Here is a 45,094-nt window from a genome sequence, read left to right as displayed (position 1 = left end):
AATGGTCTGTTCTGTCATGGCTGTTACGAGTTAAGTCTGCAAACTTTAAAACGTACAGGAGCTATTGGCAGAACAGATTTTTTTGTTTTACCCCCGCGTGCACTATCACGCAACTTGAGTTAATTAAGTAAGGCGTAAGGGGTGGGTTTGGAATGGAGTGGAAGGCCTGAGAAAGAGGGGTTGGAAAATTAGTAGATATATTTTTATTAATATTAATGTATACCCGTAGGCAAATTCTACGTTATGCACCATAGGCCTTTCGCATGAAGGTCAGTTTTGACTCGTTTTCCAAACAATTATAAAGTATAACAAACCCTTTACAGCATGAATAATTTAGCCAAATTATTTTCGCGGTTTTCTTTACTGCTCGCATTAACCTGTGTAGGTGCCTACACCGCCGATGCCCAGAGTAATAGAAAACTGATCCGAACTGGAAATAAATTTTTTGATCGCGAGAATTACCGAGCAGCCCTGCCATACTACGAGCAGGTACTGGCCAACGACCCCAACAATGCAGAAGCGCTGTACTATGCGGGGGTTAGTTACATGACCTTCGATAAGGAGAAGGCCGCCGATTATATCAGACGTGCTCAGGAAGCAAAGCCGAATGTTGACCGTGACATAGAGTACTGGATGGGCCGCATCAGCCACATCAACTACCGTTTCGATGATGCCATCACGCATTACCAGGCGTATATCCCAAACATTCGCAAGCGCGACGACTTCCGCCGCGAGGAAGTGGCAACCCTGATTCAGCATAGCCGCAACGCGAAAAAGGAGGTAGCCAACCCGAGAGATATTTTTGTGAAAAACCTGGGTGGCATCGTGAACACAGAGTACTCGGAGCACAGCCCGGTAATTTCCTCTGATGACAGTTACCTGCTTTTCACTTCACGCAGTGCAGGAACTAACCCGCAAGGCTCAAAAGCCGCTGACGGTGAATACTATGAGGACATATACGAAACACGCCGTATAAACAACGATGAATGGGAGCAGCCTCGCTCTATTGCTGGTAACCTGAAAAGCTCCGGCCACGACGCATCTATCCAGCTGTTCGACAACGATACCAAAATGCTGCTGTACCGCTCTGCAAACAATGGCGATATCATGTACTCCGAGCGTCAGGCTGACGGAAGCTGGGGAGAACCTAAGAGCATCGGGTCGAACATCAACACGGTAGACTTCGAGTCTGACGCCTTTATCACGCCAGACAACAAGACGCTGTACTTCTCAACCAGCCACTACTCCGAAGACGGTGACCTGGACATTTATGTGTCGCAGCGCCAGAAAAACGGTGAGTGGGGCAAGCCAAGAAGCATGGGTACTACCATCAACACCAAGTTTGACGATGACAGCCCTTACCTGGCTTCCAACGGTGTGCTCTATTTCGCCTCACGTGGCCACAGCACAATGGGTGGGTATGATATCTTTTCCGCTAAGTTTGACTCTGTTGCCAGAAGATGGAGCCGTCCGGAGAACATGGGTTACCCTGTCAACACTCCAGACGACGATACCTACTACCGTTTGAGTCCTGATGGCAGCTACGCATACCTTTCTTCTTACCGCATCGGCGGTTATGGCGAGAAGGATATCTATACCATCAACTACATCCGTGCTTCCCGAGTAACCGGCCGTGTGTACGCTAAGAACGACAGCCTGGCTATACCTGGTCTGGAGCTTGTTTTCAATGGCCAGCAGGCTGACAAGCGCCCAATCTCTTACCGTGACGTGACCAAGCAGGAAGATGGTTCTTATGACCTTCGCATCCTTTCGGGCCGTCCTTACCAGGTTGAAATCTCCAAAGATGGTAGGCTAATCACAACCGAGTCATTTGAAGTGCCTATGGTGTTGAACGACACAACTACTATCGAGCACAACTTCTACATCGACTTTGGCGATGACCCTACCCGCGTAGGTGCCCCAACTGGTGTTATCGCAACAGCTGAATTTAAAAACATCCTGTACGATACCGATCAGTACGATCTGCGTGCTGAGGCTATCCGTGAGTTAGACAAAGTGGCTGCTTACATGAAAGCAAACCCAAGTGTTAACGTTAGCATCGAAGGACACACAGACTCACGTGCCAGCGATGAGTATAACATGACGCTTGCTGAGAACCGTGCCATTGCCGCTTATGACTACCTGGTGAAGCAAGGCATCTCTCCAAGAAGATTGGTGACTGTGAGTTATGGCGAGCGCCGTCCGGTTGCTCCAAACAACTCAGCTTCAAACATGCAGCTTAACAGAAGAACCGAATTCAAGATTATCAAGAGACAAGATCAGGAGCAGAGCGTTCCGGTTAACTAGTCTGTACAAATAATCAGCGTTATAAAAAAAAACAGGCTGGGCATACGTCCAGCCTGTTTTTTTATAATAATGGAACATAAACCATGCATAATAGTTTCTGGTAGAGTATTTTTGCTCTTCTGTTACTTACACAATAACCCATGGCGGTAGTACCCTATAAAGACCAGAACAACGACAAGAAGTCGCAGGTCGCCCAGATGTTTGACAACATCGCAGGCAAATATGACTTCCTGAACCACTTCCTGAGCGCTGGCATTGACATCGTTTGGCGTAAGAAGGCCGTGAGCCTGCTTGTCAAGGAAAAACCGAAACTGATGCTGGACATAGCCACCGGCACAGCCGATTTCGCCATTGAGGCGCTCAGCCTGCAACCTGAAAAGATAGTTGGAGTAGACATTTCGGAAGGCATGCTGGCGGTAGGCCGTCAGAAACTGCAGCGCAAAGGACTGACCGATAAAATTGAGCTGAAATACGGCGATTCTGAAAACCTGCCTTTTGAGGACAATACTTTTGACGCAATCACGGTTGCCTTTGGGGTGCGTAATTTCGAAAACCTGAAACAGGGACTGGCCGAGATGAATCGCGTGCTGAAGCCCGGAGGGACAGCCGTGGTGCTGGAATTCTCCAAACCGCAGCGCTTCCCGATGAAGCAGCTGTACCAATTTTATTTTAAGAATATACTACCAGTGGTAGGTAGATTCGTTTCTAAGGACCGTGCCGCTTATACCTACCTGCCTGAGTCAGTGCAGGCTTTTCCGGACGGACAGGAATTTTTGAAAATCTTTGAAGAGGTTGGATTTAAAAACACAAAATGGCATTCACTAACATTTGGCATAAGCTCCATCTACATAGGCAAAAAGTAATTTTTGCGGTATCTTTTATCCTTTGCGTGTTCGGTACGGCACAAGTCCATGCCCAGAAAAAAGTTAAGGCTGAGAACAAGCCCGGCTATGATGAAAAGCGCATACACTATGGGTTTTACCTGGGCATGCCTTTTACCAGGTATAATGTAGAGCATTCGCAGGCATACGCCGATCAGTTGCCAGGCGGCGTGGCGGTAAACGCGAAAACACGGCCTGGGTTTTTCCCTGGTCTGGTGCTGAACGTGCGTCTGCTCGAGTACCTGGACGCCCGCTTTTTGCCTGGAGTAGGCTTTTACGGTCGTAGCATCAACTTTGACAACATGCCGACCAACGATGACAGACCAGCTTTTGATGACGCGACGATCAGCTCGACTATGATCGAATTGCCTTTGCTGTTAAAGTACAGGGCGAAGCGGCGCGGCAACTTCAGAATGTACTTTGTAGGTGGTGTAAAGCCAGGTATAGACTTGGGCAGCCGCAAAGACACTGATACGGGTGAGAAAATACGGACTGAGAAGCGTGACCTGGCCCTGGAGTACGGAGTAGGACTTGATATATTTTACCCCTACTTCAAGTTCGCGCCTGAACTGCGGTTCTCACACGGTTTGCTTAATCAAAAAGCATCGTATCAGAGTTCCTACAGCAACCTGATCGACAAAATGACCAATCATAACGTATCGTTTATCCTTTTCTTTGAATAGATATGCCAAGAATCGCACTCGTAACCGGGGCTACATCAGGTATAGGACGTGCAACAGCCATTGCGTTGGCAAAGCAGGGTTACCATATCATTGCGACTGGTCGTAGGGCTGAGCGTCTGCAAGAACTACAAGAGCAGATCACCGAAGTGCCTGTGCTGACGCTGCAGTTTGATGTACGCGATAGGGAAGGTCTCAGTAAAGCCATCAACAGTATGCCGGAAGAGTGGAAAGCGGTGGAGGTGCTGGTTAACAATGCCGGCAATGCCCATGGGCTAGCCCCTATTCAGAACGGCGATGTGGATGACTGGGACGCCATGCTCGATATCAATGTGAAGGGTCTGCTCTATGTGACGCATGCGGTGCTCCCGCTTATGCTGGCCCACAGGAAAGGTCATATCATCAACATTGGCTCTATTGCCGGGAAAGAGGTTTACGCGAATGGCAATGTGTATTGCGCCTCCAAATTTGCAGTGGACGCTATCTCCAGGGGGATGCGCATCGATCTGGTGCAGGAAGGCATAAAAGTTTCGGAAGTCAAGCCGGGGCTGGTAGAAACTGAGTTCTCTGAGGTGCGCTTCAAAGGCGATAAAGACAGAGCGGCAACCGTGTATCAAGGTTACGAGCCGTTGCGAGCCGAAGACATAGCCGATTTGATCGCTTTTATGGTGACAAGGCCTGCGCACGTAAACCTGGCCGAAGTCCTTGTGCTGCCCACAGCCCAGGCATCTGCTACCGTGCTTAACAAGCAATAATAGCCTAGAAATATCTGATAATAACCCGCTCTCTCGGCGGCACGTACTTACAGGGGATATGTCTGTAAGAATTGCAGGCTTGAGTTGTGGACAAAATTATATGATATGGCTAACGAGAAAAATAAATCAGAAGAGCATCAGAGTAGACAGAAACCAAACAGTAATGTCAGCTCGCAGCCCATGCCGAAAAGATACTCAAATGAGGCAAACCACAAGGGCGCTGTAGACCTGGGAACCGATGGTACCAAAGCGACAGCCAGCCAGCAGCAGGGCCAGGGTGCCTGGAATGCAAAGAATGCCTCCGATCAGAGGAAACAAAACAAGGAAGATTAAAACACAATACAAACCCATAAACAGCGAGCGCCGGCTAAGGTATAGCCGGCGCTCGCTGTTTATGGGTTTGCTAGTTTAGATAATACCGCAATAACCAACCTTCTGCATCGAACTGATTAGCCAAAGGAGTTTGCACTATTTTTTTGCGTGTGCCCTTTATCAAATCGTAATCGTTGCGATAAGCAGTGTCTTCAATCCAGACCCTGCGGGCCATACGCTTGTTGCCTTTTACCGTGTAGCTGTCTTCCCCAGCGCCGCCCCAGACACGGATCTTTATTTTAGACCTGACATCACCTGTGACCTCAAATTCGTCTTTCCCGTTTAGCCCAAAAAGATGAATCTCCTTGGTGTCAGCAGCATGGTATACCCTGTCAAAAAGCTGTCTTTTTTCTTCACCTTCCTTTGTGACCTTGTGAACTTGCACCCTGACTTCATCAGTTGACAGCACTTCAATCTCAAAACGCTCATGCTTGTCAGATCCTACAATGAGTGCTTCGCGCACCAGCTCCTTGTAATACTTTTGGGTAGAGGGAGTGAGTTTGTTGCGTCTGGATTTGAGTTTAGTCATAATATCCTTGGCAGTGAGCTTGTAAATGGTATCAGGCATTTGGCGGAAAGCCCGTTCAATCACATCGTCGGTCAGTTCGTTTCGCACACTGTCGGCTATCTCCACCCAATCCTGATAAGTGAGTTCGGCTAGTATGGTTTCGTCCAGGTTACGGCCACTTGTGTTCAGCTCTGTAAGGTTTGAGAGGTTGTTGCTATACGTTTGGAAATGCTTTTTTAAACCTGTGCGCATAAACAGCCAGGGAATGACAGCGTCGTTGAGTTTATAGAACACATTGTCGCGGTCCCGGGGAATGGCCTGATATACCTTTACACCATTCTCTTTGTACTGGGCCCAGCGCCAGTTGTCTTCATGTCGGCTCCAATCTCCGATAAGCATATCGAACAGACGAGCCCGCAGAAAATAGCGTGCATCTATCCGGGTTTGGTTGTCGAAAAATCGGTCCTCGAGCATGGATCTGGTCCCTTTTACGTTTTCAGAGCCGCCCATGTCCGGCTCGTCCGACAGATCATCGTCCGGGCGGATTTCCAGCAGGGCAACCATGCCGCCAAAGTTATCCAGGTACTTGCCTAGCTTCGGGTCGTGCGGCACATAGACAAGCTGCGGCTCGGTATGGTGTATGCCTATTGCTTTAGCCATCGGGGGTAATACCAGGGCTGCGTAAGGGTGTGTGGCAGAAGTGGCGTCCCGGATGATGTTGGCAGCATAGCTTTGCTGCCACTTTTCGGGTAGGGCAGTGGCAGGGTCTTTGTCAACGGAGCGCAGCACGTACTCTTTACCTGTCGAGTCTTCCAGACGCAGGTTCATGGTCTGACGGCTGCCACCCTGTGAAGTTGGTTTCAGTCCGCCTTTCTCGGTGCTTAGGTCAAGTACCCTAAACTCAACAGGTGTGGTCCAGGCAGAGCGGTAGTGCTTGCCATAGAAGAAGGTATGCAGGCGGCTCCGGCCATAGTGCTCGCCCACGGCAACGGTCATAGTACTGTCGCTGTAGTCTGGTGTGACGGAGGACAGAGTAGCAGGAGGTGGCACTTGCTTTAAACTATGTGTGAAGCTGTTGCCAACGCAGCCACTGGCCAGCAAAGCAATGGACATACAGCTGATCCAGCGAGACAGGGTATAAGAGTAGTGTAGGCGCATGTGTTGTGTTAAACGTAAAGGCAGCGTATACCTCATGGAGTTCTATTTCTGGCTAATGGGTTGAGAGTTAATGTCCTTCGCGGTCAAAAGCGTGTACTTTCACGTTGCGGCTTGTTTTATCCACGGTTTCAGGCCCAAGCTCTAGTTGATTGCCCCGCTTCGTGTCATAAACGATCGTTTTCCGGCGCCAGCTTTCTACGCGAGAAGTGTCTTTAATCTTATCTTCCCCTCTGCCGCCCACGATGACCACCCGTATACCTTCCTTCACTTCGCCGCTCACTTCAAACTCATCATCGTCGGCAAGGCCATGCAACGTAATGGATTTAGTTTCTTTGTTTTTGTACACCCGGTGAAATACCTGCTGCTTGTCCGACAGGCGCACCACAGTAACAGAGGTTTCATCATTATTCAATCGCTTCACCTCAAACCTTTCTTCCTTGTCCGTTCCGATCACCAGCGGGTTTTTTGCCAGGTGTAGGTAAAACTGGTGTGCGGCCTCCGGCAGTTTGTCCCGGCGGCTTTTCAATGTATTGATGGTTTTTTCCCCTACCTGTTTGTATACACTGGGAGGGAACTGTCGGATTGCCTTCTCAATTACCTCATCGGTAAGGGCTGCCTGTAGCTCTTTGGCTATTTCCTGGTAATCCTGGGCTGTAAGCTCTGTCAGCGCACGGTTATCAATGAAGCTGGCATTCATCATCAGGGCATACACATCCTTGTATTCCTTGTCGAAAGACTCGAACTTACGAATAGCCCAATTACGGCTAAACAGCCAGGTCATAATGCCGTCATCAAACTGGAAAAATGCATTGTCGCGGTCTTTAGGTATAGCCCGGTAGTATTTGTTATCTCCCTTGTCGTAAACGGCCCATTCCCATTGTCCTTCGTGTCGGTCCCAGTCGTTGATGAACAGGTCGAAAAGGCGAGCGCGGGCAAAGGCATATTGGTCTATAAAATGATCGTTATCCCCAAACCGGTTTTTAAGCATTTTCTTGGAACTGGCGATATCGGTAGCGTTACCAAGCATTGGTGTGATGGAACGGTCATCGTTGTACTTCTCTTCGATCATGAACACGCCATCCTGAAACTTATCGCTGAACTCGCCGAAAGTGTTGTCTGATGGCAGCACATACACCAACTCTGGTTTTGAATGTGGTATACCGGCAGCTTCGGCCATGGTAGGCAGTACGATAGCGGCGTAAGGATTTATGGCAGAGGTCTGGTCTCGCAGCACGTTGGCGACAAAGGTGTTACGCCAAAACTTGGGCAGTATACCGGCTGGGTCCTTGTCGAGTGAGCGGAGTGCATAGGTAAAGCCATCCTTATCAGCCAGGGTCAGGCTGGTGGTTTGCATGCCGCCACCCAGCTTCTTGATGGACAGCCCGCCTTTGGTCTGGTTCATGTCGAAAACCTTGACCATCACGGGAGCCGCCCATACCTGACGGTAGTGTTTGCCCCAAATGATATTGCGGAAGCCACTTCGCTGGTAGTGCCTGCCGGCCTGTATGGTCACGCTGTCCACGTCAGTGGGAGAGGCGCTTTTGAGTTGCTCGTACAGTTGCTTGTCAGCTACCGGTGTCTTGGCAAAGAAATTCTTTCTGGCACAGCCTGAAGAAATCAGTATAATACACGCCAGTAACATCGCGTGTAAGTGGTGGTTTCTCATACAAAGTATGTTATGATTTTAGTCTGCCTATCTAACGTAAATCAGCTATAATGTTTACAGTGGAGTGGTGTGTATGTGAAATCAATACAAAAAAAACACCCCACCTGGCTAAGCCGGGTGGGGTGTTTAGTATGAATTAAAATACTAGGCTATACCTATACTACTTCCTCTTTTTTGCTCATGCGGTTACGCTCGTTCTCGTCGAGGTAAATCTTACGCATACGGATGCTCTTAGGAGTTACTTCCAGCAATTCATCCTTCTGGATGTATTCCATGGCTTCTTCCAGAGAGAACTTCTTGGCAGGAGCGATCTTCACGTTGTTGTCAGAACCGGAAGCACGCATGTTTGTCAGCTTCTTACCTTTCTGAATGTTCACCGTGATATCGTTCTGGCGGCTGTGCTCACCAATAACCTGGCCCATGTACACATCTACACCCGGATCAACGAAGAATACACCTCTGTCCTGAAGTTTATCAATAGAGTAAGCCGTTCCCGGACCCTGCTCCATAGAGATGATAGAACCGTTGATACGGCCTGGGATGTTACCTTTGTGCGGCTCGTACGCCATGAAACGGTGGTTCATAATCGCCTCACCTGCCGTAGCGGTAAGTACGTTGTTACGAAGACCGATAAGACCACGTGCCGGGATGTTGAACTCCAGGTGCTGCAGGTCTCCCTTAGGCTCCATAATCGTTAACTCACCTTTACGCTGCGTTACCAGTTCAATTACCTTACCGGCAGTTTCTTCCGGAACGTCAACCACCATGTGCTCGATAGGCTCGCAACGAACGCCATCAATTTCTTTATAGATTACCTGCGGCTGACCTACCTGTAACTCATACCCCTCACGGCGCATCGTTTCGATAAGTACTGACAAGTGAAGGATACCACGACCAAATACCAGGAAAGTATCTTCACGGTCGGTTTCCTGCACGCGCAGTGCCAGGTTTTTTTCAGTTTCTTTGAATAGACGATCACGAAGGTGACGTGATGTTACGAACTTACCCTCTTTACCGAAGAAAGGAGAGTTGTTGATCGTGAACAACATGTTCATCGTTGGCTCATCGATAGAGATACGCGCCAATGGCTCCGGGTTCTCTGCATCAGCAATAGTATCGCCAATGTCAAAACCTTCGATACCCGTTACAGCACAGATCTCACCAGCTGAAACTTCAGGAACGCTCTTACGGCCTAGGCCTTCAAATACCTGAAGTTCGGCAATTTTACCTTTTTTGATAGTGCCGTCAGCTTTGCAAAGCGCAATAGGCATACCTTCTTTAAGCGTACCACGGTGCACACGACCGATAGCGATACGACCCACGAATGAAGAATAGTCAAGAGACGTGATCTGCATCTGCGGTGAACCTTCGCGGTATGGAGCTGCTGGTATTACGTCAATGATAGCGTCCAAAAGCGGCGTGATGTTATCAGTTGGCTGCGTCCAGTCCGTGCTCATCCAGCCCTGCTTAGACGAACCGTAAAGCGTTGTGAAGTCCAGTTGGTCTTCAGTAGCTTCGAGGTTGAACATCAAGTCGAATACCTGCTCGTGCACCTCATCAGGACGGCAGTTTTCTTTGTCTACTTTGTTTACCACAACGATCGGCTTCAGGCCAAGCTGAATAGCTTTACCTAATACGAAACGTGTCTGTGGCATGGCACCTTCAAAAGCATCTACTAAAAGTAGTACACCATCGGCCATTTTCAGAACGCGCTCTACCTCGCCACCGAAGTCGGCGTGACCAGGTGTGTCAATGATGTTGATCTTAACATCTTTGTAACGAACCGATACGTTCTTGGAAACGATCGTGATACCGCGCTCGCGCTCCAGGTCATTGTTGTCCAGAATGAGGTCGTCAAAGTGCTGGTGGTCAGCGAATAGCTTTGAAGCGTGGATGATCTTGTCCACGAGCGTTGTCTTGCCGTGGTCTACGTGTGCGATAATCGCGATATTTCGAATATTTTGCATTGAATAGGTTTTTCGAGCCGCAAAGGTACAAAAAAGGCTTTATATTTTTAGTAGTCCGCTCGAAATAAACAGGTTAGGTAATTATTAAATCTTCTGTTACAGCACGATGGCTGTGGTTATGAAGCAAACATTATGTATGTTGGCTTTGTTCATTCACGTATAAAATAATCAAAAAGGGCCTGTTTATTGCTCTCACAATCCGTAAACAACTGTATGAAAATGTTTTATGTATCCACCCTGCTCTTGCTCCTGAGCCTGCCCGCGTGCAGTCAACAGGACCAACCCATTACCGATTCTGAAAATGTAACGCTTGTATCTGCTGAATTGGAGGCCCCACAAAACGATGGGGCTAAAAAAAGTAAGCAGCAATATGAGGTCGTGAAAACGGAGGCTGAATGGAAAAAGCAACTCACACCCGAGCAATTCTATGTGCTGCGCCAGCAAGGAACAGAGCGGGCCTTCAGCGGCAAGTACAATAACCACAAAGAAAAGGGCGTCTATACCTGTGCAGCCTGCGGGAACGAACTTTTTGCATCCGATACCAAGTTCGACTCCGGCACTGGCTGGCCAAGTTTCTTCAAGCCGATATCCCCTAAAAACGTGCGGGAGGTGGCTGACCGTAGTATGGGCATGGTGCGCACCGAAGTAGTCTGTGGTCGCTGTGGCGGGCATCTGGGCCACGTGTTTGACGACGGACCCAAGCCTACCGGACTTCGTTACTGCCTCAACTCTGTGGCGCTAGACTTTAAGCGATCTTCCTCCAAATAATTGCAGCCTGTTTGAGAATGGGTATACCGTTTGGGTTATACCTTTGTGTCGGCGACTTTTCTTCGTGTTTAGCGCATAATCTTAATTTCAGATCAGCATTGCTTATGTGCTGGTCTGTTTTTTTCATAGATGTAGCCACGGTATACCTACCGCTTATTAAATACTTATTACCATATGAATAACCGCATTATTACTCTTCAGCAGAAATTAGAAGAGCATCGAAAAAGACTACTGAAACACAATGTATACCAGTCGCTCGAGACGCTGGATGACCTGAAGCTGTTTATGGAGCATCACGTGTTTGCCGTTTGGGATTTCATGAGCCTGTTGAAAGCATTGCAGGCGGATCTTACCTGCGTCACACTGCCTTGGGTACCTAAAGGCAGCCCATCAACTCGCCGGCTTATCAATGAGATTGTGCTGGAGGAGGAAACTGATGTAGACCAGGAAGGCAAGCCCGTGAGCCATTTCGAACTCTACCTGCGTGCTATCGACGAGGCAGGAGCCGATGATACCCGTATCAATCAGTTGGTGAAGTGTGTGCTGGAAGGCAAAGGCGTAAACCAAGCGCTGGATGAGTCAGGCGTTCACGATTCGGTGAAAGCTTTCGTGCGCAATACATTTCAGGTCATTGACGCGGGTAAACCGCATGCGACTGCCGCCGCTTTTACTTTCGGCCGCGAAGACCTGATCCCGGATATGTTCCGCAGCCTGATCGCTGACCTGAACGAGCGCTTCCCCGGCAAACTCGATACCTTTATTTATTACCTCGACCGCCATGTGCAACTCGACGAAGAAGTGCACACTCCCCTGGCCCTGCAAATGGTGAGCGAACTGTGTGGTGAAGATGATGAAAAATGGCAGGAGGCGCTGGAAGTATCCATTGCCTGTATCGAAAGTCGTATCCGTTTATGGGATGGTATCAAAGAGATGCTCCCCTCGACTGTGGAACGGGGATAGAGGGTTAGTTTATAGAAGTTAAGTCGCTGAATTCAGTTCTCATACCTTTACTTTCAACTCTTAACTCTTTTAAGCCGTATTTTCTATCCAACACTAACGAGAAAATAGAGATGAACGAATTACACTCCGAAGCGGACAACATAGAAAATCTGGCGCAGTGCATTATGGCCGCGTTCAAAGAGAACAGCATAGATGCGGGCAAGGTGTTGCACTATCAGGAGCTATACCCATACCTGCAGGAGCGCTACCCGAAGTATAAAGATGTACAGAAAGAAGCGGAGCACCACCTGGCCAAACTGGCATGGGTCACCCCGGCCCCAGACGGGCTCATGCTGACACAAGTAGGGTATAACAACCTGGACCAGAATAAGTAAGAATACGTTCTTTTATACTTTTTCATCCGTATACATAGTAGCAGGCGTTTTAACCAATGCCTGTATTTTATTATTTTAAGATGAAGTCAAGATGAGAAAGTATATAAACTGGATTGGGGCGCTGACTTTACTGGGAACAGTCGGCTGTACCTCGCTCTCGGAGGGTGGAACGGGCAATCTGCCACCAGACCCGAGACACTCGCAGCGGGTAAGGTATAGCGAGGGCAACCCGGTACGGCAGCTGATGTATGAGCAGTCAAGCGAAGTGAACCGAAAGCGCCGTATCGAAGAAAATTACCAAAACGTGCCGGTTAACCTGCCGCCTGAGGTAAGGCCACACCAACTGCCCAACGCCCCTGTAGATACAACCCGCCACCGCATACTCCGTCCGCTGCCCACCCGGCCTCCTGTCGGAAACAACTAAGGTATAAAACGAGAAGCGCCGCTCATCATGAGCGGCGCTTCTCGTTTTATTTTTTCTGATTGTCCTTGTCTTTCTTTCGGATCTCACTTACATCTTCTACTTCGTCCTCCTCATCGGCCAAATGCAGTTCATCCGGTTCCAGGTCTACATATACCTCATGGTCGGGTGGGGTGTTTTCCGATTCCCGGTCGGCCCCTTTGGGTGATGGCTTTTCGCTGACCTGCTTTTTTTCTTTCTCTTTGCCCAAATGGCCGCTGTCGCTCTTCTTTTCGTGGAAATTATCTTGATTCTTCATATTATCAGGTGATTGGGTTGTTTATTCATCTGTTACAGGTAGCCTTTTCTTCTGGTAGTGTGATGCTCGCGCTCCTGTATACCATACCTGCCGCACTGGCTATACCTGCTTCTCATACCGGTGCTTGCATAGGCACCGCCGGATTACCATTTACGGAAAAGCGGCGTACTGGTCAGGCTATACCTTCCATTTTTTTGGAATGGGGAGAGTATAGTCACTCAATCCAACGGGTATTTGTATATTTGCGTTTTTACAAAGACTATGGCTGAAAACTACAAACGATATACTGTAACGGCGGCTTTGCCGTATGCTAACGGTCCGGTGCACATTGGGCACCTGGCTGGCGTATACCTGCCTGCCGATATTTATGTGCGCTACCTGCGTTCGAGCGGCAGAGATGTGAAATTCATATGCGGCTCCGATGAACATGGCGTGCCGATCACGATCCGCGCCAAGAAGGAGGGCATCACACCGCAACAGGCCGTGGACAAATACCACGAACTGATCAAGAAGTCGTTCGAGGACTTCAACGTGTCCTTCGATATCTACTCCCGTACCTCCTCCAAAACGCACCACGAAACGGCCTCTGACTTTTTCCTGAAGCTGTATAACGACGGTAAGTTCATAGAGCAGACCACGCAGCAGTACTACGACGAAAAGGCGCAGCAATTTTTGGCAGACCGCTACATAGTAGGTACTTGCCCGAAGTGCGGCAACGAGAACGCTTACGGCGACCAGTGCGAGGCCTGCGGCACTTCCCTGAACGCCACTGACCTGATCAACCCGAAAAGTACGCTGAGCGGTGCGGTGCCGGTAATGCGCGAGACCAAGCACTGGTACCTGCCGCTGAACGAGTACGAACCCTGGCTTCGCGAGTGGATCGTGGAGGGACATAAAGGTGACTGGAAGCCGAACGTATACGGTCAGTGCAAAAGCTGGATCGACCAGGGACTGCAGCCACGTGCCGTTACCCGCGACCTCGACTGGGGCGTGCCGGTGCCGGTAGAGGGCGCTGAAGGCAAGGTGCTCTATGTATGGTTTGATGCCCCGATTGGCTATATCTCCGCTACCAAAGACCTTACACCGGATTGGGAGAAATACTGGAAGGACCCGGAGTCGAAGCTGGTGCATTTCATCGGCAAAGACAATATCGTGTTTCACTGCATTATATTCCCGAGCATGCTCAAAGCGCACGGCGACTATGTGCTGCCTGATAACGTGCCGGCCAACGAGTTCCTGAACCTGGAAGGCGACAAGATCTCCACATCCCGCAATTGGGCCGTGTGGCTGCACGAGTACCTGGAGGAATTCCCGGGCAAAGGCGACGTGCTGCGCTATACCCTGTGCGCTAACGCACCGGAGAGCAAGGACAATGATTTCACGTGGAAAGACTACCAGGCCCGCAACAACAACGAGTTGCTGGCCATTCTGGGCAACTTTATCAACCGTGCGGTGGTGCTTACCCAAAAGTATTACAACGGCGAAGTGCCGGCCCGTGGCGAGCTGCAGGACTACGACAGAGAAGTACTGGGCGTGTTGGAAGGTATGCCGATGGTGATCGCCACCTATATTGAGCGCTACCGTTTCCGTGATGCCCTGAGCGAACTGATGAACCTGGCCCGACTGGGGAACAAGTACCTGGCCGACACCGAGCCCTGGAAACTGATCAAGACGGACGAGGAGCGCGTGAAAACCATCATGAACATCGCCCTGCAAATATCTGCCAGCCTGAGCATTTTGATGGAGCCGTTCCTGCCTGAGTCTGCACAGAAACTGGGTAGCATGCTGAGTAAACCTCTTGGTAACTGGAGCGCTGCCGGTTCTGCTGACTTGCTAGCCACTGGCCATGTGATCGGGAAGCCGGAGCTGATGTTTGAGAAGGTGGAAGACGCCGCCGTGGAAGCGCAGGTACAGAAGCTCCTTGATACCAAAAAAGCCAATGAGGCCGCCAACGCTGTAGTGGAACCTGCTAAGGATAACATCACCTTCGAAGACTTCACCAAGATCGATATCCGCATCGGTACCATTATCGAGGCAGAGAAGGTAGCGAAGACCAAGAAACTCCTGAAACTGAAGATAGACACAGGTATAGACGAGCGCATAGTGGTGAGCGGTATCGCCGAGTTCTTCAATCCGGAAGAGATCATTGGGCAGCAGGTAAGCATCCTGGTGAACCTGGCACCGCGTGAGATCAAAGGCATTACTAGCCAGGGTATGATTCTGATGGCCGAGCATGCCGACGGTTCGCTTGCCTTTGTGCAGCCAGGCAAAGAAGTGAAAAACGGCGGAACAGTAAGCTAAGCTGTACCTGTCATTTATATAAAAAGCCCTTGCCTGCATCGACAGGCAAGGGCTTTTGTGTTTTTAGCTCCTGTTTTGTTTACCCAATCATGACACCCGCTTCACCCGAGGCGACAATGGGCTGCTTACTCAGGCGCTCCCGCTCCATGTATTGCACAACAAAGTAAAAGCCAACGGCCGTGATAACTGCCAAGCCACCCACACTCCACCACAGCGTATCGAATCCATACCTGGATGCAATGGTCGTGCCCAGGTATGGCGCCACCACATGCGCCGCGGCATAGGAAATGGTGTACAGGCCCATGTAGGCGCCCCGGTTGCTTTCCGTGGATCGTTCCACCGTGATGGTCGCCATGAAAGGCATCGCCAGGATTTCGGCCAAACTGAGCAGTAGCATGGTTACGTACAGGATGCTCACCTGCGTGCTCAGGTTAAGCAGCACAAATGAAAAACCTAGTATGAGCAAGCCTGACACAATCAGAACCGATTTCCGCACTTTGTCCCCAATCAGGTATACCGCGATCATTTCGAGCATGAACACGATGAAGCCATTAAAGGCCAGCAGGCTGCCGATACCTGTTTCTGACAGCTGGTATACCTGGCGGTAGTAGAGTGGCAGTGTAGTGATGAACTGGAAAAAGATGGCGGCAAAGCTGCAACACAGCACCGTGAACAGCAGGAAGGGCACATCCCGATAAGGAGAGCTTTCGGTAGGTATAGCCAACTGGTTTTGCGTTGGCTTTTTCTGTTTCGGCTGCGGACGGTGGCCCTGCTGATTTCGGAAGTAAAAGAAGAAGAAGATGCCTGCTGATATACAGGTTACCCCGTCGGCTATGAATAGCCAGCGGTAGGAGATGGCCGCCAGAAAGCCGCCCAACGCCGGACCAATGGAAAAGCCCAGGTTGAGCGCCATCCGGTTCAGTGAAAAGGCGCGGGTCACGTTCTCAGGCCGGGAATAGTAGGAAATAGAGGCTGCATTGGCAGGTCGGAGGGTATCGTTGACCAGGCTCAGGATAAACACCCCAGCCGCCATGTACTCAAACTCCCGCAGGTTAAGCAGCAGGAAATAAAGACTGCCCCCAACCGTCAGGCTCAGGAACTGCACCTTGAAATGCCCCACCCGGTCGGTGAGCCAGCCACCCAAAAAGGATCCGCACACGGAGCCCAGGCCATAGATACTCAGAATCATACCTGCCTCTTTGAGCGAGTACCCCAACACTTCGGTCAGGTATACCGCCAGGAAGGGGGTAACCATGGCGCCGCTCCTGTTGATGAACATCACCAGCGACATCATCCAGGCAGGGCGGGAGAGCCCTCCAAAGGCATTGCGATAAAGCAGGAGCAGGCTTTTCATTTTCTGTAAGCGGAAATAAGGTATACGGTATGGGTCGTTTCCAACACCGGTCGGTGAGGGCACTTATACCTGAATCTGCTAGTCGTACAAATCAGGTTATTGTTTTTCTACATAAGCCATAGCCTTCACCGGAAAGAGTTTGTCGACTAACTTGATCAGCCTGATACGGGTGTTTTTCACTTTCTTTCGGATAGGCAATTGGCTGAAATCGAAGCGTCTCATCCGTTCTATGTCCTGCTCCAAGGTATAGGTCTTAAGAGACGACTCCAGGAAAAAGGCGGTGATGACTTCGTTCCAATCATCCTTGGTTGACCAATAGTGCCCGATCCAGGGGCTGGCAGGGTGCAGGCCGTAGGTATGGTCTAGGGCCACGGCAATGGCGAACTGCTCGATCAGGCGACGGGTGACGCCAGCAGTGCACATGTCGTCGCATATGTGTAGGGCCAGCCGGATGGCCTCCAGGTTCTTTTGGGCAGGTATAGCCACCACGCCTGCGTTCCACATGCTGCTCCGATCCGTAATCGTCACACCGCCAAAAGCTTTGCCTTTTACCTGACTCCACATAATTTTATCCGTCTTGCTTTTGAGCTCCGACAGTTTTCCTTCATGCTCATGCATAAAGGCTACGCCCTGGGAAAGCTGCTGTGTAAAGCTACTCGCGTCCTGATGCAGGAAGGTGTCAGAGTCCAGGTATACGACCGGGTGCTGACCGCCCTTCAACATGAAGTCCTCAATGGCTTTGATCTTCACGCGCCAGAAAAAGTTATGCTCGCCTTCCCATTCCTGCAGTTGCGCTTTCGTCACCTGTACAACGTTCACCAAATCACCCAGCCGGGTATAGAACTCCGGATGGTCGGTGTAGACGTTGATGGAATTGACCGCTGTGCGCTGCTTCAGGAAGGACAGGATACAGAAGTTTGCCTGGTAGTGGTTCTTGATATTGGGACCAAAGGTCAGGAAAAGTAAGTCCATGGGAATAAGTGTAAATCGTTGGCGACAGCCGTTGTTTCTACTTGGTATTAAACTGATTCATGGTGCGCTCCAGGCCAATGCTGCCGAAAGCGATCACGGAGTCCGCGGCCTTTTCAATTATACCCGATAGGTCGATTTTCTCATCGTCGCTGAAAGTGCTCAGTACATAATCGACCTGCTTGCCTTTGTGGAAAGAGTCCCCGACGCCAAAGCGCAAACGCGGATAGTTGTTGTGGCCCAACATCTGCTCGATGTGCTTGAGGCCATTGTGCCCGCCGGCGCTGCCTTTGGCGCGTATGCGGAGCTTCCCGAACGGGAGGGCAATGTCGTCTGTGATGACCATCATCTGATCCGGTGTCAGTTTCAGGCTGCTGAGCCAGTGGCTCACGGCTTTGCCGCTCAGGTTCATGTAGGTGGTTGGCTTCACCAGCACATAGGTGCGGCCTTTGCTCTTGATCTCGGTCACAAAGGAATGGCGCCCGGTGTCGAACTTGGCATCGAATTTATTTGCCAGGTAATCGAGTACCATAAAGCCAATGTTGTGGCGCGTTTCGGCATATTCCGGGCCAATGTTACCAAGGCCCACAATCAGGTATTTCATGCTGTTGTCTTCAGTGTCGGTTATAGCCTTTTCAGTCAGGCCAAACCATTTTTTCAGCGTGTTTAACATATTTTGATGGACACAAGACGCAGGGCACCAGATTCAGGACAATTTTTGTCTGCTGTTCTTCAAAAAAGCACTTCTGGGGCATCAGGTGTTCTCTGAAAACAAAGGTATAAAAGTCTTGTGTCTTGCGTCTTATATCTTGTGTCTTAAAAAGGGGAAACAAAAAATCCTGCCCTGCTCGAAGCAGGACAGGATCTTGAATGCTTTTGAAGCAACAGTAATTATTTCTTACCGCCGCGAGCTTCTTCAGCCTGCGCACTCTTAAGAGCACGTGGAATCGTAACGGTTGCTACCGGAGCAAGTGAGTTGGTCAGGATCTCGTAGTCACCTTTTGCAATCTTGCTTACTTTGATAGACTTACCAAGCTCCAGATCAGAGATGTTTACCTCTACGTAATCTGGCAGGTTAGCTGGAAGTGCTTTGATTTTCAGCTTACGCAGCTTCGTTACAAGCTTACCACCGGCCATTACACCTGGTGAGTTACCTACAAACTTAACTGGCACCTCGATTTTTACTTCTTTGCTTTCGTCCAGTTGCAGGAAGTCAACGTGCAGCAGCATTTCGTTAACTGGGTGGAACTGTACGTCCTGAAGGATGGCTCTGTAGTGCGTACCTTCGATATTGAGGTCTACTTCGTATACTTCTGGAGAATAAACCAAGTCTCTGAACAGGATAGCTGGAGCGTAGAAGTGAACTTGCTCAGCGCCGCCATACAATACACCTGGTACATAAGACTCATTACGCAACTCTTTCGTCTGCGCTTTGCCGAGATTTGCTCTTTTAAACCCTATAATCTCTAAAGTTTTCATAAAATGAATTTGTTAAAATTTTTAGGCCACAAAGGTATGGATTTAATTGTTGATTGTTAAATTGTTGATTGTTTTTTTCTTGTGACATTCAATCAATCCAAAAATCAATTTCTAAACTACCTGCCTAGCCTGCCCAATATTATTTAAAATGGCAGGTTGTTAATTATTGCGCACAACAATCAACAACCTGCCATTAACAATCAATTAAATAAATAGCGAACTGATAGACTCGTGCGTCACCACGTTGTTGATGGCGCGGGCAAACAGTTCGGAGAACGAAAGCACTTTGATCTTGGAGCAGTCCTGACGCAATGGAATAGTGTCTGATACCACCAGTTCTTCCAGCACAGAGTTCTCAATACGCTCATAAGCCGGGCCTGACAACACGGGGTGTGTGGCGATGGCACGAACCGTTTTAGCGCCTTTTTCTTTCAGGAGTTTAGCAGCCTGGGTAATGGTGCCGGCAGTGTCCACCATATCATCCACAAGCACGACATCCATACCTTCTACATCACCGATCACCTGCATAGAGGCGATCTCGTTGGCACGTTTGCGGTGTTTGTCGCAGACAACCATTTCAGCGCCGAAGTTCTTGGCAAATGCTCTTGTTCTTACCACACCCCCAACGTCAGGGGAAGCGAAAATAAGGTCGGAGCCCAGGTTAAGGCTACGCAGATAAGGCACGAAGATGGCAGATCCGTCCAGATGGTCTACCGGGATATCGAAAAAGCCTTGGATCTGGCCGGCGTGCAGGTCGCAGGTCATCAGGCGGTCAGCACCACACGACTGGATGGCATTGGCTACCACTTTGGATCCGATGGAAACACGCGGTTTGTCTTTTCTGTCCTGGCGGGCATAACCGTAGTAAGGCATAACCACGATCACTTTGTGGGCGGAGGCTCGCTTGGCTGCATCTACCATTAGCATCAGCTCCATCAGGTTGTCAGATGGCGGAAAGGTAGACTGTACCAAAAATACTTCTGCACCGCGCACCGACTCGTTGAAGTGAGGTGCCATTTCTCCGTCGCTGAAACGAAGCAGCTCAAGGTCGCCGAGCTTGGTGCCGTAAGCGGCTGCGATCTTTTCGGCTAAGTACTGGGAGGCGGAACCAGCAAAAATTTTTACCTGTGGCATAATAATGCTAAGTGTTTGAAGGGTTTGTTTTAGGTTATTATGCCTGCAAAGCTACGAAATTCCGCAGATATGCTACCTGATATTTCTGATTTTTAATTAGTTAGGAAGGGGATAAAGCAAAAAGAGCAACAGCCTTTATCAGGTTGTTGCTCTTTTTTTAAGTTGTCCGACCAGGTTTCGAACCTGGACTCTTCTGAACCAAAATCAGACGTGTTGCCAGTTACACCATCGGACAATCTCTACTAAACTTCCGTGCCGAAGCACCGTTGTCGTTTGATGATGCAAAGATAGGCAGGCGATTTTAAACTGCAAACATTTGCTGCAAATTTTTTGAAATAATTTAGTCCAAAATCTGCTTCAGCGCCGTGCCGTCGTACTTTTTGGCGTCCCTTCTGACCAGTGAAACTGCACAATAGAGGCAGCCGTTGCATGCTGTTGCCTGACCTAATTGAGTGAAATTCACGTCCTTATTTTGGCGTGTCTGCCCGGCTGCGGCCTGCTGTTGCCGCGAAACGCAAACCATGACAGGACTTTAGAATTCGCCGAAAAAAATATCTGACCTCTCAAATTTTCAGGAGGATTGGTGTCGCAGCACGGCACCTGGCTCGTGTCAGGTATAGCAGTGCTTGGCTTGCGGTCTGTCGTAGGAGCCCCGCACGCTGTACAGGCTTCGCCACCAGGTATGGCAGGCGAGGTGTGGATAAATTTTCTGGTTTTTATGGCACTTGAATGTCACCTACGGGGAGGGGCTGCGTAAAGAACCTAGCTAAATCTTCCAACTATGATCACTCCAACCATGACCGTCAATACTGACATGATTACAACTACTTGCGGCCGTCAGCTCGATCTCAGTGATACCGAACTGGTGATAGAACGCTCCAACAGTCTTTTTAGCTACAACATACACAAGCTGAATACCGGGGAGTACGTCATAGCCGAGAAGTTTTTTGCCAACCCCTTTAACAACCGCTACATCCTGCTGAATGATGAGCAGATCGAAATGTTGAAACATTTGTAATGCTTTCTCCGAATAACGGGGGAATCAATTAAGAAATACTCAAAATAGCTTACGCTTACACTTATGCTTAAATTTTTAGCCTTCAGAATATTCCGGGCCATATGGGCTCAGATTCTGTAAATCAGGTATAAAGTAGGAACACACACAAATTTTAAACCCACACAAACAGCAAGCGCAGCCCGTTAACACAGGCTGCGCTTGCTGCTTATAGAAAGGCCAGGTATATTTTAGGCCTAGTCCTCTTCAGGGGCGGCTATTCCGTTGCTGCGTCTTTTCTCACCCACGTGCTCTATCTCTCTATTGATTTCTCTGATATCGACAGGCTGGGTAAAGTCACCGAGCAGGTGTTTTGTAAAGTAGTCGCCCATCATCCAGAAAAAATACTCGGTCATGTCGCCGAAGCCATGGCGCTGGCCAGGCAGTAGCATAAAATCGAATCGCTTATTAGCCTTGATGAGTGCGTTGGCCATGCGGATGGTGCCGGCTGGGTGCACGTTATTGTCCACGTCGCCGGTAGCCAGCAGCAGGTGTCCCTTCAGGTTGCGGGCCAGGTCGGGGTTCTTTTCGATGGCATACACAAACGTGGTGTCTCCCTTCGGCGTCACGACTTCCTTTACGCCATGGTGCTTCTCGCTCCACCAGCGGTTGTATATATTGTTCTCGTGGTTTCCGGCACCCGATACGGCTACTTTAAAGAAATCAGGGTATACGAGCATGGCCGCGGTCGACATAAAACCACCACCAGAGTGACCGGTAATACCTACTCTGTCGATGTCGATGAAACGGTGGCGGTCCGCCAGTTGTTCGATAGCCGCTTTTTTGTCGGAAAGGCCGTAGTCGCGCAGGTTGCCGTAGCCGTAGGTATGGTACCACTTGGAGCGGGCCGGGTGGCCACCGCGGTTACCTACCGTGATCACGACAAAACCCAGCTGCGCCAGGCGATCGATACGGTCCATGCTGCGGCCAAAGGCTTTGTTCACAGCCTCGGTCTGCGGACCGGGGTATACGTAGGCGATGATCGGATAAGTCTTGGTAGAGTCGAAATCGAAAGGCTTGTACATCACGCCATAAATGTCGGTGATGCCGTCGTCGGCCTTCACCTGGAACGGCTCCGGGAATTTGTATCCGGTCGTCATCAAGCGGCTCAGGTCAGCTTTCTCCAGGTCCATTACTTTACGGCCCTTTGCGTTGTAGAGCGCCGACACCGGTACGGTGTTCACCCTGGAGGCTGTGTTCACGAAGAATGTATTGTTGTCGTTCAGGCTGATGCTGTTGTCGAAGTTGCCTTTGTTGAGCAGCGTCAGGCCGCTGCCGTCGAAATTGATGCGGTAGAGGTGCATCAGGTATGGGTCTTCGCCAGCTTCGCGTCCGTTGGCCGTGAAGTACAGCACGCGGTTTTTCTCATCTATACCTGCAATGTCTTCGCTGTGGAAAGATCCGGAAGTGATCCTGTTTTTGAGCTTGCCTTTGCCGTCGTATAAGTAGAAGTGCCCCCAGCCATCCCGCTCAGACCAGTGGATGATCTCATTGCCACCGTTCACAAGCCCGATTCGGTTTACCTCCACATAGGTGTTGAAGCGTTCTTCAATAACAGGAGTCACTTTACCCGAGGCAATCTCGAGTTCGCACACGTCAATGCGCTTCAGGTCGCGGCTGGTGCGTGTGAAATAGAGCTTGTTGTTGGTGCCATGCCACACGGTTGGGCGGTTCTCGTCGTCTCGCTGTGTTTGCAAAGCGGGTGCAGACCACAGCGACAGTTCCTGATCCTTAAAAGCGGTTGTGTTGATTTTTTTGTGAGTCTTGTTGGCGAAGTCAAACACCGTGAGCTCGCGGCGGGGTGCTTCTTTCTCGCCTGGCATTTGGTACTTGTAGGTTTCCAAAGCCGGGCGGCCCTGTGCTGTGTGGTGCAGTACCCAAAGGTCTTTTACATGGCGCTCATCGGTACGGATCAGGGCAAAGTGCTTCGAGTCCGGCGACCACATGATAAAAGCGGGCTTGCGGTTCTTTCTGTTCTTGGCGCGCTCCACGTTTGTCTCGCCGCGGGTGTCGCCATAGGTATAGTACTCCAGGCCATCCTTGGTGAGCTGGTGTTCCACAATGGTGGTGTCCTTCTCGTTTTTCAGAGCTTTCAAGTAGTTGGGGCGGTCCATCCAGTACAGGTTGTGCTCCTTAGCGAACACCACTACCTGCTGGTCTGGCGAAATGGAAGCCCAGCGCGGTTTAGGTTTGGGTTTCTCGAAATCCTTTAGCTCCACCACCTGTCCGGTGGCCAGGTTGTATCGGAAGAAGAAAGTCTTTTTTTCAAGCGAATCGGCAGCCTTTTTGTCCAAGCGGTCCTTTTTTACCTGGTCAATCGAGCTTTTTATCTCGAACTGAACACTTTTCTCATCTTCGCTGAACTTCAGGTTCTGGATAGGCAAGTGCTGCGCATCGAAAGGGTCCTGCACGATCATGGTTACCGCAGAAGCCACTTTGGCATTGTCAAGCAGCAACTGTTTCGATTTAGTGGCGGGGTCTACAATGTACCAGTTCTTGCCGTTGCTGGTCTCGTACTCGTACCAGAAGCGGTCGGAGTTTTTGAGCCAGTGCGGGTCGATGGTTGTCGTGAAAATAAGCTTCTCCAACTTTTTGGGGGAGAAGCGGGAAGCCAGCTGGTAATTCCCTTTGGCTGGTGACGCGTGTTGGGCCTGCACACCGATTCCCGCTAGCAGCAACAAAGCGATCAGGTAAATTTTTTTCATGAAAAAGGTTCGTTTGGGTGATAGGTTTGGCAGGGCAGGTGAAAACCGCCCCAGGCATAGACTTCAATCGGGCAGCAAAGTTTAACCGGTGAGCCAAGGAACTTTGGGTAAAAGACCAGGTTTGTGACACGTGCCTATAGGCTATACCTTGTTTTAAGACACCATCCGGCAGCATGTGGGGCGGTATTAGTGACGTATGTGCTATGCCTTGATTTTGAATAGGTTAAAACTTTTTGGAGTCTTGTATGGTTTTATCCCTTTTATACATTAGTTTTGCACCCTGAAATAACTCCGTTACAACAGTTAATCAATATAAATAGTCAAATGGCGAATATTGGCAGAATTACCCAGGTTATCGGTCCGGTAGTGGACGTTAGCTTTGCAGGTGAAAACGCAAAACTTCCAAACATCCTCGATGCGCTTGAGGTAATTAAAGAAAACGGTCAACGTATCGTGCTGGAAGTTCAGCAGCACCTTGGTGAGGATCGTGTACGTACCATTGCGATGGACTCAAGCGAAGGCCTTACCCGTGGTGCTCAGGTAAATGACTTGGGAGGCCCTATTACGATGCCGACTGGCAATTCTATTAATGGTCGTCTGTTCAACGTGATCGGCGAAGCGATTGATGGTATTCCTCAGCCCGTTACTACGACGCGCCTGCCGATTCACCGTGCTGCGCCTCGTTTCGAAGACCTGGCAACGTCATCCGAAATCCTTTATACTGGTATCAAGGTAATTGACCTTTTGGCCCCTTATGTAAAGGGTGGTAAAATTGGTCTGTTCGGTGGTGCAGGTGTAGGCAAAACGGTATTGATCATGGAGCTGGTAAACAACATTGCCAAGGCCTATTCTGGTCTGTCAGTGTTTGCCGGTGTAGGTGAGCGTACCCGCGAAGGAAATGACTTGCTTCGTGAATTCCTTGAGTCAGACATCATCCGTTACGGCGAAGAGTTTAAGCACTCTATGGAAGCTGGCGGATGGGACCTTACGAAAGTAGACATGGCTGAACTGGAGAAGTCTCAGGCGACGCTTGTGTTCGGTCAGATGAACGAGCCTCCTGGGGCCCGTGCACGTGTGGCTCTGTCTGGTCTTACTATCGCGGAAAACTTCCGTGACGGCGACGGTACAGGTGCCGGCCGTGACATCCTGTTCTTCATCGACAACATCTTCCGCTTTACGCAGGCGGGCTCTGAGGTGTCGGCCCTTCTTGGTCGTATGCCATCAGCGGTAGGTTACCAGCCAACGCTGGCAACAGAGATGGGTGCCATGCAGGAGCGTATCACGTCAACTAAGCGTGGTTCCATTACATCTGTACAGGCCGTTTACGTACCTGCGGATGACTTGACTGACCCGGCTCCAGCGACAACGTTTGCTCACTTGGACGCCACAACCGTACTTTCCCGTAAGATTGCCGAGCTAGGTATCTACCCTGCGGTGGATCCACTGGACTCTACTTCACGTATCCTTTCTGCTGACGTACTGGGTGAAGACCACTACGGTACAGCACAGCGCGTGAAAGAGATCCTGCAGCGTTACAAAGAACTTCAGGACATCATCGCCATCTTGGGTATGGACGAACTTTCTGAAGAAGATAAGCAGGTGGTACACAGAGCGCGCCGTGTGCAGCGTTTCCTGTCTCAGCCTTTCCACGTAGCAGAGCAGTTCACTGGCCTTGCTGGTGTGCTTGTAGACATCAAAGACACTATCCGTGGCTTCAACGAGATCATGGACGGTAAGTACGATCACCTGCCTGAGGCAGCCTTCAACCTGGTTGGTACCATTGAGGACGCTGTAGCGAAAGGTGAGAAGATGATGTCCGAAGCAACAAAATAATTTGAATTAGTTATGAGTCTCGAGTTCTGAGTCACGAGTTGTTATCAACCTGACTCAGAACTCAGGACTCAGAACTCAGAACTAATAAGAATGTATTTAGAGATAATCACACCTGACAAAAAGGTATACGCCGGTGAGGTAGAAGCTGCACAGTTTCCGGGTGCAAACGGCTCGTTTGAGGTCCTGAACTCGCACGCTCCCCTTATCAGTACTTTGGAAAACGGCAGAATCCGTATCACTACCAAGCAAGGACAGGAGTTCTTTACCGTGGATGGTGGTGTGGTGGAAGTGCTGAACAATAAGATCATCGTACTGGCTGAGTCCGTTACGGAGTAGTACAGCATTAGCTAAAACATCAAAAATCCCCTTTCGCTTGATAAGAGCGGAAGGGGATTTTTGGTTTAAGGGATTGAGCAGGTATGTTATGAGTGGGGTGTCAGTCTAAGCTTAAAGCTGAGCTGGAGTCGGATCACAGCTTATCCTTAGCGCCAGCCTCCACTTGTTTCAGATAGGCGATCGCTTCATCAGAGAAGACGAATGGCTTGGCTTTATCCTTCTTAGCTGCTTTATTGTACAGGAAAATGAACTGGAAAGGATCATCAATGTTGGCAATAAGTTTCTTTCTTAAGCCATTGCGTTCTACCACATCAGCCATGTAGAATCCGGGGATGTGCCCGCTCATGCCAATTACCTGCTGTTTTATCTCTTTGCTATTGTAGGTTTTGGTGCCTGCTGCTATTTCGCGTATGGCTTCGTCGACTTTGGGTAGCTGCTTTTCACCATGTTCTAAAAGGTAACCTCCGAACCGCATGTCCTCAGGCACACTTTCTGCCATTGTGTAGCGCTTGTCGATCAGGTCCGGGGAACCCTCGTTTAACAACAATTGCAGCATAAATACGAGGCTTTCATCCTTTTCCGCCACTACATACCGCTTCTGTTTTCTGACAAGGTGGTGAAGTTCGTGTCCTCCTAGTATTCCAAATTTCTCTCTGTCGTATACATAGCTCCCCCATAGCGTAAGAATTACATTTCCCTGGGTAGCCACGGCATCGTTCCCCATGGCATTGAAATAGAGTGTAGCTTCGGGTTTCGTGTGGCGCAGGCGTTTTGGCAGCAACGAATGCGTCTCTGCGTAGAGCGAGGCAAGGTATGCCTTCCGGTCGGTGATTATCTTTTGCAGATACTCTTGCAACTGCGGCTCGTTGGCTTTGTAGAAATGAAAAAGATAGGTGTTGTAATGTTGACGCGGATTCTTCAGTCGCTCTTGCAATAGGCTATCGTGTTGCGGCATGTACACCACTTCCAAGTCTTTGCGAAGTCGGTTGAGGTAGTTCTGTGAGTAGCCCTGGTTTTGGATATATTGCCTGTTGCCTTCTTGGTTGAGGAAGCTTTCCCATAGCTTGTCGCTAACGGGCCTGCCTTTACGGAGGCTGTCGGTCATTTCGAAGTAGCGGGTTGCCGCAGTAGCATCAATAGTTTGTGCCTGTATAAGTTGGCACGATACCATGATGACAAGAAAGGTAAAGAGTGTTTTCATGTATGATTCAGTTTAGGGTTTAAAATACAGGTAACGATCAGCTAATAGTAAACAGACTCCCATACACAGAGAAGCCTGTCTAAATTATCCTATTCAAAAGAGCACTATAATCACTAAATCTACACAATATAATCTTTTCCTTCTTAACTTGAAGGCTAGATTTATTCTCTGTTTTTATGCCGCAGATCCATCCTAAAACCACGCCTATCTACCAGACCTCAGTCTTTACTTTCGAAGACCTGAACGACCTGGAGCTATACTTTGAGCAGCCAACGCAGCAATACATGTACACCCGCTACGGCAACCCCAATTCTGATGAGTTGGCTGAGGAGGTGAACAGGCTGGAGGGCGGTGCAGGGGCTGTGGCCACTTCGTCGGGCATGTCGGCTATACTCACGGCCGTGCTGACCTTTTGCCAGTCAGGTGACCACCTGCTGTGTGCAGAGGAAATCTATGGCGGCTCAGCAGCTTTGCTATCGCAGGAACTGACCCGGATGGGGATAGCCGTGACCTATGTGCCCAGCGACAGCCTCTATACCTTAGTTGATTTTGTGCAGCCGAATACCAAGCTGCTGCTGGCCGAGACCATGAGCAATCCGCTGCTGCAAGTGGTGGACCTGAAGCGACTGGCCGCCGAAACGAAGCGCACAGGTATAAAACTGGTGGTGGACAATACCTTTGCTACGCCTATTATTACCAAACCACTCAGTCTGGGCGCCGACATGGTTATCCATAGCGTAACAAAGTACCTTTCGGGACACAGCGACGTAACGGCAGGCGTTGTTGTGGCGGGCACGGCAGAAGACAGTGAGCGCAGCAAGCAGATCATGCGGACCTACGGACTCAACCTGAGCCCCTTTGAAAGCTGGCTGGCTGCCCGTGGCCTGAAGACTCTGAAATTGCGCATGCGGCAGCACTGCGCCAATGCCATGGCGGTGGCGGAGTTTTTGGAGCAGCACCCAAACGTGAAACAGGTATGGTATCCGGGGCTGGCGCAACATCCGCAGCACGAATTGGCTAATGGGCAAGGGGGCGGTATGTTTGGCGGGATGCTTTCGTTCCGGCTAAAGGATGATGAACTGAAGACGGTTAATGCGTTTATGCAGGCACTGCAGCATATCCCGTTTGCGCCTTCCCTGGCTGGCGTGAGCACCTCTATTTCGCACCCGTTGCGCACCTCGCACCGTAGTTTGAGCCCTGAGCAGCAACAAAAGCTCGGCATCTCGCTTGGGGTTATCCGTTTGTCGGTAGGTATAGAAGACACCGAGGAACTGCTGCAAGACTTAGGGCAGGCCCTGGACAAGGTATAGAAACCAGTAAGGTATAAGCTGTCAGGTCAAAGCATTTCGGAGGACCTGCACTACTTTTCTAAGCTCTTCTTCCGTCAGGCTGCTTCCGGATGGCAGGCACAAACCTCGCTCGACAAGCCCCTTGCTGAGGCCATCGCCGTAGTAAGGACTGTTTTGAAACAAAGGCTGCAGGTGTAAGGGTTTCCATAGCGGCCCCGCCTCAATGTTGTGTTCCTCTAAGGCAGCAATGATCTCCTTGGGTGATTTGCTTTGTTCGGGATCGAGTAAGACAGTGGTCAGCCAACGGTTCGAGAAGCAGTTTTTGGGTTCAGGTATAAATTGCAGCCCTGTGTCGCTTAGGTGGTCTTTGTAAAAGTTGTAAACCTCCCGACGCTCCTTGATTCTTTTCTCCAGCACTTCGATCTGGCCCCGGCCTATACCTGCGCTAATGTTGCTAAGGCGGTAATTGTAACTGATCTGTTCGTGAGCGTCATACAGGGTAGGGTACTGGGCCTCCGTGGACAGATATAGTGCCCGCTCCGCCAGTGCTGCGTCCTCTGTAATAAGTGCGCCGCCACCCGAAGTTGTGATAATCTTGTTGCCGCCAAAGGAGAAGGTGCCCATTTTGCCAAACGTACCTACCTGGTGCCCGCCGTAACGTGAGCCCAGCGCCTCGGCGGCGTCTTCTACCACCAGTATACCGTATTGCTCCGCCACTTGCAGGAGCTCGTTTAGTCTGGCAGGCATACCATAGAGATGCACCACCACTATACAGGCTGGTTTATGGCCAGTCTCAAGTCTCGCTTTGATAGCCTGCTCCAGCGTTTCCGGGCACATGTTCCAGGTATTGGCCTCGCTTTCCACAAATACAGGTATAGCGCCCAGGTATAGAATGGGGTTAACGCTGGCCACGGGGGCAAAGGTAGGGCAGAGCACCTCATCGCCAGGTTTTATGTCCAGCAAGCGCAGGGCCAGGTGCAGCGCGGCTGTGCCGGTGTTCAAAACCACGGCATGGCGGGCGTTGGTGTGTTGGCAGATATCGTGCTCCAGGCCAGGCAGGTTGGGGCCTGAGGTGGACACCCAGTTATCATCCAGCGCTTTCTGCACATAGTTTTTTTCATGTCCTCCCAAGTGGGGGGCTGACATAAATATTCTGCCGGGCCTGTAGTTCATTTGTTTCCGAAGTTAAAGAAGAGGAAATGGCTATATTAAAATTATTACTTATGCCACGTCGTTTTGGTTTTTTAAAATAGGCTTCTATTAGCCGGAACGCTTCGCATGGTGATGGTAGTACTTCTTCTTGCTAAATAAAACACGCTTTTGAGTACCTTGCAGTCCAAAACCTATACCTATGCTTGATTTTCCGAATGCCAAGATAAACATCGGCCTGCTGGTGACCGAGAAGCGGCCTGACGGGTTTCATAACCTGGAGTCCTGTTTCTACCCGGTGCAGTGGTGCGACGCCCTGGAGATTCTGCCGGCCGAAAAGCTGGAGTTCACGATGAGCGGGTTGCCTGTGCCCGGCAATCCGGACAGCAACCTTTGCCTGAAAGCGTATCATTTGTTGCAGCAGGAGTTTCAATTGCCTCCGGTGCACATGCATCTGCACAAGGTGATTCCGATGGGCGCGGGCTTGGGTGGTGGTTCTTCGGATGCGGCCTTTGCGCTGAAGGAGCTCAACAGCCTGTTCGAACTAAATTTAAGCGATGACAAGTTGGAAGGTTACGCTCGCCAACTCGGGAGCGACTGTGCTTTCTTTATTCGGAACAAACCGGTGATTGCGGTAGAGAAGGGCGATGTGTTCAAGCCCGTTGCGCTGGACCTGAAAGGCTATACCTGTGTGTTGGTCTACCCAGGTATCCACATCACAACAGCCGAGGCATACGGGAACATCATGCCCCAAAAGCCAAGCTGTGACATCGAAATGTTTCTGAAACAGGATATCAAGGTATGGAAAGACGTGTTGAAGAACGATTTTGAAACGGCCTTGTTTCCGAAATACCCCGAATTGGCGGCAATCAAAGAGAGGCTATACGCAGCAGGTGCCACTTATGCTTCCATGACTGGTTCCGGCTCGGCTGTCTACGGTCTGTTTAAAGAGGAAGGCTCATCAAACCTTATCTTCCCCGACCATTACCTTCTCTGGAAAGGCCTGCTTTAGTCTATTGCGCCGCTCTGAGTAACTGTCGAGTATCGGGTGGATGAACACGCTGAGGAGGATGATCACGGCTCCGATGTAGAAATGCATGGTCATCTGCTCGTTTTCGTTGAAGATGAGCCAGGCCAGCAGAATGCCGTAGACCGGCTCCATGTTCACAGTAAGGTTCATAGTATAGGCCGTGATCTTCTGCATCAACCGCACTGATGCGGTATAGGCGTATACCGTGCAGACCAAGGCCAGTACCAACAGGTATACCCAGTCCATGCCGTTCATAGCGAAGTTCAGTGTGTTGTCTGCTGCAAACAGGTCGGCGTAAAGCGGGAAGAAGAGCGCTGTACCGATGCAGGCACCTGCCATTTCGTAAGCGGTGATGGTGGTAGAGGGGTGTTGCTTGGCCAGGCGGGCGTTGATGATCGTGAAGACAGCGCCCAATAAGGCAGATCCGACAGCCATGCCGATGCCCAGCATATTGTTGAATTTCGTTTCGGCCTGAAAGATAATGTAAAGCCCCATCAGAATGAGCAAAGCCAGCAGAATCTCATGCACCTTGATTTTTTTGCTGGTGAAAGCCGGTTCCAGCAGTGCCGTCCACAGGCTACAGGTAGCCATACCCACCAGGCACAGCGAAACAGAGGATATCCGCGCCGAGGCGAAAAACAAAATCCAATGCGCCGAGATCATCAACCCAACGCCCATTATCTTGAACAGATTGGCCTGGCCCAGCCAGAAGGGCGTACCCCGCTTATAAATGATGGCGCCCAGTGCCAGCGCCGCGATCAAGGTGCGCAAAAACACCAGCTCTACTGCCGGAATCGTGATCAGTTTGCCCAGTATGGCGGTAAAGCCCCACAAAAAAACGATGAAGTGGAGCTCAATGAAATCCTTAAGACGCGGCATTAGCGTGGAATATAACGATAAAGCAAGAAACCTATACCTGTAAAGATGATACTCGGCACCCAGGCCGCAATATGCGGCGGCAGGTCGCCTACCTGTGCCAGACTACGGCTGGTGATCACAAAGATGATGAACACAAAGGCCAGGAAGAAACCCAGCGCAATCTGGAAGCCAACGCCACCACGGGCTTTTCGGGCGCTCACAATCACGCCGATCACCGTCAGGATGATAATGGCAAAAGGATAGCTGTATCGCTCATACTTCTCGATAAGGTAGGTTTCAATGTCGTCAGCACCACGGTCTATCTTTTCGTTGATGAAGCGGTTGAGCTCAGGTAGCGTCATAGTTTGCTCCAGCTTGTAGGTGCTCTCGAAGTCCTTGGGCAACATGTTGAGCGTGGTGTCCAGTGCCTCGCCATGGTATAGCGTTTCTTTCTCCCCGTCGAATGTGCGCAAGGTATAGCGGTCCACATGCCACTTCTGAATGTCCGGATTCCAGGTGACGCTGCTTGCCGTGAGTTTCTGGCTCAGGTTTGTCCCCTTAATCTGCTCAATGGCGAAGTTATACCCTACGTGCGCTGTATTGTTGTAGCTCTCCATATACACATAGGTATCCGGGGCTATTTTCATGTGGATGTTGCGGCTGTCGTAAGTAAAAGGGCTTTTCACATACTTCACCTGGAAGGCCACGCTTTGCTTGTTGGCGTTCGGGATCACCCATCCGATCAAGCCAAAAATCAGGACACCAATAATCGAAGCACCTATCAGGTAGGGAACCAGGAAGCGCTTAAAGCTAACCCCACCGCTCAATATGGCAACGATCTCGGTATGTGAGGCCATCTTGGCCGTAACGAATACAGTGGCGATGAACACCGTGATCGGGCTCAGCATGTTGGCGTAGAACGGGATCAGGTGGATGTAGTAGTCGAAGATGATCTCCGAAATGGCCACATTGTGCTTGATGAAGTCATCGTTCTTTTCCGTGAAGTCAATCACCAGAATCACCGACACCATAATCAGCACCGTGAACACATAGGTGGTCAGGAACTTCTTCAGTATGTATTTATCGAGTAGCTTCAACGCTGCGCTTCTTTAGTTAAAAAGTTAAAAAGTTTAAAAGTTAGAAAGTTAAAATTCAAAAGTTGATTTCTATTAGCGTATATGATCTATACCCTTAGAATAAACAACTTCTAAACTTTCTAACTTATTAACTTTCTAACTACAATCGTACCATCAGTTTTTTCACCATCACGTCTTTCCAGTCGCGGAAAGTGCCTGCGATGATGTGTTGTCGTGCCTGCTTCACCAGCCACAGGTAGAAGGTCAGGTTGTGCACGCTGGCAATCTGGCCGGCCAGGTATTCGCCGCTGTGTATCAGGTGGCGTAGGTAAGCCTTGCTGTAGAACGTGCTCACATAGCCGCCTAGTTCCGCATCGATCGGGCTGTGGTCAGTAGACCACTTCTGGTTGCGGATGTTGATGATGCCCTGCGTCGTGAACAGCATGCCGTTGCGGGCGTTGCGGGTAGGTAGCACGCAGTCAAACATGTCCACACCCAACGCTATGTTTTCGAGTATGTTGGCCGGCGTACCTACGCCCATCAGGTAGCGCGGCTTGTCGGCTGGCAGGATGTCGCACACAATCTCGGTCATCTCATACATCATCTCGGCAGGCTCCCCCACCGACAGACCGCCAATAGCGTTGCCTTCTCGGCCAAAGCTAGCGATGGTCTCAGCCGACTGCACTCTCAGATCTTTGTAGGTGCTGCCTTGCACGATTGGGAAGAGCGTCTGGTCGTAGCCATACCTGGGTTCAGTGTTGTCGAAACGGTCGACGCAGCGCTGTAGCCAACGGTGCGTGCGTTCCATCGAGTGCTTGGCGTAGGTATAGTCGCAAGGGTAGGGGGTGCATTCGTCAAACGCCATGATGATGTCGGCACCGATGGTGCGCTGCGTATCCATCACATTCTCAGGCGTGAAGTTGAGCGTAGAGCCGTCGATGTGCGACTTGAACTTGACGCCCTCCTCCTTAATCTTTCGGGTACCCGCCAATGAGAACACCTGATAGCCGCCACTGTCGGTCAAAATTGGTCGGTCCCAGCCGTTGAACTTGTGCAAGCCACCGGCCTGCTCCAATATGTTGAGGCCAGGGCGCAGGTATAGGTGGTAAGTGTTGCCGAGTATGATCTCCGCCTTAATGTCATCCTTGAGCTCGCGCTGGTGAACTGCCTTCACGGTGCCAGCTGTGCCAACAGGCATGAAGATCGGGGTTTCGATGGCGCCGTGTGCCGTCTGCACTACCCCTGCACGGGCCTTCGACTGAATATCTTTTGCTACTAATGAAAATTGCATAGTCTGTGATGGTCAGCGCTGTATGCCGCAAGAAGCACGCCGACACTTTGGGCGGTTCATAAGCCGCCGTCTTTGCTAAATGGTTTCCTGAATAATCTGCAAAGATACAAAGTGCGGGCCCACAAAACATAAACAATTATTAAATCGTGCAGATGTTCGCAAATGGCTTAATTATATCTATTTTTGATTGTCAAAGGTGCATGTCGCTAACAGGCGGTCCCGGGTGTCGACCCGCACGGCAAGTTAACGATCCAACAATCAACGATTAAAAGAATTTGATTCCACTTATACTCCTGGCAGTGCTGGCATGCTGCGTGTTGGTACAGCTGTATTACGCTTTCTTCTACTTTCTGCCCCTGAGCAGGTATAAGGACCCGGAGCCGGATACCCGCCGACCGGTTTCTGTGATTGTGGCGGCACATAACGAGCTCGACAACCTGATTGAGCTGCTGCCGATGCTGCTCGACCAGCAATACCCTGAGTTTGAGATTGTACTGGTCAATGACCGCTCAGACGATGACACAGAATTCTACGTGTACGAACTGGAGCGGCAGTTTCCGAACTTCAGGGTGGTGACCATCAAGAAGACACCGGAGTACCTCAATCCAAAAAAATACGCCCTCGCTTTGGGTATACGGGCGGCCCGTTACGAACATATGCTGTTCACAGATGCAGACTGCCGACCGTGCAGCCCTTTGTGGATCGAAAAAATGCAGAGTGGCTATGCCGCTGGGGTTGATTTGGTTATCGGTTATTCGCCCTACACCAAATGGAAGGGTTTTTTAAATCATCTTATCAGATATGAAACCTTAGTGACCGCAATTCAGTATTTGTCTCATGCAAACAAGGGATACGCTTACATGGGCGTGGGGCGAAACTTATCTTATACCAAGTCTTGTTTCTTTAGAAACAAAGGGTTTGCATCTCATATCAAAACTACTGGCGGCGACGATGACCTTTTTGTTCGCGATGCCGTCAACAATAGTAAAGCAAGCATTGTTATCAGCAAGGAAGGGCAAACGGTCAGCATTCCTAAAAAGACGTTTCGGGAGTGGCTAGTGCAGAAAAGAAGGCACATGGCCGCTGGCAGGCAGTACAATGCGGCAGACAAAGGGAGGATAGGGGCTTTTATTTCATCCAATATTCTTTTCTACTTACTGGTTATTATTCTTCTTGTTCTGAATAGTCATTTGACTATATTGGCTGCGCTTATCGCATTAAGGTATCTGGTAGTCTTCCCGGTATACCTGAAGGTGGCGCAACGACTCGATGAGAAAGTATCCTTACCGCTATTGCCGCTGCTCGATATTGCCTATTTTTTTAGTTACCTGCTCCTTGGGGTATCTGTTGTAATGAACAAACAAATCAGATGGAAGTAAACAAACAATTCTCCGCAAAAGCGAAGCACGATTTCAAGCTGATTCAGGCGGCTGTCGAGGAAAACGACGAGAAAGCTTATGCTGAGTTGATGAGTATCTATAAGAAGCCGGTATACCACGTGGTGCTCAAAATGGTGCGTAACGCTGACGATGCCGAGGACTTAACAATAGAGGCTTTTGCCAAAGCTTTTCGCAACCTGCACAAGTTCAACCCAGAGTACGCCTTTAGTACCTGGCTGTTCCGCATCGCGACCAACAACTGTATCGACTTCATCCGTAAGAACAGAATCAAGACCATGAGCATCGACTCGGCCATTAAGATAGACAATGGCGACGAGATCACGATCGACTTCAAGGACAAGAACCTGAACCCGCAGGAAGAGGCGATTAAGAATCAGAAGATCGAAATCATGCAGTACGTGGTGGCTAAGCTGCCCGAAAAGTACCAGCGCCTGGTAACGCTCCGTTATTTCAACGAGCTGTCATACGAAGAGATCGCCACTGAACTGAACGCTCCGCTCGGCACCGTAAAAGCCCAGCTACACCGCGCCCGCGAGTTGCTCTATGACATGGTGAAGAACAAGAAGCACTTGATTTAATGGTCGAATGGCTAAACTGTTAAATTGTTGATCAATTAAGAGGGATATCGTTCTGCGAACCAACAATTAAACAATGCAGCCATTTAACCATTGAGAAAAAAATATTGATTACGTTTTTAGAGCCCTTGTCGCCTTGTGCGTCAGGGGCTTTAATTTTGGGTGTGTTTCCATACTTATTTTATATTTTTGCAGTGCCTTTTGCTGTCATGAGGCGGTAAAAAGAACAGAAGCTATACCTTGCCAACACCAATCATGCGAAGCCTGAGCGAAGCCATACTGCTAGGAATGGGCCGGCTGCACCTATACCTGCGCTACAAAGGTGAGGAGGAAGCCCGGCAGGCGCTCCAGCGTAAGTATGAAGGCCAGTACCGTAACGCCGGCTTGGTGCTCCTGTTCGACATCTTGATGGCCCTCGCCGTTGTAGTCGCAGTGGCTATTTTGGCAGGTATGCTATACCTTGTGACAAGTTAGAAAGGGATGAGTTTGAAAGTTAAAAAGTGACTTAACACTGCCTTACACTTTTCAACTTTCTAAGCCCCTAACTTTCTAACTTCTAAACTTTCTAACTTCTAAACTGAAACTATGTCCATCTCCATCCGCACCTTGTTGTCAGGTTATTTTCCTGAGCTCACCGAAGACCAACTTCAAAAGTATGAGCGCATGGCTGAGCTGTACGAAGAGTGGAATGAGAAAATAAACGTGATCTCGCGCAAAGACATGGACCACATCGGGGTGCATCATATCCTGCACTCGCTGGGCATAGCCAAAGTAATTCAGTTTCCGGCCAATGCCCATGTGTTGGATGTGGGGACTGGCGGTGGTCTTCCGGGGTTGCCTTTGGCGGTCATGTTCCCGGATGTGAAGTTTCACCTGGTGGACTCTATCGGCAAGAAAATACACGTTGTGCAGGAGATCGCCCGCGAACTGCATTTGCAAAACGTGACAGCCACGCAAACAAGAGCCGAGCAGGTACGCGAGAAGTTTGACTTTGTGGTGAGCCGCGCCGTTACAAGGCTGGCCAATTTCTACCCTTGGGTGATGAACAGTTTCAAGAAAGATAAAATAGCCAGCAAGGGCATTTACTACCTCAAAGGCGGCGACCTGCAGGAAGAACTGGCCGAGTCAGGCCTGATCACCAAAACCTATGAATTGAAAGACTACTTCACAGAGGAGTTTTTTGAGACGAAAAAGGTGGTTGTCGTTCCAATGCCTTAATGGAATAGCTATATGGTTTAATGGTTAAATTGCTGAATGGTTTTTGTCGAACCAACAATTTGACAGTTAAGCCATTTAACAATTAAACTACTCCCCGTCCAGCAGAAACCGCACCGCCCGGGCTTCGGAGTAGTAGATATTGTTCCGGAGATCTTCAGCAAAACCCACGTGGCCACCATCTTCCGGGATTTCCAGGTAGAAAAACGGGTTAAGCTCTGCCTCTTCCAGTGGGTAGCAGCTTTCCGACAAAAACGGATCGTTCATGGCATTCACCAGCAGGGTAGGAACCTTGATGTTTTTCAGAAATTGCCTGCTGCTCACACGTCTGTAGTAATCGTCGGCGCTCTTGAAGCCATGTAGCGGCGCTGTATACTTGTCGTCAAACTCGGGGAAAGACCAAAAGAGGCTATAATCGCTCAGGTCCAACTCATCCGGGTACATCTCCTTTTTTTGTTCCAGCTTTTGGCCCAATGTTCTGAGGAATCGTTGGGTATACAGCCTGGAAATGCGCTGCGCAGAGCCTTTCAGATCAACCGGTACCGAGAAGACCGAGGCCCGCTTCACTTCTGATGGCACCTGATCGGGTGCCTCTCCCAGGTATTTGAGACTGATGTTTCCGCCGGCACTAAAGCCAATCAGGTATACGGTTTCATAATCGCCTGTGCCGAGCGCATGGCGTACCACAAAATCAAGGTCGTCGGAAGCCCCCAGGTGGTAGGAGCGGAGCAGTTTGTTGGGTTCGCCGCTACAGCTGCGGTAGTTCCAGGCCAGCGCATCCACGCCACGCTCATTGAGCACCTTCACCATACCCATAATGTAGGGTCGGTGCGAGTCGCCCTCCAGCCCATGCGAAAGGATGGCAAGCGACCTGGACTTAACGCGGGACCAGTCGATGTCAATGAAGTCGTCATCGGGTGTGATCAGCCGTTCGCGGTGGTACGCCACACCTTCCACCTGCCTGAACAGGCCTGGCACAATGGTTTGTATATGCCCGTTGAATAGGTAGAAAGGGGATTTGTGCAGGGACGGAAGAATGGGCATAACACTTTGGGCTACGTGATGCGGATGTTATTTTGTACGGAAGCAGCAAAATTACGACCTTCCACAGTTTATCGCTATATCGGATCGGTGGTTTTGCCGTATTCGTCTTTATAAACTAACACATCCATAGACTATGAAGTTTTATAAAAGCATAAAAACATTGGCGTTGGTTGGTCTGATGGCAGCCTTTGTGATGGCTTGCTCCTCAGATACCCGGCACAGTGCCAACAAGGAATTCGAAGAATTCTCGACCTGGGTAGACACCACAAGCAAGCGGGCTGAGACCGCCACCGAGGAGGAGTGGAACGAAATGCAGGCAGAGTATAACCGCCGTGCTAAAGAACTTGAGAAGAGAAGCGCTGACTGGGACGACAAATCCAAAGCCGAGTGGGAAGAAGTGCAAACCCGCTGGCAAGAAACAATGGGTAAAACCGAAACCCGTTTCAGGGCAACGGAAGTTGAGCTGGATCCGGAAACTGAGGTTGACCAGAACTAAATACCAAGGCATTGGAGGTAGAAGGCATAGCCATGTCAGCTCTAGCACAGTGAGAATATACAAAAAACAATATAGTATTATATGCTTTGCTTGGAATATTAATATTCTTGTTTAAATAGTTAGCGTATAAAGCAATATTATCAACGATAATAGAAAGATGAACATAAAATCGAATTTGAAAATGATGGGTATGGCACTGACAGTCAGTGCTTTTTCCTTTGCTTGTAACACAGAAACCCGCACTGAGACCAACAGAGAAATTGATGAGGCGCAAGTTGAAATGAATGAGACTGGCGTAGAGGCTGAAAGAGAATACACCGAATTCTCTGCTTGGGTTGACGACCAGTCATCACGTGCAGAGACGGCAACAGAAGCCGAATGGCGTGAGATGAAAGCCGAGTACAAACGTCGTGAGGCGGAGTTGGATGCCAAGAGCGATACCTGGGATGAAGATGCCAAAAAAGGTTGGCAAGACGTGAAGTCCCGTTGGAACCGTACCGAAGACAAGGTGCAGAAGCGTCTTGGTGGTATTGATGTAGACGTAGATGTAAAAAGAAAGAACTAAGATTAGTTCTTGATACGATGATTAAGCCTGGGGCTGCAGCGAGTTTGCTGTGGACTCAGGTTTTTTTTATGGCCCCACCAACCTTTTCGAGGAAGCACCGGCTGCCGAGATTAAGAACGAGATTGGCTGTGCAGCAGGTTTAGGCTGTTCTTTAAGCAAGGATTTAGTGGATACTACTTTTTGCTTAGATATCCTTTATCTCAGGATAGGTCCAAAATAGGAAAAGGAGAGGGGCCCTAAGAAGAAAAGGATGCGAACCGTTGTATATGCGGCTGAATAAGTGTAATATTGAAACACCTTAGGCCAAGTACCTGCGGCGAAATTCTATCAGCACAGCAGCAAATACCGAGTAAAGCTATTTTTATAGCGAGCAGGCTTTGGAATTTAATTGTAAAGGATATACCTTTGCAAACTCATTTAAGATACGCAACGAAATATTTAATTAGTATACAATAACATGGCTAATCACAAGTCGGCATTAAAGAGAATCAGATCGAACAACGCGAAACGTCTTCGTAACAAATACCAGGCGAAAACTACTCGTACTTTCATCAAGAAGCTGAAAGGCACTACTGACCAGGCTGAGGCGCAAGAACTGTTCAAGACAGTTTCTTCAATGCTTGACCGTCTGGCAAAGAAAAACATCATCCACAAAAACAAAGCGGCTAACAACAAGTCGAAGCTGGCTAAGCACATCAACAGCCTGGCTGCAGCTTAATTTTTGCTGGATTACCGATTCCGAAGCCTTACACATGCGTGTAAGGCTTTTTGTGTTTTCTGTCGGTGTAGCTAATTATATGCTTATTGTTTGATGGTCTTTTAAAGGAAGCAGGAGATCTGAAATTGCCAGTTCCAGGTATAGCATGGCATTATCTGTGGTGATTCACTTCAGCTAAAGATCCTGACCCATCCAAATAGGGAGTACTGCTGCCGCGGCTTTAGAAACTGGTTACAAACACTGTTGTAGCGCTGCCACTATATTGGCAGCATAGGTTGGGTTAAGCACCTTAGCAGGTATAGGTATAGCACAAAATAAGAAATCCCTGAAGCGAGTCATCAGCTTCAGGGATTTCTTATTACAGATAACTAGAATCTTAAGCGATACTCAGCTTGATCATGTTTGTGCGCTTCTGCTCATAGATTGGCATACTGGCCGTGTTAATAAACACGTCCCCCTTATTGAGATAACCGGCCTTCAACAGCATTTGCTTGATATCGTTGATCGTGGCGTCTGTAGATTCAAACTTGTCATAGTAGAAGCCGCGCACACCCCACACCAGGTTGAGGGTTGTGAGCAGGCGCTCATTCTCCGTGAAGATAAAAATGTCAGCGCGGGTGCGGTGCTTGGCCAATTGGAAGGCCGTATACCCAGACTTGGTCATGCCGATCACAGCGCGGGCGTTCGTGTCGCGGGCCAGGTAGCAGGCGTTAGCCACGAGGCTGTCGTTAAAGAACGTGTCAGAATGAGGGTTCAGGATGTAGTTCTTGTTGAATATCTCCGCCTGGCTTTCAACCTCGCTGATAGTTAAGTTCATAGAGCGGATCGTCTCCACAGGGTAGGCGCCTACAGCCGTCTCAGCACTAAGCATGAGGGTGTCTGCACCATCTATCACGGCATTGGCCACATCATTGGTCTCAGCACGGGTCGGCTTCGGGTTCACGATCATGCTCTCCATCATCTGCGTAGCGATGATCACCGGCTTGGCACACTTGTTACACTTCTCTACGATCATCTTCTGAAGCATCGGCACACGCTCCATACCTGTTTCAACACCCAGGTCGCCGCGTGCAACCATCAAGGCGTCAGAAGCCGCTATAATGGCGTCGATGTTCTTAATGGCTTCCGGCTTTTCGATCTTGGCTATCACACGGGTGTCCTTGCCACGCTCCTTGATAATACGCTTAATCTCCAGCACGTCCTCCACGCGGCGCACAAATGAGAGGGCTACCCATTCCAGGTCGTGGTCAAGTCCAAAGTGCAGGTCCTTCAGGTCTTTCTCTGTCAGGGAGGGGGCAGATACAGCCGAGTCAGGCAGGTTGATACCTTTTCGGGGCTTCACAACACCGCCATACTTCACTTCTGCTTCCACTACGCAGTCTTTGTCTGTGGTAAGCACCTTGAGTTCCAGCTTGCCGTCATCCAGCAGAATGGTGTCACCAGGGCTTACATCCTTCGCCAATGCGGTATAGCTGGTGCCCAGGTGGTTATGGTTACTCACAGAGCCATCGCAGCGGAACACCACTTTCTGTCCTTCTTTTATCTCTACACCACCGTTCTCAACTTCCCCAACCCTGATCTTAGGTCCCTGAAGGTCTTGCACGATGCAGATATTGGTATTGAAGCGGCGGTTTATCTCACGTATATGCTCAATTACTTGTAAGTGTTCCTCGTGCTCACCGTGCGAAAAGTTCAGACGGAAAGCATCTACGCCTTCCTGCACCAGGGCCAGGAGACGCTCGAAAGTGTTACTGGCGGGACCAACGGTAGCCAGCACTTTGGTTTTGTTGAAGAGTATCTTCATAAATCAGAATAATAAGTGTTCTTTGTGCTTAAGTGTAAGCGGGTCAAACTGTTTTGCGTATTGTATCAGCGTCAGTCGCTGCAACCTGCCCATCAGGTCCTGCGGATTCAGGTATTGCTGTAGGGCGCCGGTAATCTGCAGCACATAATCATATTCTTTGATGTCAGGCAGTAAAAAGGGTCTTTTAAGAGTGGATGATCCCAAAGCCTTGTTGCGGAAAAGCCGCACGGTGCTATGCCCGTCATTGTGCTCAAAGTTCGCAATAAGGAGCTTTTGGCGGTCTGGCATCTCATAACAAAGCTCGTTTTGTCTGATTAAGTTCAGGCCCAGCAAGCGGTTGAGCGACCAGGCCATCTTATAGTCCCTGCAAGGTGAAACCACGCCGAAGAGGGCAAATCCAAAATCATAATCCATCTCCAGTTGCAGTGTTTTCATGGGCAAGGTATACCTTAATTGCAAATTTATAAACCTGGCAATGGAAAACGACCTTTCAGGCAAAAACTTTTATCACATTATGAATAGCGTAATTTTTTTTGACATTGTCTGCCTAATTACATTTCTTTGCACAGTGTTTTAATAAACTATAAGAAAAAATGTCAGAAATCGCAGAAAAAGTAAAGGCTATCATCATCGATAAGCTTGGTGTTGAAGAGTCAGAGGTTACTCCAGAGGCTAGCTTCACTAATGACCTTGGCGCCGATTCATTGGATACAGTAGAGCTTATCATGGAATTCGAAAAGGAATTCAACGTATCTATTCCAGATGATCAGGCTGAAAATATTGCTACTGTAGGTCAGGCTGTTAGCTACCTGGAAGAGCACGCTAAGTAATATCCCTTACCTTATTGTATTAAGTAATTTTTACTATCTATCCTCTACTAACAGCTTATGGAGCTTAAGAGAGTTGTAGTTACTGGGCTTGGCGCACTCACGCCACTTGGAAATACCGTTGCAGAATACTGGAACGGGTTGTCAAATGGTGTGAGTGGAGCTGCGCCTATTACACGCTTCGATGCGAGTAAGTTTAAGACCCAGTTTGCCTGTGAAGTAAAAGGATACGATCCGGAAAAATACTTCGACCGTAAGGAGGCGCGTAAAATGGACCTGTTCTCTCAGTTTGCCATGGTGGTAGCTGAAGAGGCGGTTCAGGACGCGAACCTGGTGGAAGGTAATTTTGACCCAGACCGCGTTGGTGTGATCTGGGGCTCCGGTATCGGTGGATTGCGCACGTTCCAGGAGGAGTGTGTGAACTTTGCCAACGGTGACGGTACACCGCGCTTCAACCCGTTCTTCATCCCGAAGATGATCGCGGACATCAGTGCTGGTCACATTTCCATTAAGTATGGTTTCCGAGGCCCTAACTTCGTTACGGTTTCAGCTTGTGCTTCTGCTACCAACGCCATTATCGACTCTTTCAACTATATCCGACTGGGTATGGCTGACGTGGTGGTGACGGGCGGCTCAGAGGCCGCTGTAACAGAGGCAGGTATCGGAGGCTTCAACGCCCTGAAAGCCCTTTCAGAGCGCAACGACTCTCCAGAGACGGCTTCGCGCCCATTCGACCAGGACCGTGACGGTTTTGTGCTCGGAGAAGGTGCCGGTGCCCTTATTTTGGAGGAGTACGAGCACGCCAAGGCCCGTGGTGCTAAAATCTACGCCGAGATAATTGGTGGTGGTATGTCAGCTGATGCCTATCACATCACAGCTCCGCATCCGGAAGGATTAGGTGCCCTCAATGTGATGAAGAACGTACTGCGCGACGCCAACATCAAACCCGAGGAGGTAGACTACATCAACGTGCACGGTACGTCCACGCCGCTCGGCGATGTGAGTGAGGTAAAAGCCATTCAGACTGTTTTTGGCGACCATGCCTACAAACTGAACATCAGCTCAACCAAGTCCATGACGGGCCACCTGTTAGGGGCAGCCGGTGCGATAGAGGCCATTGCCGCTATCCTGGCCATCCAAAACAACCTGGTGCCGCCAACCATCAACCACTTCACGGATGACGAGAGCTTTGACTCCGGACTGAACTTTACATTCAACAAAGCGCAGGAGCGTGAGGTAAAAGTAGCGCTAAGCAACACGTTTGGTTTCGGTGGACACAATACCTCCGTTCTATTCCGTCAATTTATCGACTAGGTGTTTGGGCCAATAAAACCGGTACGGCGCTTCTATCATAGCCTGTTTACCAGGGATAAGGAGTTATGGCGTGCCATTGCCGGAATAATTGGCAGCACACCCGACAACATACGCCTCTACAAACTGGCGCTCACGCATACCTCGTTTGCCCGCCAGAACCTGGCCAGCAAGCACGATACCAATGAGCGGCTGGAGTTTCTGGGCGATGCAGTTTTGGGTACTGTTGTGGCCGAACTGCTATTCAAGAAATTTCCCTACGAAGATGAGGGCTTTATGACAGAGATGCGCTCACGGATCGTAAACCGTGAGTCACTCAACCATATTGCCATTAAAATCGGACTGAACCAGCTGGTGAAAGTGGATACCACGAGCGGACAGGGTACACGGCACAAATCAGTGCACGGCAACGCCCTGGAGGCCTTGGTGGGAGCCATCTACCTGGACAAAGGGTATAACACCACACGGCAGTTTATCCTGGGCAAGCTCATTAAGCCGCACATCGACCTGCACAAGCTGGTCAACACCACCTCCAATTTCAAAAGCAAGCTTATTGAGTGGGCGCAAAGCCAGAACTCGGATATTCGCTTTGAGATCGTAAACCGAAAAAACCAGGGGAGCACCACGGAGTTTACCTGCGAAATATACCTGAATGACAAACCGGTAGCGATCGGGGTGGGGCTTTCGAAGAAAAAAGCAGATCAGGCCGCAGCCGAAAAAGCACTCCAGGTACTCAATATCAGCTAGAGCTATCCCTATTTTCAGCCAATTTCGGCTCGTCATTCCACTTTCCTGTTTCCCATAACTCCCAGACATACCTTCCGGAAGAGAAATAGCCGTGCCTATACCTGTAGGTATGGTTCTTTTTTGAAAGCCAAAGCTTAACTTGCCTCCATATTGTTGCGTTAGTAAACTCACCATGGAAGAAACGAAACTTATACTGGCAGGGGCCGCCCTGAACCAGA

The 45,094-nt window shown here is 49.7% G+C and carries 45 protein-coding genes and 1 tRNA gene (1 of these 46 cut by a window edge); 27 read left to right on the top strand and 19 right to left on the bottom strand.

The window, feature by feature from the left end; genetic code table 11:
- The first annotated feature begins 324 nt into the window (after positions 1-324).
- The 5 genes from H9Q13_RS12360 to H9Q13_RS12340 all read left to right on the top strand — a co-directional run bounded on the left by H9Q13_RS12360 (position 325) and on the right by H9Q13_RS12340 (position 4,956).
- Positions 325-2,307, top strand: coding sequence for an OmpA family protein (locus tag H9Q13_RS12360; protein WP_191184114.1), 1,983 nt, complete (start codon positions 325-327; stop codon positions 2,305-2,307).
- A gap of 140 nt (positions 2,308-2,447) precedes the next feature.
- On the top strand, positions 2,448-3,170 hold the full coding sequence (gene ubiE / locus H9Q13_RS12355; protein ID WP_191184113.1) for a bifunctional demethylmenaquinone methyltransferase/2-methoxy-6-polyprenyl-1,4-benzoquinol methylase UbiE: 723 nt from the start codon (positions 2,448-2,450) through the stop codon (positions 3,168-3,170).
- Positions 3,119-3,871: a type IX secretion/gliding motility protein PorT/SprT gene (porT, locus tag H9Q13_RS12350; RefSeq protein ID WP_191184112.1), complete on the top strand. Its 753-nt coding sequence runs from the start codon at positions 3,119-3,121 to the stop codon at positions 3,869-3,871. Before ubiE ends, porT begins: the two co-directional genes overlap by 52 nt.
- Before the next feature lie 2 nt (positions 3,872-3,873).
- Positions 3,874-4,623, top strand: a complete 750-nt coding sequence (locus H9Q13_RS12345) for an SDR family NAD(P)-dependent oxidoreductase (RefSeq protein WP_191184111.1) — start codon at positions 3,874-3,876, stop codon at positions 4,621-4,623.
- A 180-nt stretch (positions 4,624-4,803) separates the two neighbouring features.
- On the top strand, positions 4,804-4,956 hold the full coding sequence (locus tag H9Q13_RS12340; protein ID WP_224744257.1) for a hypothetical protein: 153 nt from the start codon (positions 4,804-4,806) through the stop codon (positions 4,954-4,956).
- Between the two features lie 70 nt (positions 4,957-5,026).
- Here the strand turns inward: H9Q13_RS12340 and H9Q13_RS12335 are convergent, their stop codons facing one another.
- The 3 genes from H9Q13_RS12335 to typA form a co-directional block, all read right to left on the bottom strand.
- On the bottom strand, positions 5,027-6,661 hold the full coding sequence (locus H9Q13_RS12335) for a hypothetical protein (RefSeq protein WP_191184109.1): 1,635 nt from the start codon (positions 6,659-6,661) through the stop codon (positions 5,027-5,029).
- A 67-nt stretch (positions 6,662-6,728) separates the two neighbouring features.
- Positions 6,729-8,327, bottom strand: a complete 1,599-nt coding sequence (locus tag H9Q13_RS12330) for a hypothetical protein (protein WP_191184108.1) — start codon at positions 8,325-8,327, stop codon at positions 6,729-6,731.
- A 155-nt stretch (positions 8,328-8,482) separates the two neighbouring features.
- On the bottom strand, positions 8,483-10,294 hold the full coding sequence (typA, locus tag H9Q13_RS12325; RefSeq protein ID WP_191184107.1) for a translational GTPase TypA: 1,812 nt from the start codon (positions 10,292-10,294) through the stop codon (positions 8,483-8,485).
- A gap of 213 nt (positions 10,295-10,507) precedes the next feature.
- Here typA and msrB point away from each other — a divergent pair, with 213 nt between their 5' ends.
- The 4 genes from msrB to H9Q13_RS12305 all read left to right on the top strand — a co-directional run bounded on the left by msrB (position 10,508) and on the right by H9Q13_RS12305 (position 12,820).
- A complete protein-coding gene (gene msrB / locus H9Q13_RS12320; protein WP_191184106.1) occupies positions 10,508-11,062 on the top strand; it encodes a peptide-methionine (R)-S-oxide reductase MsrB in 555 nt (184 codons plus the stop codon).
- A 174-nt stretch (positions 11,063-11,236) separates the two neighbouring features.
- A complete protein-coding gene (locus H9Q13_RS12315) occupies positions 11,237-12,022 on the top strand; it encodes a DUF3050 domain-containing protein (RefSeq protein WP_191184105.1) in 786 nt (261 codons plus the stop codon).
- Between the two features lie 110 nt (positions 12,023-12,132).
- A complete protein-coding gene (locus tag H9Q13_RS12310; protein ID WP_224744256.1) occupies positions 12,133-12,396 on the top strand; it encodes a hypothetical protein in 264 nt (87 codons plus the stop codon).
- 91 nt (positions 12,397-12,487) lie between these two features.
- Positions 12,488-12,820, top strand: a complete 333-nt coding sequence (locus H9Q13_RS12305) for a hypothetical protein (protein WP_191184104.1) — start codon at positions 12,488-12,490, stop codon at positions 12,818-12,820.
- 46 nt (positions 12,821-12,866) lie between these two features.
- Here H9Q13_RS12305 and H9Q13_RS12300 read toward each other — a convergent pair whose 3' ends face one another.
- Positions 12,867-13,115, bottom strand: a complete 249-nt coding sequence (locus tag H9Q13_RS12300) for a hypothetical protein (protein WP_191184103.1) — start codon at positions 13,113-13,115, stop codon at positions 12,867-12,869.
- A gap of 62 nt (positions 13,116-13,177) precedes the next feature.
- On the opposite strand from H9Q13_RS12300, the gene H9Q13_RS18050 reads away from it, so the two are divergent.
- Together H9Q13_RS18050 and metG are read left to right on the top strand one after the other, a co-directional pair.
- Positions 13,178-13,384 carry a hypothetical protein gene (locus H9Q13_RS18050; RefSeq protein WP_224744255.1) on the top strand — a complete coding sequence of 69 codons (207 nt, stop codon included), beginning with the start codon at positions 13,178-13,180 and terminating at the stop codon, positions 13,382-13,384.
- Entirely contained in the window at positions 13,377-15,416 is a 2,040-nt protein-coding gene (gene metG, locus H9Q13_RS12295; protein WP_191184102.1) for a methionine--tRNA ligase, read from the top strand. The genes H9Q13_RS18050 and metG overlap by 8 nt, the downstream gene beginning before the upstream one ends.
- A 79-nt stretch (positions 15,417-15,495) precedes the next feature.
- Here metG and H9Q13_RS12290 read toward each other — a convergent pair whose 3' ends face one another.
- From H9Q13_RS12290 to H9Q13_RS12265, 6 genes are all read right to left on the bottom strand, one after another.
- Positions 15,496-16,770 (bottom strand): MFS transporter, encoded by a 1,275-nt coding sequence (locus H9Q13_RS12290; protein WP_191184101.1) that lies wholly within the window; start codon positions 16,768-16,770, stop codon positions 15,496-15,498.
- Between the two features lie 96 nt (positions 16,771-16,866).
- On the bottom strand, positions 16,867-17,742 hold the full coding sequence (locus tag H9Q13_RS12285; protein WP_191184100.1) for a hypothetical protein: 876 nt from the start codon (positions 17,740-17,742) through the stop codon (positions 16,867-16,869).
- Between the two features lie 37 nt (positions 17,743-17,779).
- Positions 17,780-18,343 carry an aminoacyl-tRNA hydrolase gene (pth, locus tag H9Q13_RS12280; RefSeq protein ID WP_191184123.1) on the bottom strand — a complete coding sequence of 188 codons (564 nt, stop codon included), beginning with the start codon at positions 18,341-18,343 and terminating at the stop codon, positions 17,780-17,782.
- 287 nt (positions 18,344-18,630) lie between these two features.
- Positions 18,631-19,218: a 50S ribosomal protein L25/general stress protein Ctc gene (locus H9Q13_RS12275; protein WP_191184099.1), complete on the bottom strand. Its 588-nt coding sequence runs from the start codon at positions 19,216-19,218 to the stop codon at positions 18,631-18,633.
- A gap of 204 nt (positions 19,219-19,422) precedes the next feature.
- Positions 19,423-20,352: a ribose-phosphate pyrophosphokinase gene (locus tag H9Q13_RS12270; protein ID WP_191184098.1), complete on the bottom strand. Its 930-nt coding sequence runs from the start codon at positions 20,350-20,352 to the stop codon at positions 19,423-19,425.
- 162 nt (positions 20,353-20,514) lie between these two features.
- Positions 20,515-20,587 (bottom strand) — tRNA-Gln (locus H9Q13_RS12265).
- Between the two features lie 546 nt (positions 20,588-21,133).
- Between H9Q13_RS12265 and H9Q13_RS12260 the strand changes: the two genes are divergently transcribed.
- A complete protein-coding gene (locus tag H9Q13_RS12260) occupies positions 21,134-21,370 on the top strand; it encodes a hypothetical protein (RefSeq protein WP_191184097.1) in 237 nt (78 codons plus the stop codon).
- A 233-nt stretch (positions 21,371-21,603) separates the two neighbouring features.
- On the opposite strand, the gene H9Q13_RS12255 is transcribed toward H9Q13_RS12260, so the two are convergent.
- Positions 21,604-24,111 carry a S9 family peptidase gene (locus H9Q13_RS12255; RefSeq protein WP_191184096.1) on the bottom strand — a complete coding sequence of 836 codons (2,508 nt, stop codon included), beginning with the start codon at positions 24,109-24,111 and terminating at the stop codon, positions 21,604-21,606.
- A gap of 324 nt (positions 24,112-24,435) precedes the next feature.
- On the opposite strand from H9Q13_RS12255, the gene atpD reads away from it, so the two are divergent.
- Both atpD and atpC read left to right on the top strand, forming a co-directional pair.
- Positions 24,436-25,944, top strand: a complete 1,509-nt coding sequence (gene atpD / locus H9Q13_RS12250; protein WP_191184095.1) for a F0F1 ATP synthase subunit beta — start codon at positions 24,436-24,438, stop codon at positions 25,942-25,944.
- A gap of 90 nt (positions 25,945-26,034) precedes the next feature.
- Positions 26,035-26,280: an ATP synthase F1 subunit epsilon gene (gene atpC / locus H9Q13_RS12245; protein ID WP_191184094.1), complete on the top strand. Its 246-nt coding sequence runs from the start codon at positions 26,035-26,037 to the stop codon at positions 26,278-26,280.
- 133 nt (positions 26,281-26,413) lie between these two features.
- Here the strand turns inward: atpC and H9Q13_RS12240 are convergent, their stop codons facing one another.
- Positions 26,414-27,481 (bottom strand): DUF5700 domain-containing putative Zn-dependent protease, encoded by a 1,068-nt coding sequence (locus tag H9Q13_RS12240; protein WP_191184093.1) that lies wholly within the window; start codon positions 27,479-27,481, stop codon positions 26,414-26,416.
- A 176-nt stretch (positions 27,482-27,657) separates the two neighbouring features.
- On the opposite strand from H9Q13_RS12240, the gene H9Q13_RS12235 reads away from it, so the two are divergent.
- Positions 27,658-28,791 carry a trans-sulfuration enzyme family protein gene (locus H9Q13_RS12235; protein ID WP_191184092.1) on the top strand — a complete coding sequence of 378 codons (1,134 nt, stop codon included), beginning with the start codon at positions 27,658-27,660 and terminating at the stop codon, positions 28,789-28,791.
- Between the two features lie 21 nt (positions 28,792-28,812).
- Here the strand turns inward: H9Q13_RS12235 and H9Q13_RS12230 are convergent, their stop codons facing one another.
- Complete coding sequence (locus tag H9Q13_RS12230; RefSeq protein ID WP_191184091.1) at positions 28,813-29,943, bottom strand: DegT/DnrJ/EryC1/StrS family aminotransferase; 1,131 nt, start codon at positions 29,941-29,943, stop codon at positions 28,813-28,815.
- Between the two features lie 178 nt (positions 29,944-30,121).
- On the opposite strand from H9Q13_RS12230, the gene ispE reads away from it, so the two are divergent.
- Complete coding sequence (gene ispE / locus H9Q13_RS12225; RefSeq protein ID WP_191184090.1) at positions 30,122-30,931, top strand: 4-(cytidine 5'-diphospho)-2-C-methyl-D-erythritol kinase; 810 nt, start codon at positions 30,122-30,124, stop codon at positions 30,929-30,931.
- On the opposite strand, the gene H9Q13_RS12220 is transcribed toward ispE, so the two are convergent.
- The 3 genes from H9Q13_RS12220 to tgt form a co-directional block, all read right to left on the bottom strand.
- Positions 30,881-31,828, bottom strand: coding sequence for a DMT family transporter (locus tag H9Q13_RS12220; protein ID WP_191184089.1), 948 nt, complete (start codon positions 31,826-31,828; stop codon positions 30,881-30,883). The two genes, ispE and H9Q13_RS12220, sit on opposite strands and share 51 nt — an antisense overlap.
- On the bottom strand, positions 31,828-32,904 hold the full coding sequence (locus H9Q13_RS12215; protein ID WP_191184088.1) for an LptF/LptG family permease: 1,077 nt from the start codon (positions 32,902-32,904) through the stop codon (positions 31,828-31,830). Before H9Q13_RS12215 ends, H9Q13_RS12220 begins: the two co-directional genes overlap by 1 nt.
- 139 nt (positions 32,905-33,043) lie before the next feature.
- Complete coding sequence (tgt, locus tag H9Q13_RS12210) at positions 33,044-34,174, bottom strand: tRNA guanosine(34) transglycosylase Tgt (RefSeq protein WP_191184087.1); 1,131 nt, start codon at positions 34,172-34,174, stop codon at positions 33,044-33,046.
- 275 nt (positions 34,175-34,449) lie between these two features.
- Here tgt and H9Q13_RS12205 point away from each other — a divergent pair, with 275 nt between their 5' ends.
- From H9Q13_RS12205 to rsmG, 4 genes are all read left to right on the top strand, one after another.
- A complete protein-coding gene (locus H9Q13_RS12205) occupies positions 34,450-35,553 on the top strand; it encodes a glycosyltransferase (protein ID WP_191184086.1) in 1,104 nt (367 codons plus the stop codon).
- A complete protein-coding gene (locus H9Q13_RS12200) occupies positions 35,544-36,152 on the top strand; it encodes an RNA polymerase sigma factor (protein WP_007659731.1) in 609 nt (202 codons plus the stop codon). The genes H9Q13_RS12205 and H9Q13_RS12200 overlap by 10 nt, the downstream gene beginning before the upstream one ends.
- Before the next feature lie 237 nt (positions 36,153-36,389).
- The gene (locus tag H9Q13_RS12195) at positions 36,390-36,623 is read left to right on the top strand and encodes a hypothetical protein (protein WP_224744254.1); all 234 of its coding nucleotides are present in this window, start codon (positions 36,390-36,392) and stop codon (positions 36,621-36,623) included.
- A 111-nt stretch (positions 36,624-36,734) separates the two neighbouring features.
- The gene (gene rsmG / locus H9Q13_RS12190) at positions 36,735-37,367 is read left to right on the top strand and encodes a 16S rRNA (guanine(527)-N(7))-methyltransferase RsmG (protein ID WP_191184085.1); all 633 of its coding nucleotides are present in this window, start codon (positions 36,735-36,737) and stop codon (positions 37,365-37,367) included.
- Positions 37,368-37,454: 87 nt separating this feature from the next.
- Here the strand turns inward: rsmG and H9Q13_RS12185 are convergent, their stop codons facing one another.
- Positions 37,455-38,408: a YheT family hydrolase gene (locus H9Q13_RS12185; RefSeq protein WP_191184084.1), complete on the bottom strand. Its 954-nt coding sequence runs from the start codon at positions 38,406-38,408 to the stop codon at positions 37,455-37,457.
- Positions 38,409-38,541: 133 nt separating this feature from the next.
- On the opposite strand from H9Q13_RS12185, the gene H9Q13_RS12180 reads away from it, so the two are divergent.
- From H9Q13_RS12180 to rpsT, 3 genes are all read left to right on the top strand, one after another.
- On the top strand, positions 38,542-38,904 hold the full coding sequence (locus tag H9Q13_RS12180) for a hypothetical protein (protein ID WP_191184083.1): 363 nt from the start codon (positions 38,542-38,544) through the stop codon (positions 38,902-38,904).
- Between the two features lie 280 nt (positions 38,905-39,184).
- On the top strand, positions 39,185-39,469 hold the full coding sequence (locus H9Q13_RS12175) for a hypothetical protein (RefSeq protein WP_224744253.1): 285 nt from the start codon (positions 39,185-39,187) through the stop codon (positions 39,467-39,469).
- Between the two features lie 457 nt (positions 39,470-39,926).
- Positions 39,927-40,187, top strand: a complete 261-nt coding sequence (rpsT, locus tag H9Q13_RS12170) for a 30S ribosomal protein S20 (protein ID WP_191184081.1) — start codon at positions 39,927-39,929, stop codon at positions 40,185-40,187.
- A 376-nt stretch (positions 40,188-40,563) separates the two neighbouring features.
- On the opposite strand, the gene pyk is transcribed toward rpsT, so the two are convergent.
- Together pyk and H9Q13_RS12160 are read right to left on the bottom strand one after the other, a co-directional pair.
- The gene (gene pyk / locus H9Q13_RS12165) at positions 40,564-41,991 is read right to left on the bottom strand and encodes a pyruvate kinase (protein ID WP_191184080.1); all 1,428 of its coding nucleotides are present in this window, start codon (positions 41,989-41,991) and stop codon (positions 40,564-40,566) included.
- Positions 41,992-41,994: 3 nt separating this feature from the next.
- Complete coding sequence (locus H9Q13_RS12160; protein ID WP_191184079.1) at positions 41,995-42,426, bottom strand: IPExxxVDY family protein; 432 nt, start codon at positions 42,424-42,426, stop codon at positions 41,995-41,997.
- Between the two features lie 158 nt (positions 42,427-42,584).
- Here H9Q13_RS12160 and H9Q13_RS12155 point away from each other — a divergent pair, with 158 nt between their 5' ends.
- The 4 genes from H9Q13_RS12155 to nadE all read left to right on the top strand — a co-directional run.
- Positions 42,585-42,821 (top strand): acyl carrier protein, encoded by a 237-nt coding sequence (locus H9Q13_RS12155; RefSeq protein ID WP_018477241.1) that lies wholly within the window; start codon positions 42,585-42,587, stop codon positions 42,819-42,821.
- 57 nt (positions 42,822-42,878) lie between these two features.
- On the top strand, positions 42,879-44,132 hold the full coding sequence (fabF, locus tag H9Q13_RS12150) for a beta-ketoacyl-ACP synthase II (RefSeq protein WP_191184078.1): 1,254 nt from the start codon (positions 42,879-42,881) through the stop codon (positions 44,130-44,132).
- The gene (gene rnc / locus H9Q13_RS12145) at positions 44,133-44,876 is read left to right on the top strand and encodes a ribonuclease III (protein WP_191184077.1); all 744 of its coding nucleotides are present in this window, start codon (positions 44,133-44,135) and stop codon (positions 44,874-44,876) included.
- Between the two features lie 172 nt (positions 44,877-45,048).
- Positions 45,049-45,094, top strand: partial view of an NAD(+) synthase gene (gene nadE / locus H9Q13_RS12140; protein ID WP_191184076.1) — the 5' end (the start) only. 1,835 nt of this gene lie beyond the right edge of the window; 46 of the gene's 1,881 nt are visible here — the first part of the coding sequence; its start codon is at positions 45,049-45,051; the stop codon falls past the right edge of the window.

The sequence above is a fragment of the Pontibacter aquaedesilientis genome (assembly GCF_014773225.1).
GTDB lineage: Bacteria > Bacteroidota > Bacteroidia > Cytophagales > Hymenobacteraceae > Pontibacter > Pontibacter aquaedesilientis.
Note: the sequence above shows the minus strand (reverse complement) of the source record. Positions and strands in the feature narration are given on the sequence as shown.

Bases quoted from the DNA above. Each gene is read 5' to 3' on its own strand.
- H9Q13_RS12360 (WP_191184114.1), top strand. From the start codon at position 325: ATGAATAATTTAGCCAAATTATTTTCGCGGTTTTCTTTACTGCTCGCA.
- ubiE (WP_191184113.1), top strand. From the start codon at position 2,448: ATGGCGGTAGTACCCTATAAAGACCAGAACAACGACAAGAAGTCGCAG.
- porT (WP_191184112.1), top strand. From the start codon at position 3,119: ATGGCATTCACTAACATTTGGCATAAGCTCCATCTACATAGGCAAAAA.
- H9Q13_RS12345 (WP_191184111.1), top strand. From the start codon at position 3,874: ATGCCAAGAATCGCACTCGTAACCGGGGCTACATCAGGTATAGGACGT.
- H9Q13_RS12340 (WP_224744257.1), top strand. From the start codon at position 4,804: ATGCCGAAAAGATACTCAAATGAGGCAAACCACAAGGGCGCTGTAGAC.
- H9Q13_RS12335 (WP_191184109.1), bottom strand. From the start codon at position 6,661: ATGCGCCTACACTACTCTTATACCCTGTCTCGCTGGATCAGCTGTATG.
- H9Q13_RS12330 (WP_191184108.1), bottom strand. From the start codon at position 8,327: ATGAGAAACCACCACTTACACGCGATGTTACTGGCGTGTATTATACTG.
- typA (WP_191184107.1), bottom strand. From the start codon at position 10,294: ATGCAAAATATTCGAAATATCGCGATTATCGCACACGTAGACCACGGC.
- msrB (WP_191184106.1), top strand. From the start codon at position 10,508: ATGAAAATGTTTTATGTATCCACCCTGCTCTTGCTCCTGAGCCTGCCC.
- H9Q13_RS12315 (WP_191184105.1), top strand. From the start codon at position 11,237: ATGAATAACCGCATTATTACTCTTCAGCAGAAATTAGAAGAGCATCGA.
- H9Q13_RS12310 (WP_224744256.1), top strand. From the start codon at position 12,133: ATGAACGAATTACACTCCGAAGCGGACAACATAGAAAATCTGGCGCAG.
- H9Q13_RS12305 (WP_191184104.1), top strand. From the start codon at position 12,488: ATGAGAAAGTATATAAACTGGATTGGGGCGCTGACTTTACTGGGAACA.
- H9Q13_RS12300 (WP_191184103.1), bottom strand. From the start codon at position 13,115: ATGAAGAATCAAGATAATTTCCACGAAAAGAAGAGCGACAGCGGCCAT.
- H9Q13_RS18050 (WP_224744255.1), top strand. From the start codon at position 13,178: ATGCTCGCGCTCCTGTATACCATACCTGCCGCACTGGCTATACCTGCT.
- metG (WP_191184102.1), top strand. From the start codon at position 13,377: ATGGCTGAAAACTACAAACGATATACTGTAACGGCGGCTTTGCCGTAT.
- H9Q13_RS12290 (WP_191184101.1), bottom strand. From the start codon at position 16,770: ATGAAAAGCCTGCTCCTGCTTTATCGCAATGCCTTTGGAGGGCTCTCC.
- H9Q13_RS12285 (WP_191184100.1), bottom strand. From the start codon at position 17,742: ATGGACTTACTTTTCCTGACCTTTGGTCCCAATATCAAGAACCACTAC.
- pth (WP_191184123.1), bottom strand. From the start codon at position 18,343: ATGAAATACCTGATTGTGGGCCTTGGTAACATTGGCCCGGAATATGCC.
- H9Q13_RS12275 (WP_191184099.1), bottom strand. From the start codon at position 19,218: ATGAAAACTTTAGAGATTATAGGGTTTAAAAGAGCAAATCTCGGCAAA.
- H9Q13_RS12270 (WP_191184098.1), bottom strand. From the start codon at position 20,352: ATGCCACAGGTAAAAATTTTTGCTGGTTCCGCCTCCCAGTACTTAGCC.
- H9Q13_RS12260 (WP_191184097.1), top strand. From the start codon at position 21,134: ATGATCACTCCAACCATGACCGTCAATACTGACATGATTACAACTACT.
- H9Q13_RS12255 (WP_191184096.1), bottom strand. From the start codon at position 24,111: ATGAAAAAAATTTACCTGATCGCTTTGTTGCTGCTAGCGGGAATCGGT.
- atpD (WP_191184095.1), top strand. From the start codon at position 24,436: ATGGCGAATATTGGCAGAATTACCCAGGTTATCGGTCCGGTAGTGGAC.
- atpC (WP_191184094.1), top strand. From the start codon at position 26,035: ATGTATTTAGAGATAATCACACCTGACAAAAAGGTATACGCCGGTGAG.
- H9Q13_RS12240 (WP_191184093.1), bottom strand. From the start codon at position 27,481: ATGAAAACACTCTTTACCTTTCTTGTCATCATGGTATCGTGCCAACTT.
- H9Q13_RS12235 (WP_191184092.1), top strand. From the start codon at position 27,658: ATGCCGCAGATCCATCCTAAAACCACGCCTATCTACCAGACCTCAGTC.
- H9Q13_RS12230 (WP_191184091.1), bottom strand. From the start codon at position 29,943: ATGAACTACAGGCCCGGCAGAATATTTATGTCAGCCCCCCACTTGGGA.
- ispE (WP_191184090.1), top strand. From the start codon at position 30,122: ATGCTTGATTTTCCGAATGCCAAGATAAACATCGGCCTGCTGGTGACC.
- H9Q13_RS12220 (WP_191184089.1), bottom strand. From the start codon at position 31,828: ATGCCGCGTCTTAAGGATTTCATTGAGCTCCACTTCATCGTTTTTTTG.
- tgt (WP_191184087.1), bottom strand. From the start codon at position 34,174: ATGCAATTTTCATTAGTAGCAAAAGATATTCAGTCGAAGGCCCGTGCA.
- H9Q13_RS12200 (WP_007659731.1), top strand. From the start codon at position 35,544: ATGGAAGTAAACAAACAATTCTCCGCAAAAGCGAAGCACGATTTCAAG.
- rsmG (WP_191184085.1), top strand. From the start codon at position 36,735: ATGTCCATCTCCATCCGCACCTTGTTGTCAGGTTATTTTCCTGAGCTC.
- H9Q13_RS12185 (WP_191184084.1), bottom strand. From the start codon at position 38,408: ATGCCCATTCTTCCGTCCCTGCACAAATCCCCTTTCTACCTATTCAAC.
- H9Q13_RS12180 (WP_191184083.1), top strand. From the start codon at position 38,542: ATGAAGTTTTATAAAAGCATAAAAACATTGGCGTTGGTTGGTCTGATG.
- H9Q13_RS12175 (WP_224744253.1), top strand. From the start codon at position 39,185: ATGAATGAGACTGGCGTAGAGGCTGAAAGAGAATACACCGAATTCTCT.
- rpsT (WP_191184081.1), top strand. From the start codon at position 39,927: ATGGCTAATCACAAGTCGGCATTAAAGAGAATCAGATCGAACAACGCG.
- pyk (WP_191184080.1), bottom strand. From the start codon at position 41,991: ATGAAGATACTCTTCAACAAAACCAAAGTGCTGGCTACCGTTGGTCCC.
- H9Q13_RS12160 (WP_191184079.1), bottom strand. From the start codon at position 42,426: ATGAAAACACTGCAACTGGAGATGGATTATGATTTTGGATTTGCCCTC.
- H9Q13_RS12155 (WP_018477241.1), top strand. From the start codon at position 42,585: ATGTCAGAAATCGCAGAAAAAGTAAAGGCTATCATCATCGATAAGCTT.
- fabF (WP_191184078.1), top strand. From the start codon at position 42,879: ATGGAGCTTAAGAGAGTTGTAGTTACTGGGCTTGGCGCACTCACGCCA.